Source organism: Myxococcaceae bacterium JPH2 (genome assembly GCA_016458225.1).
GTDB lineage: Bacteria > Myxococcota > Myxococcia > Myxococcales > Myxococcaceae > Citreicoccus.
Genome location: JAEMGR010000015.1, coordinates 168,228 through 224,216, shown reverse-complemented (window position 1 = coordinate 224,216; position 55,989 = coordinate 168,228). Strand labels below are relative to the sequence as shown.

Annotated in this window: 52 protein-coding genes and 1 pseudogene (2 of these 53 running past the window's edge); 30 read left to right on the top strand and 23 right to left on the bottom strand. The window is 70.2% G+C overall.

Going from position 1 to position 55,989, the window contains the following annotated elements; all coding sequences use genetic code 11:
* Together JGU66_23060 and JGU66_23055 are read left to right on the top strand one after the other, a co-directional pair.
* A protein-coding gene (locus tag JGU66_23060) for a carotenoid oxygenase family protein (protein MBJ6763660.1) crosses the window boundary here: on the top strand, positions 1-455 show its 3' end. It extends 886 nt beyond the left edge of the window; only the last 455 of its 1,341 coding nucleotides appear in the window; its start codon lies beyond the left edge, outside the window; its stop codon occupies positions 453-455.
* 38 nt (positions 456-493) lie between these two features.
* Positions 494-943, top strand: coding sequence for an SRPBCC family protein (locus tag JGU66_23055; protein ID MBJ6763659.1), 450 nt, complete (start codon positions 494-496; stop codon positions 941-943).
* Positions 944-956: 13 nt separating this feature from the next.
* Here JGU66_23055 and JGU66_23050 read toward each other — a convergent pair whose 3' ends face one another.
* Entirely contained in the window at positions 957-1,313 is a 357-nt protein-coding gene (locus JGU66_23050) for a hypothetical protein (protein ID MBJ6763658.1), read from the bottom strand.
* A 90-nt stretch (positions 1,314-1,403) separates the two neighbouring features.
* On the opposite strand from JGU66_23050, the gene JGU66_23045 reads away from it, so the two are divergent.
* The 5 genes from JGU66_23045 (at position 1,404) to JGU66_23025 (ending at position 5,380) form a co-directional block, all read left to right on the top strand.
* Positions 1,404-2,060 (top strand): winged helix-turn-helix transcriptional regulator, encoded by a 657-nt coding sequence (locus tag JGU66_23045; GenBank protein MBJ6763657.1) that lies wholly within the window; start codon positions 1,404-1,406, stop codon positions 2,058-2,060.
* Between the two features lie 115 nt (positions 2,061-2,175).
* Complete coding sequence (locus JGU66_23040; GenBank protein ID MBJ6763656.1) at positions 2,176-2,763, top strand: protogloblin ApPgb; 588 nt, start codon at positions 2,176-2,178, stop codon at positions 2,761-2,763.
* Between the two features lie 184 nt (positions 2,764-2,947).
* Entirely contained in the window at positions 2,948-3,418 is a 471-nt protein-coding gene (locus tag JGU66_23035; protein ID MBJ6763655.1) for a MarR family transcriptional regulator, read from the top strand.
* Positions 3,419-3,547: 129 nt separating this feature from the next.
* The gene (locus JGU66_23030) at positions 3,548-4,186 is read left to right on the top strand and encodes a hypothetical protein (GenBank protein MBJ6763654.1); all 639 of its coding nucleotides are present in this window, start codon (positions 3,548-3,550) and stop codon (positions 4,184-4,186) included.
* A gap of 99 nt (positions 4,187-4,285) precedes the next feature.
* Complete coding sequence (locus JGU66_23025) at positions 4,286-5,380, top strand: alpha/beta hydrolase (GenBank protein MBJ6763653.1); 1,095 nt, start codon at positions 4,286-4,288, stop codon at positions 5,378-5,380.
* Between the two features lie 6 nt (positions 5,381-5,386).
* Here JGU66_23025 and JGU66_23020 read toward each other — a convergent pair whose 3' ends face one another.
* The 4 genes from JGU66_23020 to JGU66_23005 all read right to left on the bottom strand — a co-directional run bounded on the left by JGU66_23020 (position 5,387) and on the right by JGU66_23005 (position 8,810).
* Complete coding sequence (locus JGU66_23020; protein ID MBJ6763652.1) at positions 5,387-5,911, bottom strand: hypothetical protein; 525 nt, start codon at positions 5,909-5,911, stop codon at positions 5,387-5,389.
* A 26-nt stretch (positions 5,912-5,937) separates the two neighbouring features.
* Positions 5,938-7,434, bottom strand: a complete 1,497-nt coding sequence (locus JGU66_23015; GenBank protein ID MBJ6763651.1) for a hypothetical protein — start codon at positions 7,432-7,434, stop codon at positions 5,938-5,940.
* Positions 7,435-7,765: 331 nt separating this feature from the next.
* Positions 7,766-8,038 carry a hypothetical protein gene (locus JGU66_23010; GenBank protein ID MBJ6763650.1) on the bottom strand — a complete coding sequence of 91 codons (273 nt, stop codon included), beginning with the start codon at positions 8,036-8,038 and terminating at the stop codon, positions 7,766-7,768.
* A gap of 121 nt (positions 8,039-8,159) precedes the next feature.
* On the bottom strand, positions 8,160-8,810 hold the full coding sequence (locus JGU66_23005; protein MBJ6763649.1) for a YdcF family protein: 651 nt from the start codon (positions 8,808-8,810) through the stop codon (positions 8,160-8,162).
* 269 nt (positions 8,811-9,079) lie between these two features.
* Between JGU66_23005 and atpG the strand changes: the two genes are divergently transcribed.
* The 12 genes from atpG (at position 9,080) to JGU66_22945 (ending at position 19,075) form a co-directional block, all read left to right on the top strand.
* The gene (gene atpG, locus JGU66_23000) at positions 9,080-9,961 is read left to right on the top strand and encodes an ATP synthase F1 subunit gamma (protein MBJ6763648.1); all 882 of its coding nucleotides are present in this window, start codon (positions 9,080-9,082) and stop codon (positions 9,959-9,961) included.
* A 258-nt stretch (positions 9,962-10,219) separates the two neighbouring features.
* Positions 10,220-11,665, top strand: coding sequence for a F0F1 ATP synthase subunit beta (gene atpD, locus JGU66_22995; protein ID MBJ6763647.1), 1,446 nt, complete (start codon positions 10,220-10,222; stop codon positions 11,663-11,665).
* A gap of 36 nt (positions 11,666-11,701) precedes the next feature.
* Positions 11,702-12,256: a hypothetical protein gene (locus JGU66_22990; protein ID MBJ6763646.1), complete on the top strand. Its 555-nt coding sequence runs from the start codon at positions 11,702-11,704 to the stop codon at positions 12,254-12,256.
* A gap of 8 nt (positions 12,257-12,264) precedes the next feature.
* The gene (locus JGU66_22985; protein MBJ6763645.1) at positions 12,265-12,669 is read left to right on the top strand and encodes a F0F1 ATP synthase subunit epsilon; all 405 of its coding nucleotides are present in this window, start codon (positions 12,265-12,267) and stop codon (positions 12,667-12,669) included.
* A gap of 146 nt (positions 12,670-12,815) precedes the next feature.
* Complete coding sequence (locus JGU66_22980) at positions 12,816-13,076, top strand: hypothetical protein (GenBank protein ID MBJ6763644.1); 261 nt, start codon at positions 12,816-12,818, stop codon at positions 13,074-13,076.
* Between the two features lie 390 nt (positions 13,077-13,466).
* Entirely contained in the window at positions 13,467-14,498 is a 1,032-nt protein-coding gene (locus JGU66_22975) for an ADP-ribosylglycohydrolase family protein (GenBank protein ID MBJ6763643.1), read from the top strand.
* Positions 14,499-14,750: 252 nt separating this feature from the next.
* Positions 14,751-15,155: a phage holin family protein gene (locus tag JGU66_22970; GenBank protein ID MBJ6763642.1), complete on the top strand. Its 405-nt coding sequence runs from the start codon at positions 14,751-14,753 to the stop codon at positions 15,153-15,155.
* A complete protein-coding gene (locus JGU66_22965; protein ID MBJ6763641.1) occupies positions 15,152-15,655 on the top strand; it encodes a hypothetical protein in 504 nt (167 codons plus the stop codon). Before JGU66_22970 ends, JGU66_22965 begins: the two co-directional genes overlap by 4 nt.
* 30 nt (positions 15,656-15,685) lie before the next feature.
* On the top strand, positions 15,686-17,011 hold the full coding sequence (locus JGU66_22960) for a cytochrome ubiquinol oxidase subunit I (protein MBJ6763640.1): 1,326 nt from the start codon (positions 15,686-15,688) through the stop codon (positions 17,009-17,011).
* Entirely contained in the window at positions 17,001-18,023 is a 1,023-nt protein-coding gene (locus JGU66_22955) for a cytochrome d ubiquinol oxidase subunit II (protein MBJ6763639.1), read from the top strand. The genes JGU66_22960 and JGU66_22955 overlap by 11 nt, the downstream gene beginning before the upstream one ends.
* Positions 18,024-18,115: 92 nt before the next feature.
* On the top strand, positions 18,116-18,571 hold the full coding sequence (locus JGU66_22950) for an Rrf2 family transcriptional regulator (protein MBJ6763638.1): 456 nt from the start codon (positions 18,116-18,118) through the stop codon (positions 18,569-18,571).
* Between the two features lie 105 nt (positions 18,572-18,676).
* Positions 18,677-19,075 (top strand): DoxX family protein, encoded by a 399-nt coding sequence (locus JGU66_22945; GenBank protein ID MBJ6763637.1) that lies wholly within the window; start codon positions 18,677-18,679, stop codon positions 19,073-19,075.
* Between the two features lie 9 nt (positions 19,076-19,084).
* Here the strand turns inward: JGU66_22945 and JGU66_22940 are convergent, their stop codons facing one another.
* Together JGU66_22940 and JGU66_22935 are read right to left on the bottom strand one after the other, a co-directional pair.
* A complete protein-coding gene (locus JGU66_22940; GenBank protein ID MBJ6763636.1) occupies positions 19,085-19,600 on the bottom strand; it encodes a hypothetical protein in 516 nt (171 codons plus the stop codon).
* A 53-nt stretch (positions 19,601-19,653) separates the two neighbouring features.
* Positions 19,654-20,424, bottom strand: a complete 771-nt coding sequence (locus JGU66_22935) for an SDR family oxidoreductase (protein ID MBJ6763635.1) — start codon at positions 20,422-20,424, stop codon at positions 19,654-19,656.
* 77 nt (positions 20,425-20,501) lie between these two features.
* Here JGU66_22935 and JGU66_22930 point away from each other — a divergent pair, with 77 nt between their 5' ends.
* Positions 20,502-20,960, top strand: a complete 459-nt coding sequence (locus JGU66_22930; protein ID MBJ6763634.1) for a GNAT family N-acetyltransferase — start codon at positions 20,502-20,504, stop codon at positions 20,958-20,960.
* Between the two features lies 1 nt (position 20,961).
* On the opposite strand, the gene JGU66_22925 is transcribed toward JGU66_22930, so the two are convergent.
* The 3 genes from JGU66_22925 to JGU66_22915 form a co-directional block, all read right to left on the bottom strand.
* On the bottom strand, positions 20,962-22,551 hold the full coding sequence (locus JGU66_22925; protein ID MBJ6763633.1) for a glucose-6-phosphate isomerase: 1,590 nt from the start codon (positions 22,549-22,551) through the stop codon (positions 20,962-20,964).
* Between the two features lie 172 nt (positions 22,552-22,723).
* Positions 22,724-23,599: a sterol desaturase family protein gene (locus tag JGU66_22920; GenBank protein MBJ6763632.1), complete on the bottom strand. Its 876-nt coding sequence runs from the start codon at positions 23,597-23,599 to the stop codon at positions 22,724-22,726.
* Between the two features lies 1 nt (position 23,600).
* Positions 23,601-24,269, bottom strand: coding sequence for a TetR family transcriptional regulator (locus tag JGU66_22915; protein ID MBJ6763631.1), 669 nt, complete (start codon positions 24,267-24,269; stop codon positions 23,601-23,603).
* A gap of 349 nt (positions 24,270-24,618) precedes the next feature.
* Between JGU66_22915 and JGU66_22910 the strand changes: the two are divergent.
* Positions 24,619-25,362, top strand: a pseudogene (locus JGU66_22910) (M23 family metallopeptidase).
* On the opposite strand, the gene JGU66_22905 reads toward JGU66_22910, so the two are convergent.
* From JGU66_22905 to JGU66_22885, 5 genes are all read right to left on the bottom strand, one after another.
* Positions 25,246-26,955 (bottom strand): 50S ribosome-binding GTPase, encoded by a 1,710-nt coding sequence (locus tag JGU66_22905; GenBank protein ID MBJ6763630.1) that lies wholly within the window; start codon positions 26,953-26,955, stop codon positions 25,246-25,248. The pseudogene JGU66_22910 and the gene JGU66_22905 sit on opposite strands and share 117 nt — an antisense overlap.
* A 388-nt stretch (positions 26,956-27,343) precedes the next feature.
* Positions 27,344-30,205 carry an AAA family ATPase gene (locus tag JGU66_22900; protein ID MBJ6763629.1) on the bottom strand — a complete coding sequence of 954 codons (2,862 nt, stop codon included), beginning with the start codon at positions 30,203-30,205 and terminating at the stop codon, positions 27,344-27,346.
* Positions 30,202-31,449, bottom strand: coding sequence for an MFS transporter (locus JGU66_22895; protein MBJ6763628.1), 1,248 nt, complete (start codon positions 31,447-31,449; stop codon positions 30,202-30,204). Before JGU66_22895 ends, JGU66_22900 begins: the two co-directional genes overlap by 4 nt.
* A gap of 32 nt (positions 31,450-31,481) precedes the next feature.
* Positions 31,482-32,660 carry a hypothetical protein gene (locus JGU66_22890; GenBank protein MBJ6763627.1) on the bottom strand — a complete coding sequence of 393 codons (1,179 nt, stop codon included), beginning with the start codon at positions 32,658-32,660 and terminating at the stop codon, positions 31,482-31,484.
* 9 nt (positions 32,661-32,669) lie between these two features.
* Complete coding sequence (locus tag JGU66_22885; GenBank protein ID MBJ6763626.1) at positions 32,670-33,887, bottom strand: cysteine desulfurase; 1,218 nt, start codon at positions 33,885-33,887, stop codon at positions 32,670-32,672.
* Positions 33,888-34,203: 316 nt separating this feature from the next.
* Here JGU66_22885 and JGU66_22880 point away from each other — a divergent pair, with 316 nt between their 5' ends.
* The 3 genes from JGU66_22880 (at position 34,204) to JGU66_22870 (ending at position 36,763) form a co-directional block, all read left to right on the top strand.
* Entirely contained in the window at positions 34,204-35,100 is an 897-nt protein-coding gene (locus JGU66_22880) for an amidinotransferase (GenBank protein MBJ6763625.1), read from the top strand.
* Entirely contained in the window at positions 35,093-35,893 is an 801-nt protein-coding gene (locus JGU66_22875; GenBank protein MBJ6763624.1) for a hypothetical protein, read from the top strand. Before JGU66_22880 ends, JGU66_22875 begins: the two co-directional genes overlap by 8 nt.
* Before the next feature lie 105 nt (positions 35,894-35,998).
* Positions 35,999-36,763, top strand: a complete 765-nt coding sequence (locus JGU66_22870) for a hypothetical protein (GenBank protein ID MBJ6763623.1) — start codon at positions 35,999-36,001, stop codon at positions 36,761-36,763.
* Here JGU66_22870 and JGU66_22865 read toward each other — a convergent pair whose 3' ends face one another.
* Positions 36,764-37,417 carry an MBL fold metallo-hydrolase gene (locus tag JGU66_22865; protein ID MBJ6763622.1) on the bottom strand — a complete coding sequence of 218 codons (654 nt, stop codon included), beginning with the start codon at positions 37,415-37,417 and terminating at the stop codon, positions 36,764-36,766.
* 125 nt (positions 37,418-37,542) lie between these two features.
* Between JGU66_22865 and JGU66_22860 the strand changes: the two genes are divergently transcribed.
* Both JGU66_22860 and JGU66_22855 read left to right on the top strand, forming a co-directional pair.
* Positions 37,543-39,435, top strand: coding sequence for a lipase maturation factor family protein (locus tag JGU66_22860; GenBank protein ID MBJ6763621.1), 1,893 nt, complete (start codon positions 37,543-37,545; stop codon positions 39,433-39,435).
* Between the two features lie 189 nt (positions 39,436-39,624).
* Positions 39,625-40,467 (top strand): Ig-like domain-containing protein, encoded by an 843-nt coding sequence (locus JGU66_22855; protein ID MBJ6763620.1) that lies wholly within the window; start codon positions 39,625-39,627, stop codon positions 40,465-40,467.
* A 291-nt stretch (positions 40,468-40,758) separates the two neighbouring features.
* Here the strand turns inward: JGU66_22855 and traB are convergent, their stop codons facing one another.
* The 5 genes from traB to JGU66_22830 all read right to left on the bottom strand — a co-directional run bounded on the left by traB (position 40,759) and on the right by JGU66_22830 (position 48,217).
* Positions 40,759-42,393 (bottom strand): outer membrane exchange protein TraB, encoded by a 1,635-nt coding sequence (gene traB, locus JGU66_22850; GenBank protein MBJ6763619.1) that lies wholly within the window; start codon positions 42,391-42,393, stop codon positions 40,759-40,761.
* Positions 42,390-44,636 (bottom strand): hypothetical protein, encoded by a 2,247-nt coding sequence (locus JGU66_22845; GenBank protein MBJ6763618.1) that lies wholly within the window; start codon positions 44,634-44,636, stop codon positions 42,390-42,392. The genes traB and JGU66_22845 overlap by 4 nt, the downstream gene beginning before the upstream one ends.
* Before the next feature lie 166 nt (positions 44,637-44,802).
* The gene (locus tag JGU66_22840; GenBank protein MBJ6763617.1) at positions 44,803-45,867 is read right to left on the bottom strand and encodes a hypothetical protein; all 1,065 of its coding nucleotides are present in this window, start codon (positions 45,865-45,867) and stop codon (positions 44,803-44,805) included.
* Between the two features lie 72 nt (positions 45,868-45,939).
* On the bottom strand, positions 45,940-46,341 hold the full coding sequence (locus JGU66_22835) for a helix-turn-helix transcriptional regulator (protein ID MBJ6763616.1): 402 nt from the start codon (positions 46,339-46,341) through the stop codon (positions 45,940-45,942).
* 121 nt (positions 46,342-46,462) lie between these two features.
* Positions 46,463-48,217, bottom strand: coding sequence for a 50S ribosome-binding GTPase (locus JGU66_22830; protein MBJ6763615.1), 1,755 nt, complete (start codon positions 48,215-48,217; stop codon positions 46,463-46,465).
* A 103-nt stretch (positions 48,218-48,320) separates the two neighbouring features.
* Here JGU66_22830 and JGU66_22825 point away from each other — a divergent pair, with 103 nt between their 5' ends.
* Positions 48,321-49,694, top strand: a complete 1,374-nt coding sequence (locus JGU66_22825; protein MBJ6763614.1) for a thioredoxin family protein — start codon at positions 48,321-48,323, stop codon at positions 49,692-49,694.
* On the opposite strand, the gene JGU66_22820 is transcribed toward JGU66_22825, so the two are convergent.
* Together JGU66_22820 and JGU66_22815 are read right to left on the bottom strand one after the other, a co-directional pair.
* Positions 49,683-50,849 carry a metallophosphoesterase gene (locus JGU66_22820; protein ID MBJ6763613.1) on the bottom strand — a complete coding sequence of 389 codons (1,167 nt, stop codon included), beginning with the start codon at positions 50,847-50,849 and terminating at the stop codon, positions 49,683-49,685. The genes JGU66_22825 and JGU66_22820 overlap by 12 nt on opposite strands.
* A gap of 30 nt (positions 50,850-50,879) precedes the next feature.
* Complete coding sequence (locus JGU66_22815; protein MBJ6763612.1) at positions 50,880-52,001, bottom strand: LuxR family transcriptional regulator; 1,122 nt, start codon at positions 51,999-52,001, stop codon at positions 50,880-50,882.
* 344 nt (positions 52,002-52,345) lie between these two features.
* Between JGU66_22815 and JGU66_22810 the strand changes: the two genes are divergently transcribed.
* The 3 genes from JGU66_22810 to JGU66_22800 all read left to right on the top strand — a co-directional run.
* Positions 52,346-53,518, top strand: coding sequence for an amino acid deaminase/aldolase (locus tag JGU66_22810; protein ID MBJ6763611.1), 1,173 nt, complete (start codon positions 52,346-52,348; stop codon positions 53,516-53,518).
* A 4-nt stretch (positions 53,519-53,522) separates the two neighbouring features.
* A complete protein-coding gene (locus JGU66_22805) occupies positions 53,523-54,845 on the top strand; it encodes an FAD-binding protein (protein ID MBJ6763610.1) in 1,323 nt (440 codons plus the stop codon).
* A gap of 752 nt (positions 54,846-55,597) precedes the next feature.
* A protein-coding gene (locus JGU66_22800) for a hypothetical protein (GenBank protein MBJ6763609.1) crosses the window boundary here: on the top strand, positions 55,598-55,989 show its 5' portion. The gene runs 10 nt beyond the window's last position; 392 of the gene's 402 nt are visible here — the first part of the coding sequence; its start codon is at positions 55,598-55,600; its stop codon lies off the right edge, out of view.

Genomic DNA, 55,989 nt, shown 5'->3' with positions numbered 1-55,989 from the left:
ATCCCCTGACTGGGACGAGTCACTGGCGCTGGACGCTGGACTCGCGGAGCGGCGCGGCCACCTCTCGGCAGGTGGACGACCTCGTCGTCGAGTTCCCCTCCATCAATCCGGCGCTGCTCGGGCGGCCGTTCCAGTATGGGTATTCCCTCGCGCTTCCGCAGGGAGAGCAAGGGCCGTGGGCGCTGGCGAAGCACGCGCTGTCCGCGGGCACCCGCGACCTCCGAGTCTTCGGCCCCGGACAAATGCCGAGCGAGGGTGTGTTCGTGCCCTCCGCCCGGGCTGCCCGCGAGGACGACGGCTACCTCCTCACCGTGGTGAGCCACGCCGACCAGTCGCCGGCGGAGTTGCTCGTGCTCGATGCAACCCACCTCGCCGGAGAGCCGGTGGCCGTGGTCGAGCTTCCCCGCCACGTCCCCGCGGGCGTCCACGGCTCATGGCTTCCGACGGAGGTCTGACCGTGACGCCTTCCCTCACGTCATTTGGAGCCACCCCCATGGACATCGATCGCGCCGCACCCGTCATCGTCGCCGAGGAGATTCACATCGCCGCTTCGCCCAGCCGTGTCTGGGAACTGCTCACGGACATCGACCGGTGGCCCACCTGGAACCCCGACATCTCGACCGCCGTGCTGAGCGGTCCCGTGGCGGTGGGCGCGTCGTTCCGCTGGACGACCGCGGGGCTCGCCATCGTCTCGACCTTCGGCGAGGTCGAGGTCGGAAAGCGGCTCGGCTGGTCGGGAGACACGCAGGGCATCACGGGCGTCCACGTCTGGAATCTCGAACCCGGTGATGCGGCGGGGCGCACGTGTGTCGTCCGTACTCAGGAGTCATGGAACGGCACGGGGGTTCGCGAGTCCGCGGACGCCCTGCGGGGAATGCTCTCGGCGGCCATCACCTCGTGGCTCGGTCACCTCCGAGCCCGGGCCGAGGCCGCCGCGTCGTGAGCACGGCGGCGCGTCACAGCGCCAGGAGCACGTCCACCTTCGCGCGCAGGACCTGGGCCTCGGCGTGCTTGCCGAGGCTGTCGAGCTGGGCCGCCGCGTCCCGGCGCTCTTGAATCTCTCGCTGGACGAGGGCGCGCACGGTCTCGGGGGACAGGAGGAGACGGGGCACCTCGCCGCTTCCCAGTCCACCCGCGGTTCCCGCGACCTCACCCAGCACCGCCTTCGGCGCGTGACTCAGGTCGGGCGCCTCGGCGTTGTCGATGGCGGCGAGCAGCTCCCGCAGGACGGCCACGCCGTGGGTCTCGTGATTGCGCAGGGCGTTCTTGAGCGCGGTGCGCAGGGTGGCCTTCCACTCCTCCACGGTTCTCATGCGGCCACCGTACCGACCCCACCTGGGTCGCTCAAGGAAGGGCGGAGCCTCGGGTTTGACAACTTCGGACTCCTAAGTTAGTTCTGGGGCATGTCGACTCGCCTGCCGCCTTTCTTCGAAGAGAACTCGACGCCGGTGTCGGAGCGGATTGGTCAGGCGTTGAGCAAGATTGGGTTGGCGCTGAAGCACCAGAGCTGGACGCAGGCCAACGCGCAGGGGCTGTCCCCCACGCAGGGGCAGATTCTGGCCACCCTCGCGGAGGGACCGCTGAGCGGCTCGGAGTTGAGCGCGCGTCTGGGATTGTCCCTGCCCACCATCAGTGACTCGGTGAAGGCCCTGGTTGAGAAGGGATTGGTGACCAAGTCGCCGGACCCTCGCCATCCCCGAGCGAGCCTGGTGTCCCTCACGTCTCCAGGTGGTGCCGCGGCGCGCAAGTCGAAGGCGTGGCCCGAGTTCCTCGCGGACGCCGTGGGCACGCTCTCGCCTCCCGAGCAGGAGGTCTTCAACGCGGGGCTGCTGAAGATGATCCGCATGCTCCAGGAAGAGGGCCACATCTCCGCCCACCGCATGTGCATCACCTGCACGCACTTCCGGCCTCGGGTGCACCCGGGCGCGCTCCCGCATCACTGCGCGCTCGTGGATGCGCCGCTGGCGGATCGCCACCTGCGTGGAGATTGTCCGGAGCAGGAGGAGGCCCCCGAGCCCCTCCGCACCCAGAACTGGCAGCGCTTCAGCCAGACGCCCTAGCGGCGGTTCTTCCCAGCCCTCGCGATGAGATTTCCGCGCGCTTCCCGCACGCGGCCCGGGGCGAGGTGCGCCCGAAGCTCCACCATCCGCAGTTCCACCAGGAGAGAGCAGCGTCATGAACAGCATTCCCGGCTACACGTATGGCTCGTCGGCGGTTGCGCGGTCCCCCGTTTCGCTCGCGGACTTCGCGCTCATGCAGCAGAGCGTGTTGTTCGGCGAGGAGGATGTGAAGTACCTGCGCATGTCGCGGGCCGTGGTGGCGGACCAGGTCGAGGCCATCCTGGACGTCTGGTATGGCTTTGTCGGAGCGAATGCGCACCTGCTCGCGTCCTTCACCGGGAAGAAGGATGGAAAGCCCCTGGGAGACTACCTCGCGGGCGTGCGCAAGCGCTTCGGGATGTGGATCCTCGACACCGCGCGGGCGGAGTACGACCAGGCGTGGCTCGACTACCAGCATGAGATGGGATTGCGGCACCACCGCACGAAGAAGAACCAGACCGACGGCGCGGCCTCGACGGACATCGTCCCCTTCCGCAACCTCTTCGCGCTCATCTTCCCGGTCACCTTCACGCTCAAGCCCTTCCTCGCCAGGCAGGGCCATGGCCCGGAGGAAGTGGAGAAGATGCACGCGGCCTGGGTGAAGTCCTGCCTGCTCCAGGTCACCCTCTGGAGCCACCCCTACGTGAAGGACGGCGACTTCTAGCCGTGGCCTCGCGCTCGCCAGCACCGCGAATGACAACGCGAACGCGCTCTGCCATCTGCGCGCGGATGTCCCGCATCAGGTGGTGTCCGATACGGGACACTGGCATCAGCGCGAACAACCCGCGATGGTCGAGGATGCCATCCGGCGTTTCCTCGCCGGCCTGGAGTCGGAGGCCCCCCTGAGCATGCCCGTCGCGAAGAGCGAAGCCGCGTCCCTCCTGACCGACAGCGTCCTCTGGGTGTGCCGGCTCGCGGGCGGCTTCATGGATGCCGCCGCGCGCATCGCCGTCCCCGCGGGGCTGACGGCCGCGAGCTGGAAGGTGCTGGGGGCCACGTTGGAGGAGCCGCGCACCGTCGCGGAGATTGGCCGCAACATGGGGCTCGCGCGCCAGAGCGTCCAGCGGCTGGCGGACATCCTGGTCTCGGAGGGGCGGGCCCCCTATCTCGACAACCCCGCGCACAGGTCGGCGCGGCTGCTGACTCCGACGCGCGCGGGCCGCGCCGCCATGGACCGGCCGCGGGAGCGCCAGTCCCGCTGGGCCAACGCGGTGAGCGAGGGGCTGGGCAAGAAGGCACTCGCGCAGTGCCGAGCGACCTTGCGCGGGCTCGTCGAGCGGACGGAGCAGGTCGAGGCCGAGGCGCGGGAATCGGATTGAGCGAAGGGACTGCGGGAGGGCCGTTCTGCCAACGAGCCAGGAAATGACTGGTCATCCTCAAGCGCCCCTCTCCTGGCTTCTTCCCATGCAGCACTCACGGCAGGGGGTACCACGGTGTCATTGACATACATGTCGCGCATGCTCGGGCTGGGTTTGTTGTTGCTGAGCGTGGGGTGTGGAGGCGGTCACGGGGTGAAGCCCGGTGGCACGCAGGCGGGCACGTCCGTGCTGATTGGCAACGTGGGTGGGGATGGCGGTGGCTTCGTCATCCTTCCCAACGGGACGCTCGGGCGCATCCCGCCCTGGACGGGGCCCCTGGCGGTGCGGTGGTTGGATTTGCTGTCGAACGCGGTGCTGCTGGACCGGCTGGAGAACTCCAAGGACTCGGAGGAGCAGGCCCTGCGGCCTCGCGTCGAGCAGCGGATGGCGGACCTCGCGACCGAGGTGCGGCGACAGATGGTGCCGCAGGCCAACTTCGCCACCGAGGCGCTGCAGCGGGAGATGGTGGTCATCGTCTACCTGAGCCCGGGCGTGTCGAGGGATGGTGGTGGCTTCGCCATCACGGCCAATGGACGCCTCATCCGGATTCCGCCGCGAGGACCCGACGCGCTCCGGATCGTCCTCCAGGTGGCGCAGCGGCTTCAGCTCGCCACGGAGCCGCGTGGCAAGCCGCAGCCAGACCCCTGGCGTCCCATCTTCGAGCAGCTCGAGGTGGGGCTGGCGGACGCCATGAAGGAGCTGCCCGCCGCGCTCGAGCGGCTCAACTGACCCGAGCCCGCTGCCCGTCCTTGGAATGGACGGGCACGCGGGGCGTTGGGTGCGCGCCGTGGGCCTCGCGTGGGAACATGCCCACGCGAGGGGTTCATGATGCAGGGGTGGCAGCAGGGCAGGGTGTGGACGCGCGGGATGTTCGTGGTGCTCGCGCTGCTGGCGAGCAGGTCCTGGGCGGCGGTGGTGCGTGAGGACTTCCTCGTGCCGGGCGAGCCTGGCATCCGGCTCTCCGTGCGCGAGGTGCGCGACCCCTCGGTGAGGGGGAAGGCGCTGCCACCGGTCATCCTGCTCCACGGCGCGCGCATTCCGGGCTGGGCCTCGTTCGACCTGCCCGTCGAGGGAGGCTCGCTCGCCCAGGACCTCGCGCGTGCGGGGCACGCGGTCTACGTGATGGATGCCCGAGGGTACGGTGGTTCCACCCGGCCTCAGGCGATGAGCGTCCCCGCGGCGGGGCCGACGCTGGTTCGCTCTCACGAGGTCGTGCAGGACTTGGACGCGGTGGTGGCGTGGGTGAAGCGCCGCACGCGAGCCCCCCAGGTGGCGCTCGTGGGCTGGGCCACGGGAGGCCACTGGGCGGGCATGTACGCGAGCCTCCATCCGGAGCAGGTCAGCCACCTGCTCATGCTCAACGCGCTGTACGCGGGGAGCGCTCAGCACGCGATGCTCGGGCGGGGCACGGACTTCGAGGACCCCCAGCGGCCCGGTCAGTTCAACACCGAGGGCCTCCAGGCCTACCGCTGGAACACGGCGGCTTCGCTCCTGGGGGTGTGGGATCGCTCCATCCCCGTCGAGGACAAGTCGCAGTGGCGCTCGCCCGAGGTGGCCGCGGCCATTCAGCGCGAGGCCCTTGCGAGCGACCCGTTGGCGAACACGCGGACTCCGCCCGCGTTCCGCGCGCCCTCGGGGGCGCTGGAGGACAGCTTCTACCTCGCCACGGGTCGGCAGCTCTGGGATGCCGCCCCCATCACCGCGCGCGTCCTCATCGTGCGCTCGGAGAAGGACTTCTGGAGCCGGCCCGAGGACGTCAGCCGGCTCCAGGAGCACCTGGCGCACGCGGCCCAGGTGAAGGCCGTCACGCTTCCGGGGGCGACGCACTTCGTGCACTTGGACCGCCCCGAGAAGGGACGGGACCTGTTGCTCGCGGAGACCCTCCGCTTCCTCTCGGAGGGCTCCTCGCCGCGCGGACCGTGACCGCGCTCAGTAAGACACCACGGTGTTGGGCAGCATGAGGCGGCTGTCGCGCACGGCGGGCGCGATGGAGTCCTCCACGCTGACCTGGATGACGGCGTGGTGGTGCAGCTTCAGCTCGGAGACGGGCGCCCGGAAGTGGATGGGCTGCGGGATGAAGCGCAGCGCTCCGGCGCTCCCTCCGGCCTGCTCCTGGTAGGCCCCGAAGTCATCGAACCGGGCCTGGACCTCCACGTTGGAGGCCGAGAGTCCGGCGGGGAGCCAGAAGTAGGCGACCAGGGGCGAGTGGTTCGCGAGCGCCAGGTTCATGGCCTGCGCCGTGGGCTGAAGCTCCACGGTCAGGGGCTTGCCGTCCGCGGTGATGGTGACCTCGCGGATGCTCGCGAAGGCGGCCTCGTAGGCCGTGGCGTGGGTTCCCGTCACGCGCAGCTCGTAGCGCTCCGCGGCTTTGTCCGCGTCGTCATGCCCGCGGACATCCATGGGCGTGGTGCCGCTGTCACAGGCCGTCCCCAGCATCCCCAGGGCCAGGCTCACTCCCCACCTCCAACGCATTCCTTGCTTCACGGCGTCCCCCTCACCGACCGCATCAAGTCCACAGCGTGCACGGGCGTGCTCGGGCCCGACTGAAAACCACGGGGCGGCGTCAGCCGCGCGCCCTGGTGATGCAGGGACAGCAGCCGCTCCAGCGTCCCTTGCTGTCCGGCCGCGCCCGAGAGCCACTGGTTCTCGGCGTCCTGCAGGGCCTGGGCGAAGTCATTCGACGGCGCGAAGAGGCGGCGGTTGCACTCGCCCACCACCAGCTCGCGCGCCAGCTGGGTGCGCAGCGCGCGCTCCGGCGGGGTGGGCGCGCCCTGCAGGTCCAGCGCGGGGTTGGCCCAGAGCAGCTGCAGCGCCTCCTGGACCGAGTCGATGGCGATGCCCGGGGCCAGCTCGATGTCCCCCGAGGCCAGGCAGCTCGTCAGCGCCTGCTCATGCGTCAGATAGAAGCCGCGGTCCTGAAGCGGGCGGGGGGTGGCCGGCGTGACGAACGGGCAGCTCGTCATGTCGCCGATGGCCAGCGGCGGCTGGGGGGGCAGGAAGGTCGCCACGCTGGTGGTGACGTTCACCGCGAAGAGCGCGTTCTCCAGCGGGTTGACCGTGTAGCACTGCAGATAGAACGTCCCATCCGTGGTGAACGAGCCGGAGCACGGCTGGATGCCGACGTTCGGGAGGGTGGGGCCGTAGTCCGCGAGCACCCCGGTGGTGGGGTCGAACGTGCACAGTCGCGCGGTGTAGCTGTTGTAGCCGTAGATTGTGTCGTCGTTCGGATTGACGGCCCAGGCGAGCGGCAGGTGATCGACCGTGTGGCCCGTCTGCGTGACGGTCAGCGTGGGCAGGTCGATGGTCGCCCACGTCGTGCCAAAGTCGCCCAGCACGTAGGTGCCCGTGCGCGTCACCGTTCCGATGATCCACTCATGCCCCGCCAGCTCCGGCAGGCTCCGGACGTCTTCGATGGAGCCGTCCGAGGCGATGCGGATGAGATGGGGGTTGGGGTCGGGGCTGAGGTGCACGTTGCTGATGGCGTAGATGTGGCCATCCAGCGGGTTGAGCCCCATGGCGTCATAGCCCCACACCGCCGTCGTGGAGATGGGCGCCATGGCGAAGGTCGTCGGGTCCAACGAGTGCAGGTCCGTGACGGTGGCCACGCGCGAGGACACGTAGAGCGTGTCGCCGCAGGTGAACTGGGGCGAGGCCTCACACTCCACGAAGGTGGAGCACTGGGCCGTGCCCGTGTCCCAGCTGATCTCCAGCGTGTCCGAGAAGGCGGGCTGACCACCGCCCAGCGCTTCACAGTCCGCGAGGCTGTTGATGGTGTGGTCGAAGTCGTAGGTGACGGAGTTACCCACGGGAATGGTGACGGGCGGCGCTGGGGTGAAGGACCAGCCGAACGGCGCCAGCAGGGGGGCTTCCGCCGTCAGCAGCTCGGACGGCAGCGTGGGATGGGTGTTGTTGACCTGGTAGTGGAAGTGAAGCGTGGCGGGGTAGCTGGACAGCACCAGACTCGATTCGCCATTCACTTGCGTGGTGCACTTCAAATCGTGGGCGCTTGCCTGGCCTGCCAGGAGCAGTGTCCCGAGGAAAATTCCCCATGAGGTTGGTCGCATGCGCGCCTGCCGTGCAGGGCGGGTGCCGAGCCTGGGGTTTCCCAATTCATGTCCTGGGATGGGCAGATGCGGAGCCCAGGAGAGGCAACGAGGGCTCCGCGAAGGCACGCACGTGGAAGCCAAGGCCAACGTGGGAACGCCGTGACTCTCGCGCGCACCGCGCCCGTTGACGGATGCGCGAGCGACCAAGGCGGATGCCTCCCTCGCCCCGTGGGCACACCCAGGAAGCGCGAGTGTCGCGGCGTTACCCCTCGGGGAGCTGGTCGCTCTCCATCGGGCGGAAGCGCTCGTCGGGCTGCGCGGTGATTTCGCCCTCCTGCTCCGGCTCGTCGCCCCGGCGGAACTCGTGGATCTGGTCCGGGAGGATGTCTCGGAAGTCCGGCTCCTCTTCCAAGGGCGGCGTCATGGCCAGCTCCTGGTCGGTGACGTTGATTTCTTCCTCGCCCGTGTCGGGGTTCACGTGCCGCAGCGAGGCGGACTCCCCCACGTCTTCTTCTCCGAGCTTCTTGAATCGCATGGCGTCGGCTCCTCCGGGCGGGCTTGCCGGGACGACTGCTTCGGCCGCCCATCATGAGAACCGCCGAGGAGGGACGCGGCAATTCGCGCCGCCTGCTCGGCTGGCCTGCCGCGCGAGTTCGCTAACGCGGAGGAGTCGGGCTCGCGCCGCCGGCGGGGAAGGTGGGCTCCACCTCGAGCAGCACCATGGACAGCGCCAGCACGCGGGACAGCGTCTCTCGCAGCGTGTAGCGCCACGGGGTGGGGCGGCCTTCGTCCGCCGCCACGCCCCAGGCATCGATGCCCACCGAGTTGGCGATGAAGAGCGCTCGGGACAGGTGGAAGCGCTGGGTGACGAGCAGCGCCCGGCGCGCGCCGAACACGGTGTGCGCGCGCAGGCAGCTGTCATAGGTGGACAGCCCGGCCTCGTCGCCCATCACCGCGGTGTCCGGCACGCCTCGCTCCAGCAGGTAGCGGCGCATGGCGCGCGTCTCGTCATGGAAGGGTGCCGAGGAGTCCGCGCTCACCAGCAGGGCCTCCACCTTGCCCTGGCGCCACAGGGCGATGGCCGCGTCCAACCGCTGCGCGAGGACCGGGGAGGGCACCGCGCCCGGCGCCAGCCCCGCGCCGAAGACGAGCGCCACCGGTGCCTGGGGGGCTCCGGAGAGCGGCACGATGCGGTCCTCGTAGCGCTGCCGCACGAAATGCGACAGCGCCAGGATGCCCAGCACCGCTGCGACCAGGGCGACGAGCCCCCTTCGCACCCAGACCCCGCTCGCCACGCCAGACGTCATGATTCCCGTGAACACCGATGAGGAGAAGAGGTGGCATTCTCCCTGGCCCTCCCGCGCGCGGGAAGGCGAGTCTTCGCCCCCTGTCCACTGACGCCAGGGGGCCGGCTGCTCCCCGGACGGCCGGTCCGAGCCACCCAGGTCTGCGGGTCTCTGGGAGACGGGTGGCACCCCGCCGTTGACCGCCCCGCGCCTCGCTTATATAGGGGGCCCCGCCGTCCGCCCGGTTTCATGAACACGAGGGCGTGCGTCCCACAGGAGCTCCCAGGTCCATGGCGTCCCTTCGAGACATCCGCAAGCGCATCCGCTCGGTGAAGAACACGCGTCAAATCACCAAGGCGATGAAGATGGTCTCCGCCGCGAAGCTCCGCAAGGCGCAGGACGCCATCCTCGCCGCGCGCCCCTACGCGCAGACGCTCGATCAGATCATCTCCGACCTCGCCGCCCGCGCCGCAGACGAGGGGCTCGCCCACCCGCTCTTGACGCCGCGCCCGGTGCGCCGCGTGGAGCTGGTGGTGCTGACCTCGGACCGCGGCCTCGCCGGCGGCTTCAACTCCAACATCACCCGCCGCGCCAACCGCTTCCTCTACGAGAACACCGCGCTGGAGAAGATCCAGATCTCCACGGTGGGCCGCAAGGGCAACGACTTCTTCCGCACCCGCGGCCTGGCGATCCGCAAGGACTTCGGTGGCCTGTACCAGCGCCTGTCCTATCGCGCCGCCGCGGATGTCGCCGAGGAGCTGGTCGCCAGCTACGTGAACGGCGAAGTGGACCAGGTCATCGTCGTCTTCAACGAGTTCATCTCCGCCATCAACCAGAAGGTCACGATGATGCAGCTGCTGCCGCTGCAGACCTTCGGGCCGCAGGTGCCCGCCGAGGCGCAGGGCCCGTCGCTGGTGGACTTCAAGTACGAGCCGGACCGTCAGGCCGTCCTCGACCGGCTGGTGCCCCAGGCGGTCAACATCAAGCTGTACCGGGCGCTGCTGGAGAGCGTGGCCAGCGAGCACGGCGCGCGCATGAGCGCCATGGAGAACGCCACCAGCAACGCCACGGACATGATCAACAGCTACACGCTGGTCTACAACCGGACGCGTCAGGCGGTCATCACCAAGGAGCTGATGGAGATCGTCTCCGGCGCCGAGGCGCTGAAGTAGGTCACCACCTCTCAGGTGGTACTCTGGGGCCCGCTCGCGCATGTCGCGGCGGGCCCTTTGCTTTGGGGCCGGGCCCTGGGACGGCGAGGGGGCAGGCGCTCGGCGCACCCCTCCGCTAAGCGCGTCTTACACCGGAGGGCCCGGGAAGCTTGACCCTGCGGGGTCCCCCCCGGTAAAGGGGGCCCGCCCTTCCATCCGGGCCGAATTTCTGACGGAGCGCGGTACCCCGGCCGCTCCCGCACGAGGCAGACGAATTCCATGAGCGCTCAAGTTCCGACGACTGGCAAGGTCACGCAGGTTCTCGGCCCCGTGGTCGACGTGGAGTTTCCGCCCGGCGGACTCCCCGAGGTCTACTACGCCCTCAAGCTGACGAACCCCAACCTGGGCGACACGCCGGACAACCTCACGCTCGAGGTCGCGCAGCACCTGGGCGAGAACACCGTGCGCTGCATCGCCATGGACTCCACCGAGGGGCTCGGCCGTGGCCAGCCGGTGAAGAACACGGGCGCCGCCATCCAGGTGCCGGTGGGCAAGGCCACCCTGGGCCGCATCCTCAACGTCACCGGTGAGCCGGTGGACGAGATGGGCCCCGTGAACTCCACGGAGCACTGGTCCATCCACCGCGCGCCCCCGCTCTTCACCGAGCAGGACGTGCGCGTGCAGATGTTCGAGACGGGCATCAAGGTCATCGACCTGCTCGCTCCCTACACCCGTGGCGGCAAGATCGGCCTGTTCGGCGGCGCCGGCGTCGGCAAGACGGTGCTCCTCCAGGAGCTGATCCGCAACGTGGCCGTGGAGCGCGGCGGCTTCTCCGTGTTCGCCGGCGTGGGTGAGCGCACCCGCGAGGGCAACGACCTGTACCACGAGATGCAGGAGACCAAGGTCATCAAGACCGACAACCTGGAGGCCAGCCAGGCCGTCCTCGTGTACGGTCAGATGAACGAGCCGCCCGGCGCCCGCGCCCGCGTGGCCCTCTCCGCGCTCACCATGGCCGAGTACTTCCGCGACGTGGAGGGCCGTGACGTGCTCCTCTTCGTGGACAACATCTTCCGCTTCACGCAGGCCGGTTCCGAGGTGTCCGCGCTCCTGGGCCGCATCCCCAGCGCCGTGGGTTACCAGCCGACGCTCGCCACGGAGATGGGCGGTCTGCAGGAGCGCATCACCTCCACGACCAAGGGCTCCATCACCTCGGTGCAGGCCATCTACGTGCCCGCCGACGACCTGACGGACCCGGCGCCGGCCACCGCGTTCGCCCACCTGGACGCGACCACGGTGCTCAACCGCTCCATCGCCGAGCTCGCCATCTTCCCGGCCGTGGATCCGCTCGACTCCACCAGCCGCATCCTGGATCCGGCCATCGTGGGCGCGGAGCACTACGCCGTCGCTCGCCGCGTCCAGGGCATCCTGCAGCGCTACAAGGAGCTCCAGGACATCATCGCCATCCTCGGCATGGACGAGCTCTCCGAGGACGACAAGCTGGTGGTGGCGCGCGCCCGCAAGATCCAGCGCTTCCTGTCGCAGCCGTTCTTCGTGGCCAAGGTGTTCACGGGCAAGGACGGCCGCTACGTGAAGCTCCAGGACACCATCCGGGGCTTCAAGGAAGTGTGCGAGGGCAAGCACGACGACATCCCGGAGACCGCCTTCTACATGTGCGGCGATATCTCCGAGGTCCAGGAGAACGCGCGCAAGATGGCGGCGGCGTAAGCTGTCCGGCGTCGTCTCCTCCCGCACGAGGTTGCCATGCGCCACTCCGCGCTCGCCCTGGTCCTGATGTTGCTCGCGCTCCCCGCCCTCGGTGCGGAGCGCGTGGGGCGAGCCCGGGTGAGTGCGAATGGCGTCTACAGTGTCCGGCTGGTGGAAGCCTCCCCCGGGCACTGTCGGCTGGAGATGCTGAAGGAAGACGGCCCCGTGTGGCAGCTGGACGCGTGCGCGGGGACGGTGGACGACCTCTACTTCGCGTCCAATGATGGCGAGCGGGTGTGGGTGCTGTACCCGCTGGTGGAGAAGGGCAGTCCTCCGCCGCGCAATCCGAAGGTGAAGAAGAAGGACCGGATCCCCGCCTGGGCGAACGTGGTGGTGGCGGTGCAGTACGACCGCACCGGGCAGCGGCTGCAGGAGAAGCGGCTGCCGGAGTTGCTCACCCTGCGGCAGCTCTCCGAGGTCCGGCAGATGGAGCACCACTTCAAGTGGCTGGAAGGCACGCTGGGCATTCCGGGCAAGGGCCCGCGCCTGACGGACGCCGGGGTGGTGGAGTTCGAGCCAGTGGGTGTGAAGACCCACGCGCTGACATTCTGAGGATGGTCATGGCCAAGCTGACTGTGGAAATCGTCACCCCCGAGAAGCGCATCCTGTCGGTGCAGGCCGACGAGGCCATCGTGCCGGGTGGCCGGGGTCTCTTCGGCGTGCGGCCGGGCCACACGCCCTTCCTGTCCCTGATGGAGCCGGGCCCGCTGACGCTCATCGATGCGGGGCGCCAGGACACGTACTTCGTCGCGGGCGGCTTCGTGGAGGTCGGCAACGACAAGGTGCTGGTCCTCGCGGACGGCGCCGAACAGGTGTCCGGCATCGACGTGGAGAGCGCCCGCCAGCGGATGGCGGAGGCGCAGAAGCGCCTGAGCGCGCTGTCCGCCGACGACGCCCGCTTCGAGGTCGAGCAGGCCACGGTGCGCCGCGAGGCCGCGCGCATCAACGTCGCCGGCATGCGCTGACGCAGCGCGTGCCTTCCCCGCGCGAGCGGGGACTCCGGGGCGAGGGAGCTGGGTTCCAGGGGCGTGTGTCCCTGTGAGCGAGCCCCCTGGCCCCGTTTTCTTTTCGCGGCGACGGGGCACGGCCGCGAGCATGATGTCGTGTCGCCATGAACTCGCCCACACTCGAACTGTTCCACCGCATCGCGGATCCGCAGTCCGCCACCGCGCGGCGCTTCGTCACCGACCATCAGCTCGAGGACCGCGTGCGCTTCCGCAACCTCACCTATCCCGAGGTCGAGGCGGACTGGCGCAAGTTGGGTGGACAGTCCTCGCCCGCGCTCTGGGACGGCACGCACCTGCATCAGGGCGCGGAGGCCGTGGTCGCGCGGCTGATGGCCGTGGTCAACCTGGGCCGGGACGCGTCCTGACGCGCGCCGTGTCGCGGTGGAGCGGCGCGACGCGACCTCGTCAAGGTGAACGCATGATCCCGTGTGCGGGGCTCGCGCACGGCGTCATGACTGCTGTGTGCGGACCATCTTGCGGTGGACATGCGCGCGTCATCACGCGGTGTCTTGGGCGCGCGTGCTTGCCGCGATCAACCTGATTGCGGTAGCTACCGCGCCCCCGGGTGTGTCGCGGGCGACGGTGGAGGCGGACGGTGACGACGTGCGCGATGCAGCTCGGCGGAAGGCTCCTGACAGATGGAACCACCGACCCCGCGCCGTGCACGTCAAGCCCCCTTGTCCGTTCAAGCGCGCATGCCTCGCGAATCTCGGGGCTCGTCCTTGGCTGAGGCTCGGCTAATCTCTTCGCCTCCGATGCCGCTGACTCCCTCCGAGCGCCAGGACAGGTTTCATGCGGCGTTCTTGGGCCTCGCCATCGGGGATGCGCTCGGCTTTCCGCTGAGGGGCATTCCTCCCGCGAGCCTGGCGCGCCTGCCGGGATTGGCGGAGGACTTCGCTCCGCGCCCGCGCGGCAAGTTCGCCAAGGGCCAGTTCAGCGACGACACGCAGCTGTTGCTCGCCGCGGCGGAGAGCGTCATCCGCGAGGGCAAGGTGGATGGCCGCAGCGCGGCGGCGCACCTCGCGTGGCTCTGGCAGGAGGGCATCATCCTCCAGCCGCCCCGCAGCCTCTCCGAGTCGCTCCAGCGGCTGGCGGGTGGCACGCCGTGGATGAGCGCGGGCGCGCCGCTGGGCACCAAGTGCCCGTCCGTGCTGAGCCGCGCGCTGGTGGTGGGCCTCTTCGAGGGGGGGCAGCGCGCGCGACTGCCGCACGACGCGGGCGTGCTGACCGTCATCACGCACAAGGACCCCATCTGCGCGGCGGCCGCGGCGGCCTTCGCTCAGGCGGTGGCGCTGGGCATGGAGGAGGAGGCGCTCACGCCCGCCGCCTTCTGCGATCAGCTGGCCCTGGCCGCCGCGGTGCACGACAAGCAGCTCGCGGAGGAGGTGCGGCACCTGCCGCGCCTTTTGACGTGGGACACCACGCGCGCGCTCAACCAGCTGCGCAAGGTGGGCGTGCCCCCCAGCGAACTCAAGGGCGTGGACGGGCTGCCGCCGCACGTGGTGCCGGTGCTGCTGACGTCGCTGTACGCCGCGCTGAAGGTCCCCCACGACTTCCGCGAGGCGGTGGCCGTCAGCCTGCGCTGCGGTGGCGAGGCGGACGTGGCAGCGGCCCTCACGGGCGCGCTGGTGGGCGCGCACCTGGGCACGCGCGCCATCCCCGCGCGGCTGCGCAAGCAGGTGTTGTACGTGGAGAACCTCGTGGACACGGCGGACCGCCTCTTCCGGGCCCGCCAGGTGCGCGAGACGCTCGCCACCGCCATGGCGCTCCACAACCGCCGCCGCTGAGGCCGCCTGAGGGCGCCAGGACGCTGCCAGGCGGTCGCGCCCGCGCGAGGAGGCTCCACCACCGCCGGCGGCTGACGTCGGCGCCGTGGCAGCCGCCAGGAGGCGGCCGGGCGGGCGCGGGACGCTCGGACTGGGGGCTTCCGTGGGCGCCGATGCGCGCGCACCTTGTGCGGAGGATGGCCACGGGCCGCACGGGCGCCAGACAGGCGAGCGTGCACAGGCTTCGTCGTGTCCGCCCAGGAGGCACCCGCCGTGGACCTCGAATCCGAACGCCTGGAGCGAGCCCAGCTGGAAACGCTCTCCACCACGGAACTCATCCGTCACGCGCTCGCGGAGACGCGCCTGCTGGTGAAGGCCGAGGTGCTGCACGCGAAGAAGGAGCTGCGCGAGGAGGTGAACGCCGCGCGCACCGCGGGCATCCTCCTGGGCGCTGGGGCCGTCCTGGCGCTCGCGTCGCTGGCGGTGCTCTTCGTGGCCCTGGGGCTGGCCTTGCCGCTGTCCTCGGCCGTGGGCGTGCTGCTGGTGGGCGTGCTGCTCGTCCTGGTGGCGGGCCTGCTGCTCTTCCTGGGCGTCCAGCGCCTGCCGAAGAAGCCGCTGCCCCACACGCAGGAGCGGCTGCGCGCCGACTACGAGCTTACGCGGGAGACGCTCCAATGAACGACGAGCCGAGCGAGCTGGCCCCACACGTCGACCACGCCATCACCCGCGGCATGGATGTGCGCGAGCAGGTGGAGCAGACCGCGGACCGCATCCGCGACGGCCTGCTCCTCACGCTGGAGGAGTTGGATCGCCGCCGCGAGCGCCTGCTGGACGTCCGTTATCAGGCGGTCCAGCACCGCGGCACGCTCGTGGCCGTGGGCGCCGCCGCTGTCCTGTTGGTGGGCGCGGGCGTGACTTATGCGGTGTATCGCGCGCGCACCCGGGATGAGCGCCTGCGCGAGAAGCGCCGCAAGGCCCTGGAGCGCGCCTGGAGACACCCGGAGCGCGTGGCCAACAACGGCGAGGACCGGCCGCTCTCCTCGGAACTCGGCCGCAAGCTGGTGCTGATTTTCGCCACCAGTCTGGCCACCTCCGTGGCGCGCAATGCCATGCAGACCCTGGTGCCCTCACGCGAGGACGAGACCAGTGTCGCTGGGAGCATTCAGAAGAAACGATAATTGTTAAATATTTACGTATAAAGCATCCTGATGTGCATGACGGACCTGCTCTTTGCTCGTGCGCAGATGGGGCTGTCGCTCGCGTTTCACATTGTGTTCGCGGCGGCGGGTGTGGCGCTTCCGGTGCTGATGGTGCTGAGCGACTTGAAGGCGCGTCGCACCCAGGACGCGGACTACCGCCTGTTGAGCCAGAAGCTGGCGAAGGGCACCGCCATCCTCTTCGCGGTGGGCGCGGTGAGTGGCACGGCGCTGTCGTTCGAGCTGGGCCTGCTGTGGCCCGAGTTCATGGGGCGCTACGGCGCGGTGATTGGCCTGCCCTTCAGCCTGGAGGGCGTGGCCTTCTTCACCGAGGCCATCTTCCTGGGCATCTACCTGTATGGCCGTGAGCGTGTCTCACCGGGGCTGCACCTGTTCAGCGGCATCATGGTGGCGGTGAGCGGCGCGGCCAGCGCGTTCTTCGTGACGCTGGTGAATGTCTTCATGAATCACCCCTCGGGCTTCACGCATACCGCCGCGGGGCCGGTCGACATCCAGCCGGTGGTGGCGATGTTCAGCCCGGGTTGGCAGTACGAGACCGCCCACGTCATCTTGTCGTGCTACCAGGCGAGCGCCTTCGCCATGGCGGGCATTCACGCCTTCATCCTCCTGCGCCATCCGGGCGCGGCCTTCCACCGGAAGGCGTTGTCGGTGGCGCTGCCGCTCGCGTGTGTCACCGCGCTGCTCCAGCCGCTGGTGGGGGACCTGTCCGCGAAGCACGTGGCTCGGGCGCAGCCGGTGAAGCTGGCCGCCATGGAGGGCCAATTCGAGACGGAGGTGGGCGCGCCGCTCCGCGTGGGGGGCTTGCCCGACGTGAATTCCGGCACGGTGCGCGGCGCGGTGGACATCCCCAAGGGCCTCTCGGTGCTCGCGTTCGGAGATCCCAACGCGGAGGTGCGCGGGCTGAACGAGTTCCCGCGCGAGGAGTGGCCGCCGGTGGCCAAGGTCCACGTCGCGTTCCAGGTGATGGTGGGCACGGGCAGCGTGATGGCGCTCCTGGCGCTGGTGACGCTCGTGCATCGCTGGCGCAAGAAGACGTGGCCCGAGTCCGGCGCGCTCCTGCGTGCGTGGCTCTGGACGGGGCCGCTGGGGCTGGTGGCGCTGGAGGCCGGCTGGCTCGTCACCGAGTGGGGGCGCCAGCCTTGGATTCTCCGAGGCGTCATGCGCACGTCCGACGCGGTGACGCCGGTGCCGCACCTGTCCGCGCCCTTCTTCACCTTCACGCTCGTGTACCTGTTCCTGGGAGTCACGGTGCTGTTCGTCCTGTCCAGACAAGTGGCCGGCACGCTGCCCGGCGAGAGGGATGCCCATGTCCACTGAGGCGCTGTTGGGATTCGCGGTGGCGGGCACGTTCGTGCTCTACGCGCTGTTCGGCGGCGCGGACTTCGGTGGCGGTGTCTGGGATTTGCTCGCCTTCGGGCCGCGCAAGGCCGAGCAGCGCGCGCTCATCGCCCATGCCATGGGCCCCATCTGGGAGGTGAACCATGTCTGGCTCATCGTCGGGCTGGTGCTGCTCTTCAGCGGCTTCCCGCGTGCCTTCGCCGCGCTGACCGTGGCGCTGCACGTGCCGCTGACGCTCCTGCTGTTGGGCATCGTCTTCCGCGGCGCGGCCTTCACCTTCCGCACGTATGACACGCGCGGCGACGTGGTGGAGCGGCGCTGGGGCGTGGTGTTCAGCGGCGCGAGCCTGGTGGCGCCGCTGCTGCTGGGCATGTGCGTGGGCGCGGTGGCCAGCGGCGACATCCGCATGGAAGGCCATGTGGTGGTCAGCGGCTTCTTCGCCCCCTGGACGGGGCCGTTCCCGATTGCCGTGGGGCTCCTGGCGCTGGGGCTCTTCGCCTTCCTGGCGGCGGTGTACCTCACGCACGAGGCGCACTCGCGCGAGCTGCGTGAGGACTTCCGCATGCGGGCCCTGGTGACGGGCGCGCTGGTGTTCGTCCTCGCGGCCGTGGTGCTCGTCCTCGCGCGCGAGGGTGCGCCGCGAGTCTGGGCCGGGCTCCTGCATTCGCCCTTCGCCCTGGCCCTGCACGCGGCCACGGCGGTGGCGGCGGTGACTGCCTTTGTCCTGCTGGGCCTGCGTCACTTCCGCGCCGCGCGCGTGGCCGCGGCCTCGCAAGTGGGCTTCATCATCCTCGGATGGGCTGCCTCGCAGCACCCGTACCTGGTGGAGCCGGACCTCACCCTCCAGAACAGCGCCGCCGCGCCCGAGGTGCAGCGGTTGTTGATGGTCGCGCTGGGTGTGGGCGTGGCGGTGGTCGTCCCCTCGCTGGTGCTCTTCTTCCGCGTCTTCCGGCCGCGCCCTCCCGGCGCGACGCCTCCCGCCCATGCTTGAGGCGAGGTGAGGCTCACCCCGACAGGCGCTTGCGCCTGCTCGGGCCCGGCGATATGTAACTGCGACGGTTCTGAATCGTCATGGGAGGGTGAGTGAACAGCCGGTTCGTCATGGCCGCGCACGTGCTGGGGATGCTCGCGTGGCACGAGCGCGAGGGCGCCGGCACGGTGACGTCCGAGCAGATGGCGGCGAGCATCCAGACGAACCCGGTCGTGGTGCGGCGGCTGCTCGGGGACCTGTCACGCGCGGGGCTGGTGGAGACGAAGCGGGGCGCAGGAGGCGGCGTACGACTCGCGCGGGGGCCGGAGTCCATCACCCTGTGCGACATCTACAAGGCTGTCGGGGATGGGACGGAGCTGTTCGGACGCCACCCGTCGGGGGCAAACCCCACCTGCGCCTTCGCCCCGGTGGTGGTCGACTACCTGGATGAAGTCTTCAAGCGCGCCGAGGCCGCGGTCCACGAGAGTCTGGGCGGCACCACGGTGGCGCAGATGTCCGTCGAGGTCGGCAAGCGCATGGGCGCGCACGGAGGCAAGGGCTGTCGTTGAGGCCGGCTCGTGCGCGTGACGTATTTGTTTGTCTTTAAATGTAACTGACTTTGTTCTGAATTGAAGTGGATGTGAAGAAACGCAGTGGCGCGCGGGAGTCCACAGATGAAGCAGAAGATTGCGTATTGGGTGCTGACGGGGCTGTTCAGTCTGATGATGCTGATGTCCGCATCGGGCTATCTCACCGCGAACCCCCAGATGGTGGAGGGGTTCCACCACCTGGGCTATCCGGACTACTTCCGCATGTACCTGGGGGTGGCGAAGGTGGTGGGCGTGCTGGCGCTCGTGGTGCCGTGGACGCCGCGCACGTTGCGCGAGTGGGCCTACGCGGGCTTCGCCATCACCACCGTCTCGGCGGCCGTGTCGCACGGGATGTCGGGTGACCCGACGGGCATCGTGGTCGCCCCGGTGGTGGCGCTGGGCGTGCTCTTGGGCTCGCACCAGCTCTGGCGGCGCCTGCGTGACGAGGCGCCCCGGTCGGTGGCTCGGCCCGCGGTGGCCTGACGTCAGGCTTCAGGTCGAGGCGGGGGGCCACGCGAGACGCGGCTCCTCGTCTCCCTTCGCGACGAGCAGGGTGGCGCCCTCGAGGAACTCCTCCGAGTCCAGCGCCTCGACGACGGTGCGCGTGGCGATGTCCACGTCCATCACCAGGCAGTAGACGCGCATCTTCCCGGTGATGGTCTCGCCGCCCTCGACCTCGCCATTGCCCGTCCACCCGAGCATGTCCGAGAGCAGCTCCTCCACGGCCTTGCGCTTCTCGAAGTCGTGGCCGGTGCCCTTGCCCTGCACGGCGTACTCCACGATGAGCGCCAGCTGGGCGTCCGGCTCGGGCTCGTCATAGCCCGCGTCCACCAGGGACTCGGCCTCCTGGGCGATGAGCATGTCCACGTCCTCGCCCGGGGGAATGGGGAGCTTCTTGTGCTCGCCCATCTGTCCCACTGCGCCCCAGTGCACGGTGAGCTCGCCGTCGTGCTCCCACGCCTCCCAGTAGTGCAGGGTGTCGCCGTCCTTCTTGTAGAGCTTCAGCACGCCAGTGGCCTCATGCGGGCGCGCACTCTATGCCAGCCGCGCCGCTCGGGGGCTCAGAAGGCACGGCCCTGTCCGCCATCCACCGGGAGCGTGACGCCTGTCACCCAGCGCGCGCGCTCCGAGCAGAGGAACACCACGACGTCCGCCACCTCCTCGGGGACGCCGAAGCGGCCCCAGGGCATCTCGTCGCGCACCATGCGGGCCACCTTCTCGGGCTCGGCCTTCTGGCGACGGTCCCAGCTCCCTCCCGGGAAGAGGATGGAGCCCGGCGCCACGCCGTTGACGCGGATGCGGTGGCGCGCCAGGTCCACCGCCATCTCCTTGGTGAGCGCGGTGAGGCCCGACTTGGCCGTGGTGTAGGGCGCGCTGGTGGCGTACTCGCGGCCGAAGATGGAGTTGAGGTGGACGATGCTGCCGCCGCCGCGCTCGCGCATCACCTCCACCGCGCGTTGACTGCACCACACCGCGGACAGGAGGTTGCGGTTGAGCACGTCCGTCCACTGCGCGGGCGTGGCCGAGTCGAAGGTGCCCGCGCCCCCGCTGCCCCCCACGTTGTTGACCAGGATGTCCAGACCTCCCAACGCCTGGACCGCTGTGTCCACCGCCTGGGTTGCCCCTTCGGGCGTGGCGACGTCCGCGACCACCTGAGTCACTTCCGCGCCCTCGGCGCGCAGCTCGGTCGCGGTGGCCTCCAGGGCCTCGGCGCCTCGGGCGGTCAGGCAGACCCGGACTCCCTCCCGGGCGAGGGTTGCCGCGATGGCGCGACCGATACCTCGGCTGCTGCCGGTGACGAGCGCGGTCTTCCCGTTGAGTCGCAAGTCCATGCGGCGCCTTCTACCCTCGGCTCGCGTGGCGCCAAGGGGGCTTCGTGAGGAAGCGTTCATGATACGAAGCCCCCACGATGGACGTCACGTACCGGATCGCCCTCCCCGAGGACTTTTCCGCGCTCGAACTGCTGATGGCCGCGCAGTTCCACGATGAAGAGATTGCCGTGGACTCCACCCGCCTGACGCGTGTCATCCGTCCGGTGCTCGACTGGCCCGAGCGTGGCTTCTTCGTGCTGGCTCACACGCCCGAGGGTCAGCCCGTGGGCGCCGCCTACGTGCCCTGCTACTGGTCGCTGGAGCACGAGGGCATGGCGGCCTGGCTGGAGGAAATCTACGTGCTCGCCGCGTACCGAGGCGCGGGCGTGGGCACCGGGCTCGTGCGGGCCGCCTGCACGGAGGCCGCCGCGCGGGGCTGCCTCGCGGTGGACCTGGAGGTGGGGGTGGGCCAGGAGCGCGTGGCCCACCTCTACGTTCGTGAGGGCTTCCAGCCCCTCCAGAGAGATCGCTGGGTGCGCCGCCTGCGCGAGGCGTGACTCAGCTCGCCTGGAAGCGCGCCTCCACCGGAGAGGCGCCCTCCACGCGGCGCACGCCGTGGTCGCCGTTGGCGGCCAGGTGCTCCAGCAGCTTGAACACCGTCTCCACGTCATCCGGCGCGCCCAGGTCCGCGGCGAGCTGCTCGGCGGTGCGAGCCTCCGCGCGGGCCTCGCTCAGCCGCGCGAGCAGCCGCGCCTGCAGCTCCAGCACGCGGCCGGCCGCCTTCTTCCCCGCCTCCACGCCGGGCTGGTGGTACGCGTTGATGTGCACGAGCGAGGCGTAGAGGCCCACGGCGCGCTCGTACAGCGCGATGAGCGCGCCCACGGTGCGGGCGCTCGCGTCCGGCACGGTGAGCGTCACGGACTCGCGGCCCTTCTCGAAGAGGGCGCGGCGCGTGCCCAACAGGAAGCCCAGGAGGAAGTCGCCGCTGGTGACGCCGTCCTCCACGCGCATGGACTCGCCCTGACGGTCCTTCAGCACCTCGATGAAGGTGACGAAGAAGTTGTTCACGCCCTCGCGCAGCTGCTGCACGTACGCGTGTTGATCCGTGCTGCCCTTGTTGCCGTAGACGGCGATGCCCTGGTTCACCACCTTGCCGTCCAGGTCCTTCTCCTTGCCGAGCGACTCCATCACGAGCTGCTGGAGGTAGCGCGACATGAGCATCAGCCGGTCCTTGTACGGCAGGATGACCATGTCCTTGGCTCCGCGTCCGTTGCCCGCGTGGAACCACATGAGCGCCAGCAGCGCGGCGGGATTGCGAGCCATGTCCCGCTGCCGCGTCGCCACGTCCATGTCCCGCGCGCCCGCGAGCATCGCGTCGATGTCCAGCCCCTGGAGCCGCGCCGGGAGCAGCCCCACCGCCGACATCACCGACGTGCGTCCCCCGACCCAGTCCCACATGGGGAAGGTGCGCAGCCAGTGATGGGCCTTCGCGTACCGGTCCAACTCGCTGCCATCGCCCGTGACGGCGACCGCGTGCGCGCCGAAGTCCAGGCCGCGCTGCGTATAGGCGCGCTCGGCCTCGACCATGCCGTTGCGCGTCTCCTTGGTGCCGCCGGACTTGCTGATGACGACGGTGAGCGTCTCGGCCAGCCGCTCGCCCAGCGTGGCCAGCACGCGGTCCATGCCGTCCGGGTCGGTATTGTCGAAGAAGGACACCTGCATCGCGTCCCGCGCCGTGCCCAGCGCGTCCGCCACGAGCTGCGGCCCCAGCGCCGAGCCGCCGATGCCCACCAGCAGCACGTGCGTGAAGCGCGCGGCCTTCTGGGGGCGCACCCGGCCCGCGTGCACGTCCTCGGCGAAGCGGTGCACGGCGGCGACCGTGTCGCGGATCTCCTTCGCGAGGCCCGGCTCTGGCGCCAGCTCCGGCGCGCGCAGCCAGTAGTGCCCCACGCGGCGCTGCTCATCCGGGTTGGCGATGGCGCCCTTCTCCAGCGCGTCCATCGCGGTGAAGGCTTCCTCCATGCGCGGACGCATGCGCTCCAGGAAGTCCGCCGGGAAGCTCATGCGCGAGATGTCCAGCGTGAACCCGACGGACGGGACGACGCACAGGTATCGCTTGTACCGCTCCCACAGCTCACGCTCGGTCATGGCATCTCCTCGCCTTGGGGCGTCGGAAGGTCCGGGCCCGGGTGGGGCCGCGCTGGCGTGGCTTAGCCCTTCCGCCCCGGGGGAGGGAAGCCGCGCGAGCGTGCCGCCTCACGGAAGTCCACCCATGCCCAGGCATCGGCCCGGTGCTGAACACCCTGGCGCGTCGGCGGGCTCACGCGGAGGGGCGCGGCGCGTCCACGGTGGGCGGCTCGGGCTTCCAGGCCGGGTTGCGGAAGACATAGCCCCAGCGCTGCCGGAGCGGCCCGGGCTTGAGCGCGTCCCGCGCGATGGCGGCGAACTCATGGAACGCGATGCGGACCGGGTTGAACGTGCGCAGGTTCTTCGTCAGTCCATACACGGGTTTTTCACCCTCGGGCTCGAAGGTCGCGAAGAGGCGATCCCACACGATGAGGATGCCCGCGTAGTTCTTGTCGATGTAGCGCGGGTTCGAGGCGTGGTGCACGCGGTGATGGGACGGCGTGTTGAACAGCCACTCCAGCGGACGCGGCAGCCGGACGATGGCCTCGGTGTGGATCCAATATTGGTAGAGCAGGCTGATGGACTGCTGCGTGACGATCATCACCGGGTGGAAGCCCGCCAGCGCGAGCGGCGCCCAGAACAGCCATCCCGTCATCGGAGTCCACGTCTGTCGCAGCGCCGTGGACAGGTTGTAGTGCTGGCTGGAGTGGTGCACCACGTGCGAGGCCCAGAACAAGCGGCTCTCGTGATGGACCCGGTGGAAGGCGTAGTAGCAGAGGTCCTCGGCGAAGAAGAGGAGCACCCAGGCCATGGCGCCGAAGCCGCGCCGCAGCGGCGTGAGCTGATACAGCGCCAGGTAGCCCGCGAAGGCCACGCCCTTCCAGAACACGTTGATGGCCACGTTGCCCAGGCCCATGGAGAGGCTGGCCGCGGTGTCCTTCCAGGTGTGGCCGGCGAACTCCCGGCCCTCGTCGCGCTGCTTCTTGACCCAGAGGGCCTCGGCCACGACGGTGAGGACGAAGACGGGGATGGCGGGGAGGATGAGGTCCGGGATGTGCGGTGCGTCCACGTCAGCCCTCCGAGAGACGGGCGCGGCGCCGAGGCCGCGGTGGGGGAACCAGGGTGGCGCGCATGAAGCGCGCGAGGGTGTCGAGCATGCGCCGGTGCGCTGGGTCCGCCGGGCGGGCCGCTCCGCCCACCGCCGCGCCCTGCACCGCGTCCAGCGCCAGCTCCACCACGTCGTCGAAGTCGGGGTGTGAGGCGGCCTCGGGGAACAGCTCGCGCGCCACGCGATGCAGGTTCTGCCGGTGCGGTCCATCCACGACCGCGAGCGCCGCCTGAAGCTCCGGGGCCGTGCGCGCCGCGACGTACAGCTCGATGGCGGCTTGGAGCTCCGGCCGCTGGTAGATGGCCCACAGCATGTCCACCGCCGCGGCGATGCGGTCCCTGCCTGCCTGCCGCGCGCTCACGCTGGCCAGGTAGTCCTGGATGAGCCGCGGGAAGAGGTGCTCCACGGCGACCGCGAGCAGCTCCTCCTTGGTGTCGAAGTGGGAGAACAGCGCCCCCTGCGACACGCCCGCCCGTTTCGCCACCTCCACCGTCGTCAGGCGCGCGTAGCCCAGCTCCACCAGCGTCTCGATGGTGGCGTCGAGCAGCTTGCGCCGCGTCGTCTCGCGGCGCTCCTGCTGGGTGCGGCGCGGGGGCCGCGCGCCTGTCTTTCCGGGGGACCTCGGAGCCATGTGAGCGCAATGTAGTCTCTTGGATAAAAAGTGACCAGTCACTTTCCTGGTCGCTTTCCTGCTCGCGGAGGTGGGAGGTCCTGGCACGTGGGCCGACTCGCGTGGGGGAGCGAGCGGGCGAGGGGCGTGTCAGGTCGGGGAGGAGGCGTGCCGAACATGTCAGTCATTGCGGCGGGCAGGCGGGCAGCGGCTTGACTGTCATTGGGCGGGAGCCCGCTGGGAGGCGCGAGGAAGCCTCGCCTGCAGAGGGAGCGAGGCCCGGGTGGACGGGTTGGGCCGCTTGCGGTTTTGCGTCAGAATGTCTGGGAAATAACGCGCGGCCTTGCCGCCGTTACCCGCCCGCCCTCTCATGAATCTTTCCGCACTTGTTCTCGGGTCGCTGCTTGCCGTGGCGCCAGCGACTTCCTCGCCCGCTTCTCCCGTGTCCCAGCCCGAGGTCGGGGTTCCGTTCGCGTGTGGTCGCATCTACACCGTGAGCCAGGGGCACGAGACGGGCAGTCATCTGCACAACGACACCTACGCCTGGGATTTCCGCATGCCCGAGGGCACGCCCATCGTCGCCGCGCGCGACGGGGTGGTGCGCATGGCGCGCGGGGACAGCACCATGGGCGGCTGTGACGAGAAGTTCGCGCCCGCGGCCAACTACGTCGTCATCTCCCACGGGGATGGACTGGAGACGCAGTACCTGCACTTCAGCGCGGTGGTGGTGAAGTCCGGCGAGCGCGTGAAGCAGGGGCAGCTCATCGGCTACTCCGGCGCCACGGGCTGGGCTTGCGGCGCGCACCTGCACTTCAAGGTGGCTCGCGAGACGGGCAACGGGTGGAACAACCCCTCGGTGCCCGCGCGCATCGTGGGCTACGGCGACCCCGTGCGCGACACGCAGGTCTCCGCGCCGATGTGCAACGAGAAGGCGCAGCAGCCCATCATGGCCTCCAACGAGGGGACGCACGCGCCGGGTGATTCGGTGATGTCCATGTCAGCGCCCTCCGCCGAGAAGCAGGAGCAGGCGCCGCGCGGCCTCCCTCCCGGGGCGAAGGCCATTCTCGACGGCCTCTCCCAGCCTCCCGCCCAGGGCGGCGAGGGCCTCGACAAAGCGCGTCCGACCCGCGACCCGAGCGCGACGCGCAGCGCCAGCGAGACTCGCTGACGCAAGCAGCGCGCCCGCGCCGGACAGCAGCGCGAAGAGGGCCCCCGCGTTGACGAAGTACGCGAGCGGCAACAGGGGGCCTTCCACATACGCGCGCACCACGCGGTACCCCACGTGCCCCAAGAGCGCGAGCAGGGGCAGGTTGATGAGCGGCAGCAACAGCCAGCGCGCCGTGCGCCACCACCCGGCCACGGTCTCCGCCACCGCCGTGCTCGCCGTGTAGCGCCACGCGCCCGCGCGAGCCACCTGAAGCTCCGCCAGCAGCGAGTCCACCTCCGGCACGCCCAGCGTCTGTGCGTCGAGCCCGCTGCCTCGCGCCACCGCGCGCGCTTCCGCCAGTGCGGTGCGCGCGGCGGACTCCGCGGAGAAGTCGTCCTCGAAGGGCTCCACCACCGCCACCTCCGCGGCCCTCGCGCGGGTGCGGTCCCTCACGGCATCCACCACCGTGGAGGCCGCTGCCACCGCGAGCCCGGCGGGCAGGCTGGCGCGCGACACCAGCGCCGCCGCGCCCAGTCCACTCGCGCCCCACAGCGACAGGCGCAGCCCCCATGCGGCAGGGCCCCAGAAGCGCCCCGCTGCTTGTCGTCGAACCTCGGACGCGAGGTGGCCCTGTGCCAGGGCGAGCCGCGCCTCGAAGTCCCCTTGCAGTGCCTCGTTCGCGCGGCCCAGTCCCGAGTCCAGCGCCGCGTGCGTGCGCGTCAGCAGGGCTTCGGTTTCGGAGAGGGCTTCGCGAACGCGGGTGGCCATTTCGTCCAGGGCTCCCATGGCGTTGGCGCGCCGCACCCGCGCGGCCACCGCTTGGGTGGCGAGCCCTCGCAAGTGGAAGAGGAGCGCGCCGAACTCTCCTGAGACGTCTCGCCCCTCCTTCGCCGCGCGCGCGCTGATGGCGAACACGGGCACGGACTCCGGCGGCTGTCCGTACTGCTCGGAGGAGAGCTTCCGGGTCTGGGCCTTGAGCGCATCGCGAGAGCTTTCCGACAGCTCGTCCGCGAAGTTGAGGAGGAAGACGAGCGCGCGCCGGCGAGCGAACTCCGTGAGGAACTCCACCTGGGTGGCCTCGGCCACGCTGCCCCGGTGCAGGACCACGAGCGCCACATCCGCGCGTTCGAGCATGGCCCGAGCGACCTCGCGGTGAGTGGTGGCCACGCTGTTGAGGTCCGGTGTGTCGATGAAGACCTGACCGCTCCACAGGCCCTCGGGGCCGGGCGTGTAGCGCACCACGCGCGCGCCGGTCTGGGCGAGGGACTCGACGTTGGCGCCCTCGGGCGCGAAGACCGTGGCGGCGGTGCTCGTTGGCCGGTCGACGCCTTCTCTCGCGAGCGCCTGTCCCGCCAGCGCGTTGAGCAGGGTGGACTTGCCCGCGCCCGTCGCGCCGACGAGCGCCACGGTCAGCGGTGCGTCCTTGCGTGCGACGCCGCGCGTGTAGTCCTCGAGGAGGCGCTCCAGTCGCACGGCGTGAGGCTGCAACGCCGGCAGCGCCAGCGCGGCGGTGAGCAAGGGGCGAAGGGCTTCGGGGTCGGGAAGGCTCGTCTCGTCCACGGGAGGGCCAAGCCTCGCCCGAGTGGGCGCGGCTGGCTACGGCGAAGCGCAGGCAGGGTGCGCCAGCGTGCAGTCAGCGCCCTGCGTCCGCGAGGACTCGCCGATGCCCAGGGCCTTGCATCGCGTGTCGGTGGAGCCTCGAGCCTCGCGCGGCGGTGTCGAGTGGCGCGAGCACCTGCGCCGTATCTGGACCTCGCGCCACGCTTCGCCTCGTGGCTGGGCTCGGGTTGCGCATCGGCGGCGAGGCGGCCTCTCTCCTCTCGCCATCGCGGGCCTTGAGGCGCGCCCAGTGGAGCGCCACCTCCGTTCTGTGCCCGTCCTCGGACCCGCGCATCACACGTCGGCGGAGTGCCGCTTCAGCGCTCCGCCAACGTGGCTTGCCCTGGCGTTACGCGTCGGCGGCGAGTCGCTCCAGCACCCGTGCGGCGATCTCATCCGCGCTCAGTGTCGAGGTGTCGAAGACGAGGTCATAGCGCTCGGGATGCAGCAGTGCCTCTGCGTCCGCTGCTCCCGCGAGCTTCGCTAGGTTGGCGAGATCCGCCGCGTCCCTCGCCCTCAGTCGCTCGTGGATCTCCTCCACCGTGCCGGAGTCATCACCTTCGGCGTGGCGTGTCTGGACTCGTCGGGCGCGCTCCTCCAGCGGGCAGGTCAGCAGCACCCGCAGCAGGCGTCCTCCGCGCCGAGCCAGCTCGGGAGCCAGCTTCGCCGCGACCCATGGGCCGAAGAAGCTGTGCAGCAGCGCTCCGCCTTGCAGGACGCGCTCCGCTTGGAGTCCATCCAGGAACGCATCCAGCTCGCGCGCGGCACCGGAGTCGAGCGAGGTGCCGTAGCGCTGCACGCTGGGGAAGCCTCGCACCGCGGCCATGCGGCGCTTGAGGTCTCCGACGTTGTAGGCGCTCAAGCCCGCCGCTCGCGTGAGGCGCTCCGCCAACGTGTTCTTCCCCGCGCCGTGGGCGCCACCAATCACCACCGTCCATGCGCCCGCCGTCGCGTCCTCGTTGACGGAAGCCGTCCAGGTGTCGGGTCGGCGGTCCCGGTAGACGCGCAGCAGCTCGTCCGCGGACTCTCGCGCCTGGGCCTCCAGGAAGCGCGCGCTGGCGGCCTGGAAGGCACCGCGGCGCGCGGTGTCGCTCGGTGGGATGTCGTGACTGGCGAGCACGTTGCCCGTGCCCGTCTCCTGCTTCTCGCGCGGAGACTCGTCCAGGTCCACCGTCTCTTCCAGCGAGCGCAGCGGATCCACCATGTCCAACACTTCCGCGCCACGCGACACGTGCTCGCCTTGGATGCGCACTGCCTTGAGGCGCGCGAACAGTCCGGGCTTCAGCGCGGCGTTCATCTCGCGCTGCACGTCGTCCAGGAAGTCGAGCACCTCCCGCGCGGAGGCGGGCACCGCGAGCCACACCTGCACCTTGTCGGGAGGCGCGCGAGACACGCGCACCCGCTCGCGCCAGGCGGGCCGCAGGTGCTTCAGGACCGCAGCGGCGACGAGCTGGATGGCCTCCGAGCCCGCGTCGAAGCCATAGAACTCGTTCACGGCCATGATGCGCGCGCCCATGGACTTGCCGCCATGGTCAGGCCCCCACTTGATGGGGCGGTGCTCCTGCTCGATGAAGCGCGCCGAGGTGTACGCGCTGTCCGTGAGCTGGATGAACGTGTCCCGCGTCGCGAGCCCTGTCCCCAGCAGTTCGCCCTCCAGCGCCTCCTGGCTCCACAGCCCCGTCACCGGGTCGCGCAGCTCGCGAGGAAGCGACAGCGCGCCCTCGCCGTGGAGCCAGTGCAGCAGCGCCCGCGAGTCCGGCTGGAGGATGGCCGAGTCCTTCTCGCCGTCCTCCGTGTCCTGAGGCGGATGCTCCACCAACACCAGGCAGTCCCGCCGCGTCTTGGCCTGCTTGCACAGCGCGGTGGCCAGCGCCATGGCCTGGGCGAACCGCTCCTGCTCGGTGCCAGGGACATCGGGCGCGGGCGTGGCGCCCAGCGAGAGCGTGGGGGCCCAGAGGACACCGTCCTGGAAGGGATGCGAGCGCACCTCCACGCCGTCTCCATGGCGTGCGCGCAGCCGGGTCTCCCACTCGGAACGCGTCTGCTCCGCGCCCGCTTCCGGGTGCTTCCAGACCAGGAGGCGCAGGCCGCCATTGGGCTCGGCGAGCCACGCGGCCACCGAGGGCAGCTCGCCCACGTCCTGCTCGCAGCCCTCCACGCCGGTGACGCGCAGCACGGTCAGCTCTCGCGCCAGCTCCCGCGCGGAGGCGCGCATGGACTCCAACGTGCGGCCGAACTCGGAGGCCGTCGCCCCGGGCCGCGAGATGACGCCGAACTCATCACCCGACAGGTAGCGGTAGAAGCACGCGCCGTCGCGTCGGGCCACGGCATCCAGTCGCTCGAAGAGTCGGCGAATCATGCCGTGGCTCTCGTCACCCACCAGCCGCCGACCGTAGAGCCGATTGAGGCACTGGAGCTTGTCGAGATCGCCCAGCGCCACCCACAGGCCGCTCGAGCCCAGGCGCAGCCGCTCGGAGAAGGCGCGCTGGCCATCACGACGCTGCGCCGTGGCCACGCCGCGCAGGGACTGTCGATAGTGCGTCTCCAGCGCCTCCTCGGTGAGGCGCGTGAGCACCGCGAGCACGATGCCCGTCTCCTCGCGCCACGCGAACACCTGGTGCGGCACGTTCTCCACGAGCAGGTGCTCGATGAGGTCCCAGCCGAGCGTCACGGCCGGCTCCGCGCCGTCCGCCTTCACCACCATCGCGCCATGGCCCCAGCCGCGCACGAGCCCCGCGGACGCGCGGCCTCGCTGCACGGGCAGGGAGAGCGGAACCTCGGTGGTGGCGACGTGGACGCGCAGTGGCTCGGCGCTCTGTCCCAGGCGGACCTGGAAGTGCGCGGGGCCCTCGCCTTCGGGCGTGAAGCGGGCGGTCCAGGACGTCCCCAGCCGCGTGGCCACGAAGTCGAGCACCTGCGTCAGGCGCGCGCGCGTGAGGTGCTGTCCCCAGGCGGCGCGCGGAAAGAGCACGTGCTCCATGCCTCGCGACGGCGTGCTGCCCGAGCGCAGCGCGAAGGACTCACCTCCCAAGCGCACGTCCTCGTCCTCCGCGCTCCGCGCGCACCAGCGGCAGCCCTCCACGGGGCCGTGAGGCACGAGCGCGTCGGGCGGCACCGTGGGGGTCGAAGGCATGCGAGGCACGAGGCCGCGCGGCTCCATGGGCTGCAAGGGCGTGGGAGACGGTGCGGCGGACATCCTGGGCTCGCTCATGACGCGGAGCCTCCAGTTCCAGCGGGGCTCGCCGCGGGAGTGGGTTGGAGGGGAGTGGACTCACGGGGCAGCATGGCGAGCATCGCCAGCGGGATGAGCCCGGAGACGAAGACGAAGACGCCCTCCGCGCCGAGCGCCGCCGACATCGAGTGTCGATCCGCCAGCACGCCGAAGAGGGGCGAGAGCACCATCAACACGAGGCTCTGGAAGAAGCCCGCGAAGGACATCACCGTCGCGCGATGGAAGGACTCGATGCGACGGTGGAGGGTGTCGTTGACGAGGGGGCGCACCAGTCCGCTGGTGATTTGGCTGGCGAGGATGACGCCCACGCCCGCGAGGCTCGTGCTCCAAGCGAGGAAGAAGTAGTGCGCGCCCAGCAGCACGGGGATGGTGAGCAACGCCATCGTCTCGCCCATCCAGGCCACGAGCCGGTGCGCGCTGCGCGCGGCCAGCGCACTGGAGGCCATCCACACGAAGTAGATGGCGCCGAAGTACTTCAGGTCCACGCCGGCCGCGTGCATGTACGGCTGTGAGAACTTGAACCCCGTGAGCATCGCCGCGCCCATGCAACTGGAGAAGAGGACGAGGAGTCGGATGGGGCCGCTCGTCCACACCACCGTGGCCGCGTGACGCATGTGCGTGAGCGACGTGCGCTCGCGCGAGGCGCGGTGATGGGGAGGCTCGCGGAAGGTGAGCGTGACCACGAGGGCCGCGGCCGAGCCCAGCAGCGTGAGCAGCACGGGCAGACGCAGGGACACCTCCGCGGTGGCGCCACCCACGAGCGAGCCCACGCCCATGCTCATCATCCGGTAGGACCAGGAGCGACCTTCGTGCGCGCGGTACTCGGACTCCTGCCCCAGCTCCTTGAGCGTGTCGTAGAGGAACGCGGAGTCAGCGCCGGACTCGAAGGCGAGGTGCGCGCCGAGCACGGCCGACGCGAGCACGAACGTCATGAGCCCGTTGCCCACGAGGAAGAGGGCGAGGAAGACGACCTTGCACGCCGCGGCGACGACGAGCGAGTTCTTGCGTCCCCAGCGGTCCGCGAGCACGCCGCTGGGAACCTCCAGCGCGAACTGGAAGACGGACTGCACGACGACGAGGAGCATGATCTCCCCGTAGTTCAGCCCGCATGCCTGGTAGTACAGGATGCAGATGGGGAACCAGAAGCTGAGCGTGGACAGCAGCGAGTACGCGTAGAAGCGCGGGATGTTGGGCGCCAGCGATGCCGGACTGGGAGAGGACACGGAGTCTCCGGAGGAAAGAGGGGCGAGGGGCTTCATCCCGTCACGCTGAGGCGTTCCGGCGTGGCGGCGTCATGGCGCAGGGCCCAGGCCTCCGCGACCCACTCCGCGATCTGCTCGGGAGTCAGGCTCGTGGTGTCGAGGTGCCGCTCGCTCCAGGGCGTGCCCGAGGGGCGCGCCGCGCTCTCCGACACGTGCACCACCAACCCGGTGCCGGGCACGCCGCGCGACCCGTGAGCCCCCAGGCCCACGAACACCGAGGGACGCGCGCGCAGCACCGCGCGCAGCACGTCGCCGAGGCGCTCCCAGGCCACGGGGTCGCTCGCGAGCTGCGCCTCGCGCGCCAGCATGGCGGGCGTGGGCGCCGGCGCGACCTGCTCCGCGAGGCCCTCGGGACCAAAGCGCACCGTGCCTTGCTCGACGGCACGGAGCAGCGACTCCAGCGCCGCGCCCAGGCTCTTGCCCGGCGAGGCCGCCTCGTGGCGAGCCGCCAGTCGCAGCACGGCCTCGGGGCGGACCAGCGCCCAGCCCAGGCGCGTGGCCAGGGTGCGCGCCGCTTCCTCACGGATGGCTGAAGACTCTCCCGCGAGTTGGATGCACGCATCCGTTCGCGTCGTCGGCGTGCTCAGCAATCGGACGGACTCCTCGTTGGCCTCGCGATGCTCGGTGGGCGGCGCGTCCAGCGGGACCCAACGCGCGCCACGCTCCTCGAGCACGCGGTGCAGCTCCGAGCGCACGAAGTGCCGGCGCACGTTTCCTCCGCCGAAGCCCCAGATGCTCTCGGGCGTGGCGCCCGCCTCCTGGTACACGTAGCGGTCCGTCTCCACGAGCTGATCCACGGGCGGGCGGTAGCCGAGCCGCGTGGTGAAGCCCGTGCGCTCGATGAGGTCGCACGAGACGGGCACCACGTGCGCATGGCCGTGGGTGTCACCTCGGTCCGCGCAGTGGAAGCGACAGATGGCGGAGCGCCCGTGCTCGTACACGCCCACCTCGCCGAACACGGCATGCACGCGCGCGGCGATCTCCTGCTGCGCGCGGCGGAAGCACTGGTACTCCCACGCGGAGAGGTCCTCCGCGGACGGCACATGCGTCTCGGACACCACCAGCAGGTGGCCCGCGAGCGCCGGCCGCGCGTCGCACATCACGCGGGCTCCAGGCGTGGTGAGCAGCACGCGCTCGTGTCCTGCGATTCGACAGAAGGGACAGTCATTCATGGTGGGTTCTCAGGAATGTGCGGTGGGAAGGCGGGCGTGGAGGACGGCCCGGACGATGTGCTCGGCGGCGGTGTCCACGTCCTGCTCGGTGGTGAAGCGGCCCAGGCCCAGTCGCAGGCTCGCGTTGGCCAGGTCCTCGGACACGCCCATGGCCAGCAGCACATGGCTGGGCCGCAGGTTGGTGGACATGCACGCCGAGCCCGTGGAGAGCGCCACGTGGTGCTGCACCTGTTCGATGAGCAGCTCGCCGTCCACGCCGTCGAAGCTGACGTTGAGGTTGCCGGGCAGTCGGTGCTCCAGGTCTCCATTCACACTGAGCCCCGGCGCTTGCGTGCGCAGCCGGCTCAAGAGGCGCGTGCGCAGGCGCAAGAGGCGCGCGGACTCCTCGGCCATCTCCGCCTGGGCCAGCGCGCAGGCCTTCCCGAGCGCGACGAGCTGATGCACGGGCAGCGTCCCCGCCCGGAGTCCTCCCTCTTGTCCCCCGCCGTGCACCTGCGGCGCCAGGCGTCCGTGCGCGGCGCGCGGGCCCACGTACAGCGCGCCCACGCCCTTGGGAGCGTAGAACTTGTGGCCCGACAGCGAGAGCAGGTCGACCCCCAGCTCACGCGGCTTCACCGGCACCTTGCCGGCGGTCTGCGCGGCGTCCGTGTGGAGCAGTGCGCCGTGCTCCTGGCAGAGCGCGCCAATGGCGGCGATGTCATTGAGCACGCCCGTCTCGTTGTTGGCGTGCATCACGCTCACCAGCACCGTGTGCGGACGCAAGACGGCCTGGACGTGCTCGGCGCGCACCCGTCCGTCCGAGGGCACGCGGAGCACCGTCACCTCGCAGCCCTGGCGCTCCAGCCACCGCACGGGCTCCAGCACCGACTTGTGCTCGACGGCGGTGGTCACCACGTGGCGCCGCGGCGCGCGGCTGGCTTGCGGCACCCCGAGCAGCGCCAGGTTGTTGCTCTCCGTGGCGCCGCTGGTGAAGACGATTTCATCCGACTCCGCGCCGAGCAGCTCCGCGACGCGCGCGCGAGCCTCGTCGACCGCGCGCTCCGCCTCCCAGCCATAGGCATGCAGCCGGCTGGCGGGGTTGCCAAAGCACTCCACCAGGAAGGGCCACATCGCCTCGGCGACGCGCGCATCACAGGGTGTCGTCGCGTGATGATCCAGATAGATGGGTGCCGGTGTCCGAAGCGCGGAGACCTCCGCACGAGCGGTCGCGGGCGCACCACTGCCCATGAGATGAATTGACGTTCTGCCCGGTTCCAAGGTGTATCCCCCCCGCGGGCGCGCCATGTCCTGAGACACGGTCGTGACCCACTTGTGAGGAATATATTGCAAATCAGGCTCATGAGATAAGTGGCCACTTGCTTGATTTGATGTGTTGAAAGATTTTCAGGCGATGTCGTGACTTGCTGCGTCCAATGACTTGCAGCGCATCGCGTTGCGCGTCAGGGAATGCCTTGCATGTGTCTGTCTTGCCCCCGTGGGGCGCGGACGACCTTGGCCCGCGTTGTGGGCGCGCGGGGGCCAGGAGTAGAAGTCCTGGGTCATGATGGATTTGTTCCTGATGTCGCCGCCGGGGCGCGGCTGGGCGCTGCGCGGGCGCTCCAACTTCCGCAGTCGGGAAGCCGCGCAGGTGGATGCGCGGGGCGCCCGTCGTGAGTGGTTGGCGCTGGCGCGAGGCATCGAGGCGCGCGGCGGCACGGTGGTCGCGCTGCCCTCACCCTCGGAGGTCCTCACGGGGATGCCCTACGCGGCGGAGTGCGGTCAGGTGATTGCGCGCGAGTCCGCGCCGCCCTTGTTCCTGCTGCCTCGGATGATGAGCGCCCATCGCCAGGAGGAGCGGGCGCACTGGGCCCCGCTGGCGCGCGCCCTGGGCATGGAGGTCGTGGACCCTGGCGTGGGCATCTGGGAGGCGCACGGGGATGTGGCCACCTTCGAGGGCGTGACGTTGTTGTTCTGGGGCGGGCGCACCACGCGCGACGGATTGGACGCGGCCGCGCGCTACTTCCCTGGGGAGCAGCTGCACCTCCAGGTCCGCGAGCCCGCCTTCCACGGCAACATGGCGGTGCTGCCGTTGCCCGCGGTGGGCCGGATGCTCGTGTGCCCCGACGTCCTCGCGCCCGAGTCGCACGCGGCGCTGCTGCACCGCCTCGGCGCGGAGCGGCTGCTGACGGTGAGCGAGGCGGAGATTCGCCACTACGCGACCAACGGACTCCCGATGGGGCAGGACCTGCTGGCGCCCTCGGTGGTGCCCGAGCGGGTGGTGCGGCTCGTGGAGTCGCTGGGAATGCGGGTGGTGTCGCTGCCCATGCCCGAGCTGACGGAGAAGGGCGGCGGCTCGTCGCGTTGCCTCGTGTCGCGCGCGTGGGTGGACCCCTCGCGTGTGGTGATTCCGGAGGCCTTCCGGTTGTCCTCTGTCGCGCGGGAGCTGGAAGCCGATGGGTGACGCGCTCGCGACGATGGCGGCGGAGTTCCAGCGCGACCATCCCGCGTTGTCCTTCGCCGCGCTCGGATCCGCGGTGCATGCGGAGTCCCTGGACCTTGCGCCCGCGGGCATTCGGGTGACGCACCTGCCCGCCGAGCAGCACGAGGCCCTGGCGCGGCAGTACCTCGCCCTCAACCAGTTCGCGTTCGGCGGAATCGGTGTGCCGCGCTGGGTGCTGTCGGACCTGTACTTGATGCCGGGTGCGGTGGGGCTGGTGCGCTGTCCGGCGCGCATGCTGAAGCCGGGCGCGCGCGAGCACCTGGGGCTGGCGGAGGATGCGCTCGCGGTGGGCGCGGCGTACTACGCGGCGCCTTCGCTGACGCCGGGGTTGTTCATCGGGGTGTCGCTGCTGAGCTTCCTGCCCGGCACGGGGGCGGGCGCGTGGGTGAAGGCGCTCACGCTGCGCATGCTGCGCGCGACGCGACTGCGCGGCGTGGCGCAGTGGGACAACCTGAGCCTGCGCGTGCACACGCGACTGGGCGCGCTGCGGCTCGTGGGGCGCGTCCCGGGAGGCCACGAGTACGCGGAGCGCACGTTCGTCTATGAGACGGACCTGCGGGACGCGACCGCCGTCGCGACGGCCATGGCGCGCGGCTCGGGCAGCGTCGCCACGCGGCGGATCCCGGTGACGGACCTGGAGGCGTTGGGGACGGTGTTGGCGCGCGCCGAAGCGGGACAGCGGGTGGAGATTGTTCCTCCCGGATTGGACGCCGGGCACGTCTTGTTGCGCGAGGTTGCGCCTGGGCGGGAGTGACCGCTCACGGCGGCATCCGTCATCAGGAGGAGGGGACGCAAGGCTCAGGGGCCCCACTCGTTTTCGCGATATGGCCACACGGCCAAGTCACTTCCGGAGTTCCACATGTCCTTTCGTCGCCTCGTGTTCCCGTCGTGCCTGTTGTTGTCCTGCCTCTGGACGTCGTCGTGCGGGTCCTCGGGTGTCTCGTACGCGTCGGACTACGGGAGTGAAGGGGGCGCTCCCTCGACTCCGACGGTTCCGGCGGACAAGGTCGTGCGACCGGATCTGCTGACGATGCGCTTCAGCGTTCGGCAGGAGTCGGAGGTCCCCGCGCAGGCGCTGCCTGCGCTGAAGGCCGTGGTGGACAAGCTGGTGCGCGCCGCCGCTGAGGCCACGCACGCGGAGGTGGTGCCGCGCATGAAGACCTTCGGCACCGAGACCGGAAGCCTCCGCAAGTTCTCCACGGATCCGGAGAAGGCGTCCATCGCCGTGCATGGAGAGCTGCAGGTCGCGATGCCGGCGACGATGGACTTCTGGGCGCGCTCGGAGCTGATGGCCCGGCTGCTCCAGGTGTCCAAGACGACGGCCAGCGAGTCGGAGAAGCAGGGCGTGCGCTTGTTCTTCAATGCCCCCGAGGCCTCGCTGCGCGACGCGGACGCCCACCGCGCGGACTTGCTCCGTCGCTGGGTCGAGCGGACCCGCGCCTTCACGCTGTCCGCGCAGTCCGAGGTCGCGGCGCTGGGGCCGGTGGATTGCTCCGCGCCGGAGGCTGTGCAGCAGCGGCCCGTGTCCCTGGAGGAGGTGGCGCTCACGTTGCCGGTGAACTGCCGACTCGCGCTGTTGCCCGTTGCCCCGGGGCCGAAGATGGCGGGCGGCGCGGTGAAGTAGTCAGGGCGCGGGAGCCGATGGCGCCTCGGTGTCGCGCTCGAGCGCGCGCCGGAGCGCCGAGGCCCCGTCCTTCACGATGGGCTTGCCGTGCGCGAAGCACACGGTGTCCACGGGCAGGTGGTCCAGGATGCGCTGAATGCTCACGCGCGTGCGCGCGGGCTCATCCTGGTACTCGCTCGGGACGAAGCGGGGCGTGCCGTTGCCGTCATGGGTGAGCAGGTCCGAGATGAAGACGACGGCGTGCGGATGCATCTGGAGCCACAGCGTGAACATCGCCTCGGTGGGGCCGGGCGTCTGGAACGTGCTGAGCCCGCCGGGCAGCGTGTCGCCCGCGACGTAGTGGTAGTCCGGTGACTCCTCCAGGCCCAGCGCTCCCTCGGGCGCCCAGACCGGAACGCCGAGGCTCTTGCGGAAGTGCCACGCCGAGCGCTGGTGATTGCCCGCGGTGAGCACGATGCCGACGATGGAGCCCAGCCGACGCAGGCTCTGTTCGTCGATGGGCAACGGGTCGATGAGCGTGACGGCGCCGTCCTCGTCCACCACCGCGTAGGCGTCGCTCCGCATCCCCCCGATGCGCTCGTCCGCGAGGGTCCAGTGGTGCACGCCGCGCACCACCTCCATGGTCTTCCGGGCCTTGGCCTTGGGCTCGCTCATGCCGTCAAAGCTAGGCACCCTCATCTCGTTGCCACCCTCTGCCCGACGTGCCGCCCTCCGAGCGGCCCGCCAGGCTTGCTCCCCCGATGCCCGGTCCGCGTCCATCCTTCGAGGATGGGGGAGGCATGCGCGCGGCCGTGAGGACTCGACCCCTCGTGCTCTACGACGGGGACTGCGGATTCTGTCGGCGCTGGGTTCGGCGGTGGATGGAGCGCACGCAAGGCCGCGTGCGGTTCGAGCCCTCGCGGTGGTGGCTGCGCGCGCTGCTCGGCATCTCCCGCGAGGAGGCGCGGCGCGCGATGCAGTTCGTGGAGCCCGAGGGCCGACGGTCCTCGGGCGCGGAGGCCGTCTTCCGGATGCTCACCTGGTCGCCCCGCGTCGGCACGCGCTGGCTGGCGGCGTTGGGCTTGCTGCCGGGCGTGCGGCACGTCGCGGGGAGCGTGTACGCGGTGGTGGCGCGCCACCGTCGAGGCGCGGCGCGATGGGACCGATGGTTGTTCGGCCGCTCGACGCAGGTGCCCCGCTATCGCGCCGTGCGCTGGGTGTTCTTGCGACTGCTGGGCGGCACGTTCCTCATCGCGTTCACGTCACTGGGGAGTCAGGTGCTCGGGCTCTATGGCGCGCGTGGCATCCGGCCCATTCGCGAGGCCGTGGATCCACCGCTGCGCGCTTCCGCCTCGCGGCATCGTGGGTGGAGGGCTCTGTCGCTGTTCTGGTGGGATGCCTCGGACGCGACGCTCGTGCGCGGGTGTCGCGCGGGGCAGGCGCTGTCGGTGGCGCTGCTGTTCGACGTGGCGCCTCGCCTGAGCGCGACGCTGCTGTGGGGCTTGTACCTGTCCTATGTCTCGCTGGGGCGTGAGTTCCTCTCGTTCCAGTGGGACGTGCTGCTCCTGGAGATGGGGCTGCTCGCGGCGCTCACCGCGCCCGGTGGACTGCGGCCGGGACTGGGTCACCACGAGCCGGCCGCGTGGGAGGTGCTCCTCTTCCGCCTGCTCGTGTTCCGGCTGTACCTCGGCTCGGGGTTGAGCAAGCTCCAGTCGGGAGACCGGACGTGGCGCGAGCTGACGGCGTGCGGCGTCTACTACGAGACCGCGCCGCTGCCGACGCGAGGCGGCTGGTACGCGCACCACCTGCCGCGAGGGTTCCAGCGCGCCGCCACGCTGTTGGTGCTGGGATTGGAGACCGTGGTGCCGCTCCTCGTCTTCGGTCCGAGACAGGCGCGGCGCTTCGCCTTCGCGTGCTTCACATTCCTCCAAGCCGTCATCAGCGCCACGGGCAACTATGGCTTCTTCAACCTCCAGGCCTGGTCGCTGGGGTTGTGGCTGCTGGATGATTCCTCGCTGCGGCGGGTGGTGCCGGCTCGGCTGTGGAGGGATGCGCCGCGACCTCGCCCGAGATGGCGCGCGGTGCTGTCGGCGCTGGCCGCCGTGCCCGTGGGCGTCCTGAGCGCGACGGAAGTGCTCCAGCGCTTCTCGTGGTGGCCGCCGAGACGACCACGCCGCGTCCTCGAATGGTTGGACCGCTTGGAGGCCGCCGCGCGTCCGCTGCACTCGCTGAACCGGTATGGCCTCTTCGCGGTGATGACCGTGAGTCGTCCGGAGATTGTCGTGGAGGGCTCGGAGGATGGGGTGCACTGGAGGCCGTACCCCTTCCGCTTCAAGGTGTCGGACGTGCGGCAGGTGCCTCGGCAGGTGGCCCCGCATCAGCCGAGACTGGATTGGCAGATGTGGTTCGCGGCGCTGGGGCGGCCGCCCTCGTGGTTCCTCGCGTTCCTGGGGCGGCTGCTGGAGGGCGCGCCCGAGGTGCTTGGGCTGCTGGCGGGCAACCCCTTCCCGGACGCTCCGCCCCGGCATGTTCGCGCGTGGCTGTACGACTACCGCATGACCTCACGCGAGGAGCGCCAGCGGACCGGGGCGTGGTGGCGGCGCGAGCCCCTGGGGCCCTACGTGCCGCCGCTGCACCGAGTGCCGGGGGACGGGCCGGAGTGGATGCCGCCTCGACTTCAGTGGAGCGAGTAGGGGCCGTGTCTCTCGCCGCAGGGCGAGCGAACGAACGCGCGGGGTCTTTTCACGCCAGCCGCGCGAGTGAACGGTAGACTCGCGCATCCCCGTCCCGGGCCGCTGTTCCGGGACGGGAGCGCGTCGCGGTACCGCCCGAGCCTCGGACGGCGTCCCCGACGCGACGACCCGACTCCCCCTCCTCGTGCCGTGACGACGTCGCGCCTGCCTGTTCGCCCATTCCTTGGCCTCCTCGCCCTCAGCGTGCTGAGCGCGTGCGGCCCCACGCCGACCACCATCACCCTGCAACCTCCCGAGGTGCGCTACCTGCGCGCGACGGGACAGAGCGTGGCGCTGGAGTACACCGTCCAGGATGCGGAAGGGCAGCGCATGGCGAGTCCTCGCCTGCGCTGGACCAGCTCCGCGCCCGAGGTGGCCTCGGTGCAAGACGACGGCACCGTGGTGGTGCGCAAGTCGGGGAAGACCATCATCGGCGTGCAGGGAGGTCGCGCGAAGGCGGCGGTGCCGCTGGAGCTCACCATCCTCAGCGCGCTGGATGTGCGAGCCCCGGGCTCGGACTTCGTGGAGACGGGCCGCACCATCAAGCTGCACATGGTGGCGCGCAACGAGCAGGGACACATCATCCCCAATCCGGCCATCGCGTTCCGCTCCAGCGATGAGGCGGTGGCGTACGTGAAGGACGGTCTGCTCGTGGCCGCGTCGCCCGGAGTGGCCACGGTGACGGCCTCGCTGGGACACTTGAATCGAGCCATCGCCGTGCAGGTCGTGCCCGTGGACTTCGTGCGCCTGGGCCTCAACCTGACGTCGTACACGTTCAAGAAAATGGGCCAGTCGATTCAGCTCCAGGCCCGTGCGTACAACCGCAACGGCGCGGTGCTCGACAAGGTTCCGCTGGAGTGGTTCTCGTCGGACGCGTCCGTCGTCACGGTGTCCCCCGAGGGGCGAGTGACCGCCGTGGGCGTGGGCCGCGCGGTGGTCTCCGTCGTCGCGGGACGCCGACGCACGGCCGCGGACTTCATCGTCGGGCGGTGAGTGGACTCGGCTGCTCCGGCGTCTTCGTCATCGAAGGACGCCGGTGCACGCGCCACGCGACGCCGTGTCGCGTGATGCGCGCGCGTCGCCGCGCCTCTGCCCTGGTCGATGGGGCGCCGTGTTCGCCAGCGGGTCTCCGCGTGGTGTGGTGATTTCGTGCGGAGGAGGGGAGCGCGCTGGCGCAGTCAGCCGAGCCTCCTCTCGGAGGGCTCGAAGCACAGCGCCGATTCATTCTGTGGAACCAGGACGCGCGGCCTCTGTGGCGAGGCCGCGCTCCTGTGATGCTCGCGCTTACTTCTTCGCCCCGCCAGGGGCAGGCGCGACGGGGGCAGAGGTCGGCTTCGCGCGTCCGCCCTTGCGGCCCTTCTTCGCCGGAGGCTCTTCATCCGGGCACGGCGGACGCGGTCCCTCGCTCGGAGGCTGGATGGTGAACTCGACGCGGCGATTGAGGGCCATCCCCTCTTCGCTCTCGTTGTCCGCCACGGGCCGGCTGCGCCCGAAGCCCTGCGAGCAGACCCGCTCCGCCGCGACGCCGCTCTCGATGAGGAAGCGCTTCACGCTCGCGGCGCGGCGCTTCGACAACTCCAGGTTGTAGGCGTCGCTCGCGCGTGAGTCCGTGTGTCCTTCCACGAGCACCCGGTCGATGCTCGTGTTGTCCGTCATCACGCGAGACACCTCCTCGAGGATGGGGAAGGACTCGGAGAGGATGACGTCCTGGTCGGTGGCGAAGTTCACCTGCTCCAGGATGACGATCTTGTTCCCCGACATGCGCGCGAGCGGGCAGCCGTCACGGCCGTGGCTCCCAGCAGGTACGTCCGGACACTTGTCGAGTCGGTCCACGACCTTGTCGTTGTCGCGATCCGTATCCGGGCAGCCCGCGTTCTCCACCGGGCCCGCGATGTCCGGGCAGCGGTCCTTGTCACCAATCACCGAGTCGCCGTCCGGATCCACGGGCGGAGGCGGAGGCTTGGGCGGATCCTTGAAGCGCTCCAGGGCCTCCCACTCGCGCGTCTTCGCGGGCACCCAGATGATGGACGTGAAGAAGCTCAGCGTGGGCGAGCCCAGCGAGCATCCACATCCCGCGCCGCCGCCGAACGTGAAGGTGACGCCCGTGGAGCTGTACCAGCGCAAGCCGACGAGCAGCTCCGCGGGCACCTGCCGAGCCTGTCCCGGCAACTTCTCCAGGCCCACGGCGCCGCTGACCATGGCCAGGGCGGTGATGCCGCTGCCGCGCAGGATGGGGACCTCGGTGCCCAGGCCGAACGGCGCCATGTCCCCGAGCTTCACGTTGTTGAAGATGTGGTCCGGTCGCTTCCAGAAGCCCCCGTTGAACGCGAGGAGGATGCCGGACTCGAAGCGGTAGTCGACCACGAGCCCGGGCGCCCACGTCAGCTCGCCATCGCTGGCGAACGCCTCCTGGTCACCCGAGGGGAAGCTGACGTTGAGGGTGAGGGCCGCGCCGAAGCCATGGCCCTCCGCGGGACGGCGCAGGCCTGGGACTGCCACCTTGCCCGTGAGGCGAAGGTCCCCGAGCACGGAGCTGGCGACAGAGCCCTCGGTGCCGATGACCTCCAGGTTCTGTCCGCCCTGCGCGAGGATGAGGGGAACATCCACGCCCACCTCGGCCCAATCAAACAGACCGACCGAGCCCATGACGTCGAGCTGCAGGCGGTTGCCCACGAGGCTGATCTTCCCCACGTCCCCGTCCTTGGGCACGAGGGTCAAGGGATTGAACGTGTAGCTGAAGTACGGCCCCGCGGACGCGGACAGGTGCGACAGGGGCCGCGACTGGCTCACCAGCACGAGGTCCTGCGGCGCACCCGACGGCCGGAAGAGCTGGATGTCGAAGCGAGCGTCGGGCGCGCCGAGGGCAGGAGTGGCCAGGCCCAACGCCAGCAGGAGGATGAGGGAGAGCGAGGGCTTCATCGGACGCGGCGGGAAGGGCGGAGGAGCATGAAGCCCGCGGCGAGCAGCAGCATCATGACGGTGCTGCCAGCGGGGGTGGCATCGGCGGTGGTGCCGCAGCAGAAGGCGCCACCCTTGGGCTCGGTGCCGGGTTTGCGCCGGCCGCGCTCACATTGCTGCGTATCGGACGAGCAGAACTGGACGCCGAGGCAGTCCCCGCTGTCCTCGCACGAGGTGCTGCACGTTTTCGAGGAGAGGTCGCAGGTTCCACCGCAGGGACAGTGCGCGTCCGCGTAGCACTCGACGCACGCGGTGCCGTCGCAGACGAGCCCCGCCGCGCAGCTCACCGCGCACGCTCCGGTGTTGGTGCAGCTGTGCGTCGTCGCGTCGCAGGAGCCGCTGCCGCAGTCCGTGTCATTGCGGCAGCCCACGCAGCTGCTGTTCTGGACCGAGCCATCCGTGAGGCAGAACGGGGTCGCGCCCGTGCACGCGGTGCCGCGCGAGCCGCAGTGCCGGTCCGTGGTGGAGGAGGCGCACTCGCCACTGAGGCAGTACTGGCCCGCGCCGCACTCGAGGTCGTTGCGGCACTGCACGCAGACCTCGCCGTCGAGGCAGAAGGGGCGCTCGGTGGGGCACTTCGAGCAGCCGGGGCCGCAGCGGTCAGCGGTGTTGCACTCGGGGACTTGCGTCACGCAGCGCCCGTTGGCGGTGTCGCAGCGGAGCCCCGCGGCGCACTGGCTGTCGGACGTGCACTCGACGCAGGACGGCGGCGCGCCCGGGGTCGGGGCCGCGCACTGGGTGCCATTCGGGCAGCAGTTGCACGAGTTGCCGGCGCAGGCCGTGTTGCTGTCACAGACGACGCAGACGTGGTCGGAGCAGCGCAGGCCGCGCTCACAATCCGCGTCCTGGTTGCATTCACGGCACTGGTGGGTCTCGGTGGCGCAGACCTGCTTGGGCGGGCAGTTCTTGTCGGTGAGGCACTCGACGCACGTGGCGGTCGGGACATCGCAGAGCTGGCCGTTGGGGCAGTCGCCGTTGTCGTTGCATCCGCGGCAGGTGTTGTCGCTCAGGTCGCAGCGCCCGGTCTGGGGACAGTCCGTGTCGTCGTTGCAGCCGCGGCAGACGTTGTCGCTGAGGTCGCAGCGCCCGTTGGGGCAGTCGCCGTCGTCATTGCATCCGCGGCAGAAGTTGTCGGTCAGGTCGCAGCGCCCATTGGGGCACTGGGAGTCCTGGGTGCACTGCACGCACTTGGTCACTCCGTTGAGTTCGGCGCAGATCGGAGTCGAGGGGCCGCACGCGAGGCACGCGGAACCACACGAGAGCGCAGTGTTGCAGGGGGCGCAAAGCGCAGCAGCGTTGCAGTAGTAATACGGGCCGCAGGTGCTGTTGCCGTCCTTGTTGGCGTCGTCGCGATTGCACTGCTCGCACTTGTTCAGGTCGGTGGGGTACGAGGGGCGACCGTTGTCGGTCTGGAAGAACTGGGCGGTCTGTGCGAGCGCGAAGTTGGCGCTTGATAGGGGGACAACTGGGGAATCGTTGGCGGTTCGCTCGTAGTCTGTGAATGAGCCGTCGAGAATTGAGAGCTCTAGCGCGCCATGCTCTACGATTTGGACGTAGAGGAGTTCAACGGGGTAAAGGCCGGAGTGATAAAACGTAACGCTATTGGTTGTTCGCCACGTTGGCGCTCCGAGTTGAGGCGGGCGCAGGACGATGTTGTAGCGCTGCTTGGCGCGATCAATGACGGTCAGGCTAATTGCGTCGTCGACATAGAAGCCGAAGTGCAATGGCCGATTCGTCATGCCTAGTGTGACGTTGAGATAGCCTCGAAATCGAGAAACGAATGATGTGTTTGAGGCGTTGTAGTGGAAGCCACATCCTCCCGGAGGACAGTCTGCGACCACGCCGACGAAATCGCCGTAGCTGAGCACGCGACCGTCGTTAAGATTGTTGGAGAGATCGAACGCCGTGCGGAGGACCGAGCTAACTCGAGTCGGCTTGGTCTCCTCCATGTATGTGTTCAAGTCCCCAATATATGTTGCGGTGCTCTGTGGGAACTCGTTGAGAGTTTTCGTCCACTTGCTCGACGCCATGCAGAGCCCGGTTCCCACCTCACTTGGCGAAGGGGCGACGGGGTCTCCCGTGACGAGGACGTCCGGGAGTTTCTGGGCCATCGCGGGGAACGCGGAGAGGCACGCCAGCAGCAAGGGAAGCGCGGCATGCGCGCGGAACGGGTGGGGGCTTGGTCGCACGGCGCGTGACAGCATAACGCCCCCTCTGACGATCTCAATCTTCCTCCCACGCAGAGCGTCGCTGTCGCCGCGTCGAACCCACAGGGTTCTGTGCCGCGTGCGTGACACACTCGGAGGTCCGCCCCTGATTCAAATCAGGAGAGCACCGCAAATCCGTGCGAGCGCCGTGCGCCTCCCGCCGCTACGCGCGACGACACGCCACGTCACCGTCCTGGGAGCGGATGAACGCGGCCGCCAGCTCGGAGCCGAGCGCCGCGCACAGCACCTCGAAGGTGCGCCGCCGCGCGCCACCGACGAACGCGGGCTGTCGCGCCAGCGTCTCCGGATGCCGCACGAAGACGTTGTACCCGAGGATGCACCCATCCGCGCGCAGCACGGTGATGCCGTCCGTCGCCAGCATCCCGCGCAACAGCTGCGCCGTGGCGCGCACCGCCGAGGCCGCCGCGTCATCTGGCGCCGCTTGATAGCGGTCCAGCAGCGACACCACGTCCAGCGGACGCGGCAGCAGGATGCCATCCACGAACAGCGCGGAGCCCGCGCGCTCCCGAGGCAGCACCGCCACGAGCGTCCCGTGCGAGCCCTGCATCACCTCGAAGAACACTCGCTGGAAGAAGCCCCGCGCGGCCTCGCGGCTCGAGGGCAACACCTGCTCCGTGACGGCGTGCGCCAGGTCGCGCAGCACCACCGACGGTGGGTCCACGTCAACCCGTGCGCCTGACAGGTACACGTGTCGGCAGAGGTCGCCTCCTGCGCGCAGCTCGATGATGTTGTCGGCGAGCTGCAGCACCCCAACGACATGCGACGCCTGCGTCCCCGCGCGGCGCAGTCGCTCCAGGGGCGTCTCGGTCAGGGGGAACGGGTCGGTGCGGAAGATGCCGTAGGTGAGCCCCTCCGGCACGCGCAGCAGGTAGAGGGCCCACCAGCGGCCTTGTCCCAAGGGCGCGCACTGCTTGAGGGCGCGCTGGATGGTGGCGCGGTTGCGCGGCCCCGAGCCGATGGGAATGGGGTCATGCCCACCGAGCAGCTCCAGCATGTCCCCCAGGTCATCGCCCACGAAGGCCATCGGGAAGAGGGGCGCGCCCTCCTCCCGGTAGCGCGACAGCGTGACGAGCAGCTCGCTCAGCGCGTCCGCCGTCTGGGCGCAGGGCATCTCCGCTGAGTCGAGGAAGCTGCCGACGGCCTCGGTCAACAGGTGGCGGAACGACAGGATGAGAGGGGAACCCGCCTCCGGGTCCGGACCATTCATGGCCCGGCCAGCATGGCCCATCCTCGCGAGCCACGCACGGACGAAGGCTCCCGCTCGCTCGTGGGGCTCCGCTCAGCGGATGGGCTTCTTCATCGCCGCCAGGAGCCGCCTCAGGGCCCGCAGCTCGCCCGGTTCGCAACCCTGCAGTGTGCGCAGGAGGCGCCGGAGCTCCGGCGGGTGCTCGCCCGCCGCGGGCGCTGTCGGCTCGGTGACCAGCGCCAGCTCGATGTCTCCGAGCCCGCCCGTGTCCTCCAAACCCAGCATCCGGTCCGACGGCTCATGCAAGGCATGGCATAGCCGGAGAAAAGTGGGAATGCTGGGAAACGAGCGACCGCGCTCGATCCGACCATAGACCTCGGTGGCCAGGTTGATGCGCTCCGCCACGTCCGCCTGGGTCAGCTTCTGGCGTTCGCGAGCCGCACGCGCGTTCCTGCCGAGCGTCTTCCTCAGTGCCTTCTCACGCTCCCCGTACATGACGCTTGACCTTCCCGTGAAGTCCTGACTGTTGATACGACTGCCTGGATGGGGAGCCCAGGACACACGGAGTGGGTTGGCCGATACGACCCGGCGGGTAGAGAAGTCCGTTCTGTGCTTCTCAGGAGGAGTGCCCTCCAGTCGCAGAGGCACTTGCGACCCTGAGACGGGAGGACACTTGCGTCCAGGCCTCGGTTTGGTCATCGAGGTGTCCCAACAGGTCGGTGAAGATGTGTTGCTCCATTTCGCGAGCCAAAGTGGCTCCGTGCGCGTCGGCCCACTTGCGTGTCACCGTTGCGCGCACCTGCGCACCGAGCAGATCCACGAAGCGCTCGAGCAGCGGTGTGGATAATAACGTGCCAGCCCAGACAACCGCGTCATGTCCGATTCCTCCGGTGGCAACGGTGACGACGGCCGCCGCGCCGGAGGGCACTGAGTAGACGAGGGTGGTGAACGTTTGGAGCAGCTCCTCGCGCATCCCACCTTGGAGTTCGGCGCCCACGAGCTGGCGACAGAAGTCATACAGCGTGATGCGATCCGCCGCGTGCGCGTGGAACGACTCCATTCCCAGAGGCTCATCCAGCCGCGCGAGCGTCGCGGGTCCAAAGGCCTCCGCCAGACGTGCTCGGGTGGCCTCGTCGCCGCGCCACGCGGCCACCTCGGGCGCGAATGCGTCCACCAACCTGCGAAGGCCATCTCTCAGCGTCGCATCCACGGACTGCGTGGGGAGCGCGGCGTGCGCCTCGGGACCGGTGAAGGACTCGCGCACCTTGCGGCTCACGAAGGTGAGCGCCGTGGCCAGTCCTCGGAACGGCAGCCGCACCCAGCGGTGGAACGTGCTGCGCGCATCCAGCTCGTCGCGGAACGCATCGATGAGCACGTCCGCGGGGACGGCCTTGAGCGCTGCCTGCGCGCCCACGCCTTGAAGCTCATGACGCAGGCGCTGCCTGAGTCGATCCGGTTCGCGCGCGGCCCGCTCGGCGGCGTTCGCCACGGTCTCCATCTCCAGGCGCGCGTCCGCGAGTGATGCCGCCAGGGCGCGGGCCTTCAGCTCGCGCGCGTGCTCGGCCTGTCCCAGTCGCGCGGCCAGGGAGGTCGCTCCATCCAAGGGCTGAGTGGCCAGCGGTGCGAGGCCCGCCTCCACGTCCGGCTGATGCGGCGCGAGGTAGCGCGCCAGGGGCGGATGGCCGACATCCGCCGCGAGCTTCTCCAGGTGCGCGCGCGCCACTTCCTCGCGGGTGGCCTCGTTGTAGACGAGCAGATACGGACGCCCATGGCCCACCGCCGCGCGCAGGAAGTCCACCAGCGCCGCGTTCTGGTACGTCTGCCGGCTCACCACGAACACCAGCACGTCCACGGTGACGAGCAGTGCCTCGGCGCGCTCGCGGTTGTCGCGGTACACGCTGTCGAAGTCTGGTGTGTCCATCACCAGCAGGCCGCGCGGCACCGCGTCCGACAGCACCAGATACAGACGCCCTGCGGGACCGGGCTGGTCCACGGGTGCCACGTCTCCCGAGGCCACCGGAATGATGTCGTAGCGGCGGGTGAGGAAGTCCTTCAGCTCGCCCGTCCAGGTCTCCGGGTGCGAGGCCGCCAGACATTGCTTGGTCAGGCCGCCCTCGGGGCGCGCGGGGGACAGGGACGCGCCCGCCAGCGCGTTGAAGAGCGTGGACTTGCCCACGTTGTTGGGGCCGGCGATGGCCACCAGGAGCAGCGGCGCATCCCCCGCGCCGAGCCGGGGAATCAGGTCGCGGCGCAGGCGCTCCACGAGCCTGCGCGCGACGTCGGCGTCCGCGGCTTCGGGGAAGCGCTCGGGAGCGGGCAAGGCATCCAGAGCGGATGCGAGGGCATGGCGCAGGGCGTTGGGGTCCTTCATCGGGCGTGCGCAGGACACCACGGGTGCGAGCGCCTGCCCAGTCGCTCGTCCGCGCCAGCGTCGGCCAGGGACAGCGGTGGGCGGGCGCGATAGGGTGCGCCGCATGCGTACGCTCGTTGCCTGCCTGCTCCTGTCCTTGTCGGGGCTCGTCGCCTGCACTGCCTCGCACGCGAACGTGTCCACCGACGCGTCCCATGCCGAGAGCCCCCTTCCTTTCATCGCGGATGACTACGGCCGCGCGCTCGCCGAGGCGAAAGCCAAGGGCGTGCCGCTGTTCGTCGACACGTGGGCGCCCTGGTGCCACACCTGTCGCTCGATGCGCGCGTATGTCTTCACCGACGCGGCGCTCGCCAAGCACGCGGGCCGCTTCGTCTGGGTGGAGCTGAACACCGACCTGGCGCAGAACGCGGCGTTCCAGGAGAAGTACCCGGTGGAGTTCTGGCCCACCTTCTTCATCATCGACCCGCGCGAGGAGAAGGCCCTGCTGCGCTTCGCCGGCAGCGCCACCGCGCCGCAGCTCGAGAAGCTCTTCGAGGACGGAGAGCGCGCGTACAAGGGCGGCGCCACTGGTGCCGAGGCCCTGCTCGCGCGAGGCGATGCCCTGTATGGCGAGGGCAAGCCGACGGAGGCCGCCGAGGCGCTCACGCTGGCGCTCGCCGAGGCGCCCGCCGACTGGTCTCGCCGAGGCCGCGCGCTGGAGTCGCTGACGATGGCCATGTACGGCGCCAAGCAGCATGAGGCCTGCGCGCGCAAGGCGATTGAAGAGCTGCCGCGCGTCCCGCGTTCGCTGTCGTGGGCGAACAGCGTGCTCAACGGCCTGACGTGCGCGATGTCCTTGCCCGAGGACAGCGCCGCGGGCGCGGAGCTGCGGCACACGCTGGAGGCGAAGGCGCGCGAGGCGCTCGGCCCTCCCGCCATCACCATGACGGCGGACGACCGCTCCGGCCTCTACGAGATGCTCACCGAGACGCGCGAGGCGGATGGCGACAAGGCCGGCAGCCGCGCCGTGGCGGAGCAGTGGCTGTCGTACCTGGAGGGCGAGGCCGCCAAGGCGCCGAACCCCGACGCGCGCTCTGTCTTTGATTCGCACCGCATGCTGGCCGCGATGAAGCTGGAGCAGCCCCAGCGCGTCATCCCCGCCATCGAGCAGAGCGAGCGCGACCTGCCCCAGGACTACAACCCGCCCGCGCGCCTGGCCACGCTGTATCGCGTGTCGGGGCGGCTGGATGACGCGCTCGCCGCGAGCGACCGCGCGCTGACGAAGGTGCAGGGCGCTCGCCGGCTGGGCGTGCTCACGGGCCGGGCCGACATCTACCTCGCCCGCAAGGAGCCGGCGGCGGCGGTGAAGACGGTGGAGGATGCGCTCGCCTACGCGAAGACGCTGCCCGCCGCGCAGGTGTCCCCGCGTCAGGTGGAAGGGCTGGAGAAGAAGCTGGCCACCGTGAAGGCGGCGGCCCAGCCCACCTCAGCGCGGTAGCGCGGCGCGACGGGTGTCCAGGTCGAGCAGCTCGAAGTCCTCGGCCGGACACTCGCGCATGGCGCCGTCGGTGAAGAGGAGCACGGCCTCTCGGGGCCCCGGATTGGCCGGGGTCCCGTGCGCGTACTCCACCCGGGTTCCGTCCGTCACCAGGTGGCGCAGCACGCCGTCTCGCACGGGCCCGGGGCGCTGAAGCAGCTCGCGGGTTCGCTTGTCGCGGGTGTGTCCCACCACCTGCACCAGTCCCGCCGGCAACCGGCGCGGATCGAACCTTCGGCGCGGTGTGCCTCGCACGCGCTGGGCATCCTCGGGCAGCAGGCTGGGGCGCTGGTAGAAGATGCCGCGCCCCTCGCCCTCCGCCGCGTTTCCAGGCGCGTGCAGGCCCGGGATGACGAGCGGCCCCGAGGTCCACGCCGCCACGGCCGCGTCCAGCGCCGCGTTGAGTGCGCGCGCCACCTCGCCCGCATCCGCGCGGTGAGGGCCCGGCACGCCGAGCACGTCCAGGTCCTCGTGCGTGACTCCCGCGTGCAACACGAGGAGGTTCGAGCCCGCGGCGTGGGCCGCGCGGAAGCGCCTCGCGCGCAAGAGGTGCGTCACCCAGTCGCGCTGGGCCTCGTTCCAGGTGCTGAAGTCGCGCGCCACCAGCTCGGCGTTGGGGACTTGGGGCCAGCGCGCGAGGAAGGCCTGCTCCTCGGGCTCATGCGTCGCGTCGCCAACGTAGATGCGGTCCGCTTCGGCTTGGGCGGTGGCGAACGTCGCATCGGTGAAGTCCGCCAGCTCGCCCACGCGGCCGAGGTCATGATTGCCGAGCAGCATCACCACCGCGTCGGCGGGGTGTGTCGCGGACCATGCAAGGAGTCGCAAGGCGCTCGCCGCGACCGCGCGCCGCTCATCGCGTGGGCCCCAGTCGAAGCAGTCGCCCACGAGGACGAGCTGACTGTCGGGCCTCAACACGCCGTCGTCGCCCAAGAGACCGCGCGCCTCCAGGATGGCGAGGAGGTGCTCGAAGTTCGCCTGGGGGTCTCCCATCACGACGCGGAGGGCGCGCGGCGCTCCTTCCGCTGGGACAGAGACAGGGCCGCGCGCGACAGCGGCGTCGGCGCGCGTGAGTGCGGCGTGGATGCGAGAGGCGCGAGAGGTGCTCACGCGCGGCATCCTAGGCACGGGCGCGCGCGGATGCCCGGCTCACGCCGCCTGGAAGAAACGAGAGATGAGCGCGGAGCGGCTCTCGACCTGCGCCTTGTTCAGCAGATGGGTGACGTGCACCTCCACCGTGCGCTCGGCACAGCCCAGGTGCGCGGCGATGGCCTTGTTCGTCTCGCCCTGCACCACGTGCTCCAGGACTTGAATCTCGCGGGCGGTGAGCGCCCACCGAAGGGCCAGCCGCCGCACGCGCGTGGTGTGGTCGGGAGGGGGGCCTGGATCCAACACCAGGAAGTGATCCGGCAGGCCCGGGCTGCGCAGCGAGCTGGAGAACAATGGCCCTGAACCTGGAACGCTGCGCAGGCAGTCGCGGACCTGAGAGGCGAGCCCGCGCGCGTCTTCGTCCAATCGCTGACGGCCCGCCTTGTTGGTGTGCACCACCCGGCCCGTCGCGGTGACGACCCAGGCGGGGCGACCCAGCGCCTCCAGCGCCGCCTCGAGCGCCGAGCCCAGCAGCCCCGCCTCGCGCAGTCGCGTGTCCATGGCCAGCCTGCGCTGGAGTGCGGGCGTCAACGACTGGAGCAGCAGCTCATCGCGCTCGGTGAAGGGCTCGGTCCGGAACGCTCCCACCCAGCCCAGCAGCGTCGCGCCTTCGCAGACGAGCGTGCGCAGCTGCGCCATGCGGTCCAATCCCAGTCGGCGATACAGCGACCCGGTGCGCGCGGTGACTCGCTCCAGCGTGCGGGCCCACTGCTCCGCGGGAATGCCTAACAGCTCCCAGGGCTCCGAACCCGGCGCGTACAGTGGAGGTTCGCTCTGTGTGGTCTCCGCCAGAGGGCGGAAGCGCAGGGCCTGGTTGCGCTGGGACGGCGCCGGATGGGCGGGATCGAAGTAACCCCATGGGTCACCCACTCCCGGGAGGAACTCGTCCAGGACTTCCGCCAGGACATTCGGAGATTGAGGAAATCCCGCGCAGTGAGAATAAGTCGCGTGGTAGCGCTCGGGTCCTACTTCGACGCCATAAGCCACGGCGCGCTCAGCGCGCAGGGCATCTTTGAGGGCGGCCACCACGGCGGGCATGGCCTCCGAACCCGGCTCCATATTCGCCAGCAGCGCCTCGAGGTCTCGCAGCAGGTGCTGATCCTCGGAAGTCATTTGAATCAAGATTTACTGATTATAGACGGCACAGGATGCAGGAGGTGGGGTATTGGCGCCGAATCCGCTCCGAGCTGCCGCCCAGTTGATACTCTCAGTGCGGGCGCGTTTGGCGGGTAAGGTTGGACCTACGGGTTTTCACCGATTGAATCGCATTTCCGAGGGCGAGACACTTTGATCCGTGCCCGCGGGGGGGTGGGCCCATCGGAAGTTGCTGGATCGCGTGAGCGCGCGTCGGGTGTCCGGCTGGGGCGCCCGACGCGCTGCCCCTTCCGGCCGATTCACGGCGGACCTCCCTGTCGCGTCATGATTCCGCCGGCTGCGCTCCGGCGCGCCAGAAGGAGCGGAGCCACATGCCGCGCGACCATGCCTATTACGCGAAGGCGCTGGAGGGACGGCGACTCCCGCTGGCGTTCGTGGACCTGGACCTGCTGAAGGACAACGCCACGGCCCTGGTCCGCCGCGCGGGAGGCAAGCCCATCCGGCTGGCCACCAAGTCCGTGCGTTGCGTGTCGCTCATCCGGCGCGTGCTCGAGACAGTCCCTGGCTTCCAGGGGCTCATGTGCTACCGCCCCGATGAAGCCGTGCGGCTGCGCGAGCGAGGCCTGACGAACCTGTTGATGGGTTATCCGGTCGTGGATCCCGAGGCGCTCGCGGAGCTGTGTCGTCCACCTTCGCCCGTCACGCTCATGGTGGATTGCGCCGAGCATGTCGAACTCGCGGCGCGAGCGGCCCAGCGCCATGGCGCGCGCGTGCCCTTGTGCCTGGACGTGGACCTGTCGCTGGACCTGCCGGGCCTGTGGTTCGGCGTGTATCGCTCGCCCGTGCGCACGCCCGAGGATGCGCTGAAGGTGGCGCGCGCCATCGCGGCCTCGGAGGGGGTGTTCCTCGCGGGGGTGATGGGCTACGAGGCGCAGCTCGCGGGCGTGCCCGATGCGTCACCCTTCGCGGGCATGAAGAACCTGGCGGTGCGCGCGCTCCAGCGCGGCGCGGTGAGGGCGGTGCATGCGCGGCGCGCGGCGATTGTCCGAGCGCTGGCGGACGCGGGCTTCTCGCTGTCGTTCGTGAACGGCGGGGGCACGGGCAGCCTCGAGTCCACGCGCGCGGACGCGAGCGTCACGGAGCTCGCCGCGGGCAGTGGCTTGTTCTCTCCCGCGCTCTTCGATGGCTACCGCATGTTTCGCCATCAGCCCGCGGCGGCCTTCGCCATCCCCGTCACGCGTCGGCCCGCGCCGGGCATCTTCACGCTCCAGGGCGGTGGCTTCGTCGCCTCGGGGGCGGCGGGACTGGACAAGCTGCCCCGGCCCTACCTGCCGGAGGGGGCTCGGCTGTTCCCGTTGGAGGGCGTGGGCGAGGTGCAGACACCCATCGCCTACGACGGGCCCGTGCCGCTGCCGCTGGGCGCGCCCGTCTTCTTCCGGCACGCGAAGGCCGGGGAACTGTGCGAGCACTTCCGGACGCTTCTGCTGCTCTCCGAGGGGCGGGTCGTCGAGGAGGTGCCAACCTATCGGGGCGAGTGGGGGTGAACGGATGCGGCACGCGAAGGCGGTCGGCAAGACGACGTGGCGCAACTGGTCCGGCGCGGTGGAGGCGCACCCGAGCGCGTTCCTGCGCCCCGCGGACCTGGACGCATTGAAGGCCGCGCTGAGACAGGCCAGCGCCCAAGGTGCCACGGTGCGCGTGGTGGGCAGCGGGCACTCGTTCCCGCCGCTGTGCGCCACCGACGAGACGATGCTGTCCGTCGACGCGCTGACGGGCGTGGAGGCGGTGGACGCGGACGCGCGCGAGGCCACCGTCTGGGCAGGCACGCCGCTGCGGGAATTGGGACGTGAACTCGCGCAGCGGGGCCTGGGGATGGAGAACCTGGGCGACATCGACAAACAGTCGCTCGGAGGCGCGCTCGGCACGGGGACGCATGGCACGGGCGCGCGCTTCGGCGTGTTGGCCACACAGGCGCGTGCGCTGACGCTGGTCACGGCGCGCGGCGAGGTCGTGGAGTGCTCCGAGGAGACGGAGCCTTCGCTGTTTCGCGCGGCGCAGGTGTCGCTCGGCGCGCTGGGGGTGATGGCGCGCGTGCGGCTGAAGTTGTTGCCCGCGTATCGGCTGTCGCTCGCGCGCCGCACGATGTCGTTGGAGGAATGTCTGGCGGGGCTCGACACGGCGCGCGCCACGCATCGCCACTTCGAGTTCTTCTGGTTCCCTCACACGGACCGGGTGATGACCAAGGCGATGGACCTCACCGAGGAATCGCCCCGGGGCATGGGCGTGGGGCGCTGGTTCAACGAACTGGTGCTGGAGAACGCCCTCTTCGGCGCGGTGAGCCGCGCGTGCCGAATGAAGCCCTCGTTGTGCGCGCCCGTGAGCCGGCTGTCGGCGCGACTCGCGTCAGAGGGCGGAATGGCGGGCGCGAGCCACGCGATGTTCGCCACGCCTCGGTTGGTGCGCTTCCAGGAGATGGAATACGCGGTGCCCGTGGAGCGCGGCCCCGAGTGTCTGCGCGAGCTGCAAGCCTTCATCGCGCGCGAGCAGTTGGGTGTGCACTTCCCGGTGGAGTACCGCTTCGTGCGCGGTGACGACATCTTCCTCAGCCCCGCGCACGGCGGAGACCGCGCCTTCATCGCGGTGCATCAGTACCAGGGCATGCCCTTGGAGCCCTACTTCTCCAGCGCGGAGGCCATCTTCCGCAACCACGGTGGGCGTCCGCACTGGGGCAAGCTGCACACGCAGACCGCGGCGACGCTGAAGGACCTGTATCCACGCTGGGCGGACTTCCATCGCGAGCGAGAGCGTCTGGACCCGGAGGGTCGCTTACTCAATCCCTATCTGCGCCGCCTCTTCGTGGAGTCGCCCTGACCCAGTTGGCTCGCGGGTCTGGTGACAACACGCGGGGCGCGCGTAGGCCGTGACGCACCCTTGTCGCGTGGGCTTCGCGCCTTGCTGCGACTCGTCATCCGCAACGCCCTGAAAACGCTTTGCCCAGGTGTCGGCACGGCGCTGGCTAGGACTCCTGTCGCACGTGAGTTCGAGCGAGCCGCAGGGCAGGCAGGCGTCGTCGAATGCGGGTGGGTCGGTCCGGACGTCGGCGCGACTCCCGTACGATGGGCGCGGCTGTGCGCTCTCACGAAGCGTCGTGACGCGTTCAGGGCCGGAGCGTCACGGACACGAAGGGGAGGCTGTGCATGCGACAAGCGTCGCGGTGGAAGCGCGCGATTTGCGCCTCGATGTTGATGCTCGCGGTGGGATGTCGAACGCCGGTCGCGGGAGGTCCGCTCGCGGCGGGGGATTCCTCGGCGGGCTCGGACTCGGGCAACTCCAGCCAGGGGGATTCGAGCAAGTCGAACGCGGGCGACTCCAGCCAGGGGAACAGCAGCGATTCGAAGTCGGGCTCCAGCGACCACAGCTCGCAGGAGGGAGGTTCGAGTCATTCGAACTCGGGCTCCAGCGACCACAGCTCGCAGGAGGGTGGTTCGAGCCACTCGGGCACCAGCGAGAACAGCAACTCGGGCACCACGCACACGGAGAAGGTGGAGGGGCAGGGGTCGCGCTCGCAGAGTGACAGCAGCAACGGCGATAACGGGCATGTGTTGTCGGCCGCGACGGTGGCGATGACGGTGGTGGGGTTGGGCATCGTCATCTGGCAGGTGGTCGCGGCGGCCGAGCGGCGCAAGCAGCCCCCTCCGCCACAGGAAGTGGGACGCGCGGCCCAGGTGTATCTGCGCGCGCGCACGCATCAGCTCCGCGAGGACCTAGCGTTGGGAGCGGGGCCCACGGTGGAGGACCTGGCCGCGGCGGCGCACATTCGTCGCTCGCACGTGGACATCTTCGGCCGGCTGTTGCGCGCACACCGGCAGGAGCTGCTGACCCTCGCGGACGCGCGAGCCCTCACGCCGGAGCGGGCGCGGGCGTGGCTGGAGCGCGTGGGTGAACTCGCGCGGACGGACCCTCGTCTGGAAGAGGACCGCCGGGCCTTCCTCGCGGAGGAGGGCATCGTGGAGGC

Excerpts from the sequence above, each read along its gene's own strand:
- JGU66_22875 (MBJ6763624.1), top strand. The coding sequence starts at position 35,093 with ATGGGTGACGCGCTCGCGACGATGGCGGCGGAGTTCCAGCGCGACCAT.
- JGU66_23010 (MBJ6763650.1), bottom strand. The coding sequence starts at position 8,038 with ATGCGATTCAAGAAGCTCGGAGAAGAAGACGTGGGGGAGTCCGCCTCG.
- JGU66_23055 (MBJ6763659.1), top strand. The coding sequence starts at position 494 with ATGGACATCGATCGCGCCGCACCCGTCATCGTCGCCGAGGAGATTCAC.
- JGU66_22945 (MBJ6763637.1), top strand. The coding sequence starts at position 18,677 with ATGAAGCAGAAGATTGCGTATTGGGTGCTGACGGGGCTGTTCAGTCTG.
- JGU66_22975 (MBJ6763643.1), top strand. The coding sequence starts at position 13,467 with ATGCCGCTGACTCCCTCCGAGCGCCAGGACAGGTTTCATGCGGCGTTC.
- JGU66_22985 (MBJ6763645.1), top strand. The coding sequence starts at position 12,265 with ATGGCCAAGCTGACTGTGGAAATCGTCACCCCCGAGAAGCGCATCCTG.
- JGU66_22845 (MBJ6763618.1), bottom strand. The coding sequence starts at position 44,636 with ATGCTGTCACGCGCCGTGCGACCAAGCCCCCACCCGTTCCGCGCGCAT.
- JGU66_22900 (MBJ6763629.1), bottom strand. The coding sequence starts at position 30,205 with ATGAGCGAGCCCAGGATGTCCGCCGCACCGTCTCCCACGCCCTTGCAG.
- atpG (MBJ6763648.1), top strand. The coding sequence starts at position 9,080 with ATGGCGTCCCTTCGAGACATCCGCAAGCGCATCCGCTCGGTGAAGAAC.
- JGU66_23040 (MBJ6763656.1), top strand. The coding sequence starts at position 2,176 with ATGAACAGCATTCCCGGCTACACGTATGGCTCGTCGGCGGTTGCGCGG.
- JGU66_22930 (MBJ6763634.1), top strand. The coding sequence starts at position 20,502 with ATGGACGTCACGTACCGGATCGCCCTCCCCGAGGACTTTTCCGCGCTC.
- JGU66_22955 (MBJ6763639.1), top strand. The coding sequence starts at position 17,001 with ATGTCCACTGAGGCGCTGTTGGGATTCGCGGTGGCGGGCACGTTCGTG.
- JGU66_22840 (MBJ6763617.1), bottom strand. The coding sequence starts at position 45,867 with ATGAATGGTCCGGACCCGGAGGCGGGTTCCCCTCTCATCCTGTCGTTC.
- JGU66_23045 (MBJ6763657.1), top strand. The coding sequence starts at position 1,404 with ATGTCGACTCGCCTGCCGCCTTTCTTCGAAGAGAACTCGACGCCGGTG.
- JGU66_22865 (MBJ6763622.1), bottom strand. The coding sequence starts at position 37,417 with ATGAGCGAGCCCAAGGCCAAGGCCCGGAAGACCATGGAGGTGGTGCGC.
- JGU66_22990 (MBJ6763646.1), top strand. The coding sequence starts at position 11,702 with ATGCGCCACTCCGCGCTCGCCCTGGTCCTGATGTTGCTCGCGCTCCCC.
- JGU66_22915 (MBJ6763631.1), bottom strand. The coding sequence starts at position 24,269 with ATGGCTCCGAGGTCCCCCGGAAAGACAGGCGCGCGGCCCCCGCGCCGC.
- JGU66_22960 (MBJ6763640.1), top strand. The coding sequence starts at position 15,686 with ATGTGCATGACGGACCTGCTCTTTGCTCGTGCGCAGATGGGGCTGTCG.
- JGU66_23030 (MBJ6763654.1), top strand. The coding sequence starts at position 3,548 with ATGTCGCGCATGCTCGGGCTGGGTTTGTTGTTGCTGAGCGTGGGGTGT.
- JGU66_22870 (MBJ6763623.1), top strand. The coding sequence starts at position 35,999 with ATGTCCTTTCGTCGCCTCGTGTTCCCGTCGTGCCTGTTGTTGTCCTGC.
- JGU66_23035 (MBJ6763655.1), top strand. The coding sequence starts at position 2,948 with ATGCCCGTCGCGAAGAGCGAAGCCGCGTCCCTCCTGACCGACAGCGTC.
- JGU66_23050 (MBJ6763658.1), bottom strand. The coding sequence starts at position 1,313 with ATGAGAACCGTGGAGGAGTGGAAGGCCACCCTGCGCACCGCGCTCAAG.
- JGU66_22980 (MBJ6763644.1), top strand. The coding sequence starts at position 12,816 with ATGAACTCGCCCACACTCGAACTGTTCCACCGCATCGCGGATCCGCAG.
- JGU66_22820 (MBJ6763613.1), bottom strand. The coding sequence starts at position 50,849 with ATGCCGCGCGTGAGCACCTCTCGCGCCTCTCGCATCCACGCCGCACTC.
- JGU66_23025 (MBJ6763653.1), top strand. The coding sequence starts at position 4,286 with ATGCAGGGGTGGCAGCAGGGCAGGGTGTGGACGCGCGGGATGTTCGTG.
- JGU66_22810 (MBJ6763611.1), top strand. The coding sequence starts at position 52,346 with ATGCCGCGCGACCATGCCTATTACGCGAAGGCGCTGGAGGGACGGCGA.
- atpD (MBJ6763647.1), top strand. The coding sequence starts at position 10,220 with ATGAGCGCTCAAGTTCCGACGACTGGCAAGGTCACGCAGGTTCTCGGC.
- JGU66_22965 (MBJ6763641.1), top strand. The coding sequence starts at position 15,152 with ATGAACGACGAGCCGAGCGAGCTGGCCCCACACGTCGACCACGCCATC.
- JGU66_22825 (MBJ6763614.1), top strand. The coding sequence starts at position 48,321 with ATGCGTACGCTCGTTGCCTGCCTGCTCCTGTCCTTGTCGGGGCTCGTC.
- JGU66_23005 (MBJ6763649.1), bottom strand. The coding sequence starts at position 8,810 with ATGACGTCTGGCGTGGCGAGCGGGGTCTGGGTGCGAAGGGGGCTCGTC.
- JGU66_22885 (MBJ6763626.1), bottom strand. The coding sequence starts at position 33,887 with ATGGGCAGTGGTGCGCCCGCGACCGCTCGTGCGGAGGTCTCCGCGCTT.
- JGU66_22935 (MBJ6763635.1), bottom strand. The coding sequence starts at position 20,424 with ATGGACTTGCGACTCAACGGGAAGACCGCGCTCGTCACCGGCAGCAGC.
- JGU66_22860 (MBJ6763621.1), top strand. The coding sequence starts at position 37,543 with ATGCGCGCGGCCGTGAGGACTCGACCCCTCGTGCTCTACGACGGGGAC.
- JGU66_22835 (MBJ6763616.1), bottom strand. The coding sequence starts at position 46,341 with ATGTACGGGGAGCGTGAGAAGGCACTGAGGAAGACGCTCGGCAGGAAC.
- JGU66_22925 (MBJ6763633.1), bottom strand. The coding sequence starts at position 22,551 with ATGACCGAGCGTGAGCTGTGGGAGCGGTACAAGCGATACCTGTGCGTC.
- JGU66_22890 (MBJ6763627.1), bottom strand. The coding sequence starts at position 32,660 with ATGAATGACTGTCCCTTCTGTCGAATCGCAGGACACGAGCGCGTGCTG.
- JGU66_22805 (MBJ6763610.1), top strand. The coding sequence starts at position 53,523 with ATGCGGCACGCGAAGGCGGTCGGCAAGACGACGTGGCGCAACTGGTCC.
- JGU66_22830 (MBJ6763615.1), bottom strand. The coding sequence starts at position 48,217 with ATGAAGGACCCCAACGCCCTGCGCCATGCCCTCGCATCCGCTCTGGAT.
- JGU66_22880 (MBJ6763625.1), top strand. The coding sequence starts at position 34,204 with ATGGATTTGTTCCTGATGTCGCCGCCGGGGCGCGGCTGGGCGCTGCGC.
- traB (MBJ6763619.1), bottom strand. The coding sequence starts at position 42,393 with ATGAAGCCCTCGCTCTCCCTCATCCTCCTGCTGGCGTTGGGCCTGGCC.